Source organism: Microbacterium arabinogalactanolyticum (assembly GCF_030268005.1).
Taxonomy (GTDB): domain Bacteria; phylum Actinomycetota; class Actinomycetes; order Actinomycetales; family Microbacteriaceae; genus Microbacterium; species Microbacterium arabinogalactanolyticum.
Genome location: NZ_BRZC01000003.1, coordinates 111,427 through 169,097, shown reverse-complemented (window position 1 = coordinate 169,097; position 57,671 = coordinate 111,427). Strand labels below are relative to the sequence as shown.

The window sequence follows — 57,671 nt, the reverse complement described above, 5'->3', positions numbered from 1 at the left end:
GTTGCTGCTGAACACGGCGATGCCGCTGTCGGCGTCGACGATGCCGGGCACCACCAGGCCGATCGCCTCGGGCACGATCTCCGGATGCTGCTCGCGCAGCTCCTCGGCCAGCTCGGCGAGCCGGTCGATCAGCGCGCCCACCGGGTCGTCACCGCCGACGGGAGTGGGCGTTCGCCGCAGTCCGACGGCCGCGCCGGTGGCATCGAACAGCGCCGACTTGATGTCGGTGCCGCCCACGTCGAAGGCCAGCACGGGTGCACCCGCACCGATCCCCGCCGCCGCGGCGAGCCGCTCGCCCGACTCGTCCTTGACGACGTCGGGGATGCGGTCGTGCTCGGTCATGGCGCGTCTCAGTCGTCGAGGATCACGGAGCGGGTCAGGTTGCGCGGCTGGTCGGGGTCGAGCCCCTTCCCCACGGCACGGTCGAGGGCCACGCGGTGCACCCGCACCAGCTCGGCCATCGGGTCGATCGGATGCTGCACGAAGCACGCTCCGGTGGCCTCGACCTGCGCCTGCAGGCCCTCGGGAGCGGCACCGAACTGCCAGGTGATGCGGCCGGGGGCGGCGATGGCGATCGGGCCGTGACGGTACTCCATCGAGCTGTACGACTCGGTCCACGACTGCGAGGACTCGCGCATCTTCAGGCCGGCCTCGTGCGCGAGTCCGAAGGTCCATCCCATGCCGAGGAAGCTGTACTGCTCGGCGTCGGTGAGCGCGGGGTCGTCGGATGCCTGTCCGTCGAGCACGGCCTGGGCGTCGGCGATCGCCGCGTCCAGGTCCTCGCCGAGGGATGCCCGGAACAGGGCGAGCGCGGTGGTGGCGAAACGGGTCTGCACCACCGACTGCTCGTCGGCGAACGGAAGCGCGATGACGGTGTCGGCCAGGTCGACCAGCGGGGAGGTGTCGTCGCCGAGCACGGCCACGACGGGGGTGCGGCCCTTGACGCGCTCGGTGAGCTCGAGGACCTCGGTGGTGGTGCCGGAGCGGGTCAGCGCGACGATCGCGTCGTAGCCGCGGCCGTACGGGAACTCGGATGCCGTGAACGCGTCGGTCTCACCGTGGCCGGCGGCCTCGCGCAGAGCGGCGTAGGACTGCGCCATGAACCACGAGGTGCCGCAGCCGACGACGGCGATGCGAGCGCCGGAGGCCGGGAGCAGCGCCTGCTCTGCTCGCATCCCGGCCGCGCGGGCCCAGGTCTCCGGCTGCGAGGTGAGCTCCGCGCGCATGTGCGCGCCGGCGGCGTTGGTCATGTCCGACTCCCGAGGATGCAAGTTTGTGAGCGATATACGCATGTAACGCTCACATTATGGCATCTGTCGGTGCGGATTGTCGAGACTCCCCTGCACAACCCCGCAGAAACGCACGACTCCGCAGCCAGAACCCTATCCGGATGCGGAGTTGTGCAGAACTGCGGAGATGTGCAGCATCCCGAGAGGGCAACGCGGGCTCAGCGCCCCTCAGCGGCCTCCGTGTGGTGGCGGATGACCTCGGCGACGACGAAGTTGAACCACTTCTCGGCGAACTCGGGATCGAGATGCGCCTCCTCGGCGAGCGCACGCAGACGCGCCACCTGCTGCTCCTCGCGCTTCGGATCGGACGCGGGCATCTCGTGGTCGGCCTTCAGGTGACCGACCTGCTGGGTGGCGCGGAAGCGCTCGGCCAGCAGGAAGATCAGCGCGGCATCGATGTTGTCGATGCTGGCTCGCAGGCGCAGCAGCTCGGCGCGGGCGGCTTCGTCGGACATGATCCTCCTCAGTGGTGCGGCGCGGATGCGACAGTTCGACGATAGTCGGCGGGCTCTGCTCGGACCGCGTGAATTGCGGCATCCGGTGACGGATTCGCGCACGTCACGCGATTCGAGAGCTGCGAGCGCACATAGAGTGTTCGGCATGAGCGCCGACGAGTCCGTGAAGTCAGAGCCCGCCGCAGAGTCGGCGACGGTGCAGACCGTCGTCGTCGAGGATGCCCCGCCCTCCCCCGCGCCGCCGGTGGTCGAGCCGCCCCTGCCGAGCCGCTCGTTCTGGACGCGCATCGACAAGCCGTTCGCGTTCGGGTTCCTGGTCGCCCTGGGCGGCCTCGCCGCGATCCTGCTCGCACTCACGCTCTCGAACCTGTCCACCGTGCTGATCTACATCGCGTTCGCGATGTTCGCAGCGCTCGGCCTGGACCCGGCGGTGCGATTCCTCGAGCGGCGCGGTCTCTCGCGCGGCGTCAGCGTGCTCGCGGTGATCCTGGGCCTGGTCGTCGTGCTGGCGCTGATCCTGTGGATGATCATTCCCGTGGTGGTCGAGCAGGTCACCCTGTTCGTGAAGTCCGTGCCGCATCTGATCACCGACTTCATGCACAGCGATGTGTACGCGTTCCTGGAGAAGCAGTTCGGCGACCAGTTCCAGCAGCTCGTCGAGGACGCGCAGAAGTTCCTCACCGACGGCAAGACGTGGCAGGCCGTCGGCGGCGGCGCCCTGCAGGTGGGCAGCTCCATCGCGACCGGCATCTCGGGCTTCATCGTGGTGCTGGTGCTGACGCTGTACTTCGTCGCAGGTCTCCCCACGATCAAGACCGCGCTGCTGCGCTTCGCGCCGGCCCGCGACCGCGAGCGGGCGCGTGGCATCACCGACCAGATCACGGACTCCGTCGGCGGCTACGTTCAGGGCATGGTGATCCTGGCGTTCGCGAACGCCATCGTCGCGCTCGTGCTGTACCTGGCCCTCGGCCTGCCGTTCCCGCCCCTGATGGCGACGGTCGCGTTCCTGGTCACGCTGATCCCGCTGGTGGGATCGGTGCTGTTCTGGGCCATCGGCTCGGTGATCGCCCTGTTCGCCGACCCGTGGCACGCGCTGATCTTCGCGGCCGTCTACCTGGTCTACATGCAGGTCGAGGCGTACTTCCTCACGCCCCGCGTGATGAACAAGGCGGTCGCGGTGCCGGGGGCGCTCGTGGTGATCGGCGCACTGGCCGGCGGCACGCTGCTCGGCCTGCTGGGCGCCCTCGTCGCGGTGCCGGTCACGGCATCCATCCTGATCATCATCAATCAGGTGTGGCTGCCGCGGCAGGATGCCCGGGTCTGAGCATCCCGCCACGGCAGACCGGACTCAGTCGAGCCCCTTCTCCTTGAGCCACTTGGCCGCGATGTCCTCGGCCGAGGCCTGATCCACCGTCGACTGCACGTTCATCGAGACGAGGTCCTCGGCGCCGAGCGCGGCGCTGATCGGGTTGATGACCTTGGCGATCTTGTCGGCGATGTCGCTGGACGCGATGGGCACGACGTTCGAGGCCAGGATCATGTTCTTCGGATCCTTCAGCGCCACGATGTCCTTGGTCTGGAAGGCGGGGTCGGCGGTGTAGATGTCAGCCACCTGCACCTGACCCGCCAGCAGCGACTCGAGCGTGCTCTGCGCCGTGGCGGAGAACCCGAGGTCGACGTCGTAGATCTTCTTCGCGCCGGCGGGGCCGTACGGACGCTGCTCCAGCTCGGGTGCGCCGCCGAGCACGGGCTTCGTGTTCAGCTTCGCCAGGTCGGCGATCGATTCGAGGCCGTTGTCCTCTGCGAACTTCTTCGTGACCGTGTAGGTGTCCTGGTCGCTGGCCTTGGAGTAGTCCAGCGCCTTCAGGGTCTTCGGCAGCGCCTTCTGCAGTGCCGCGTAGACGTCGTCGGGGCTGGTGGCGGTGGCGCTCTTGTCGAGGTACTCCAGCAGGTTGCCGGTGTACTCGGGGAAGAGGTTGATCTTGCCCGACTCCACGTCCGGCATGTACGCGTCGCGCTGGCCGACGTTGAACTTCTTCTCGACCGTGAAACCGGCCTTCTCCAGCGCCTGCGCGTAGATCTCCGCGATGATCTCGTTGGAGTAGTACGCCTGCGAGCCGACGACGATGGTCTCGCCGCCCTTGTCGGTTCCACCGCCGGCGGAGGGCTCGTCGAGCGGGTTGCTGCTGCCGCATCCGGCGAGCGCGAGGGTCGCGGCGAGCGCGACCCCGACGGCGAGTGCGAGTCGGGACTTCCGTGCGGTGATCATGATGTGCCTCTCTGTGGAGTGTTCAAGCGGTTCAGGCCGTGACGGATGCCGCGCGTCGCGCGGACCGCCGCCCATTGCGGTCGGAGGAAGAGGTGCGGTCGGGGGACGGGGAGCGGATGCCGGCCGGCACGGCCGCGCGCTGCAGCGCAGCCAGCAGCAGGTCGACCAGGAGCGCGAGCACGGCGACGAGAAGCGCACCGGCGAGCACCTGGTCGAATCGCCGCAGCGGGATGCCCTGGATGATCGGCCAGCCGAGCCCGCCGAGGTTCACGTACGCGCCGATCGTGACGGTCGCGATCACCTGCAGCAGGGCGGAGCGGATGCCGCCGACCAGCAGCGGCATGCCGAGCGGGAGCTCGACCTTCGTGAAGATCTGCCACTCGGTCATGCCGACGGCACGTGCGGCGTCGATCACCCTGCGATCGATGGCCTCGAAGCCTGTGTAGGCGCCCGCGAGCAGCGAGGGGATGGCGAGCAGCACGAAGGTGATGACAGCGGCCAGCGGTGTCTGCAGCACGCCCAGCAGCAGCACGAGCAGGATGAGGAGCCCGAACGACGGCACGGCGCGCGCGGCGCCCGAGACGGCCACGGCGATCTCGCGCCCCTTTCCGGTGTGCCCGATCAGCCAGCCGGCGGGGAGCGCGATGGCGGCGGCCACCAGCACGGAGATCGCGGTGTACAGCAGGTGCTGGCCGAGCAGGGTGGGCAGGGCGTACTGCCCCTGCCACTGCGCGGGGTTCAGGAGCCAGGAGATCGCGTCGGTGAAGAGGTTCATGCGGCCGACCTCACCACTGCGCGCCGGGCCTTCGACGGGCTGAGGGCGCCCCCGCCCGCCGACGTCGCCCGCGTCCACGGCATGAGCATCCGGCCCAGGAGCACCAGCAGCACGTCGATGACCAGGGCGATCACGACCACCGCGACCACGCCGGCGAGCACCTCGGCGATGATGCGCCGCTGCAGGCCGTTGGTGAACAGGTAGCCCAGGTTCTCGACGCCGATCAGGATGCCGACGGTGGCCAGCGAGATCGTGCTGACCGCTGCCACGCGCAGACCCGCGAGGATCACCGGGCCGGCGAGCGGCAGCTCGACCGTGAAGAACCTGCGCGGGGCGGCGTAGCCCATGGCCGTGGCCGCCTGCCGCACATCAGGGTCGACGGAGTCGAGCCCGTCGGCGACCGCGCGCACGAGGATCGCGACCGCGTAGATGGTCAGGGCGATGATCAGGTTGGGCTCGTCGGTGGCCGAGTACCCGAAGACGGCCGGCAGGAGGATCAGCAGTGCGAGGGAGGGGATCGTGTACAGCAGGCCGGTGAGCACGATGACCGGCCCGCGCACCAGCCGGTAGCGCCAGGCCACCCAGCCCAGCGGGACGGAAAGGAGCAGGCCCAGCACGATCGGCGTCGCGCTCTGCTTGAGATGCACGAGCGTGAGGCCGAGGATCAGATCCAGGTTGTCGCCGACCCAGTTCACGTCAGGTCCCGTCCTTGAGCACGCCCTGGGTGCGCCCCTCGGAGTCCACCACGACCGTGCCGCGCGGGGTCTGCTTGAGCGAGAGCGCGCGACGGCCGCGCTCGGCGCCGATGAACGCCTCGACGAAGTCATCCGCCGGATTCTCGATGATCTCGCTGGGGCTGCCGACCTGCACGACCCGTGCACCCTTGTCGAGGATGACCACCTGGTCGCCGAGCAGGAACGCCTCGTCGATGTCGTGCGTGACGAACACGACCGTCTTGTCGAGCTCGACCTGAAGGCGGATGAGCTCCTGCTGCAGATCGGCGCGCACGATCGGGTCGACGGCGCCGAACGGCTCGTCCATCAGCAGGATGTTGGGGTCGGCCGCGAGTCCGCGGGCGACGCCCACGCGCTGCTGCTGGCCTCCGGAGAGCTGGCTGGGATAGCGGTCGGCGAGTGAGGCATCCAGCCCCACCGTGCTCAGCAGCTCCCGTGCTCGGCCGTGCGCCTCGGTGCGGCTCACGCCGTTCAGCCTCAGCACGGTGGAGACGTTGTCGATCACCGTGAAGTGCGGCATGAGCCCGGAGTTCTGCATCACGTACCCGATGCTGCGGCGCAGCCGCACGGGGTCGCGGTCGAGCACGCTCTCGCCGTCGATCGCGATGGTGCCCGAGGTCGGGTCGACCATGCGGTTGATCATGCGCAGCAGCGTGGTCTTGCCGCATCCGGACGACCCGACGAAGACGGTCGTCTTGCGGGAGGGCAGCACGAGGCTGAAGTCCTCGACGGCCAGCGTGCCGTCGGGGAAGCGCTTCGAGACCGAAGTGAACTCGATCATCCGCCGCGGCCTACCGGCCGACCCGCCGCAGCGCGGTGGCGGGGAAGCAGTGGTTGCCTTCGATCACGGTTCCCTCGAGTACTGCCTTCATGTGCGTACCTCCTGGCGTCCTTTCGAGCGTAGGCGACACCTCCGACAACGCGCAGGAGTCGCGGGAACTTCCCGGATTCCCGGCATCCGCGCCGTCCGGAGTCAGGCGGACTGGCGGCCGTACGCCTCCAGCAGCCGCAGCCACACCTCGTTCATGGTCGGATAGGCCGGCACCGCGTGCCAGAGCCGGCTGATCGGCACCTCGCCGGTGACGGCGATGGTGGCGGCCTGGAGCAGCTCGGCGACGTCGGCGCCGACGAACGTGACGCCCAGCAGCACCTCGCGCTCGGTGTCGACGATCATGCGCGCCTGCCCCTGGTAGCCGTCCGCGTGCAGGCTCGATCCGGCCACCCACCCCAGGTCGTAGTCGATGACCTCGATCTCGTGTCCGGCCGCGCGGGCGGCATCCGCCGTCACGCCGACCGAGGCGACCTCCGGCTCGGAGAAGACCACCTGCGGCACGGCCGCGTGGTCGGCGGTCGCGACGTGACGCCCCCAGGGCTGATCGGCGACCACTTCGCCGCGCGAACGCGCCGCGATCACGTCGCCCGCGGCACGCGCCTGGTACTTGCCCTGGTGGGTCAGCAGCACCCGGCCGTTCACATCGCCGACCGCGTACAGCCAGTCGCTGCCGGGCACGCGCAGGGTGTCGTCGACCTCGATGTAGCGGCCGGGCTCCAGGCCGACCGTCTCCAGGCCGATGTCGCCGCTGCGGGGCGTGCGCCCGGTCGCGACGAGCACCTCGGATGCCGTGATCTCCCCGTCGCCGACCGTGACCACCACGTGGTCGCCCTCACGGCGCACGGCGCAGGTGGCGGTGTTCAGCCGCACATCCACGCCCATGCCGCGCAACCCCTCGGCGACCCGTTCGCCGGCGAAGGGCTCCAGGCCGCCGAGCAGGCCACTGCGGGCGATCAGCGTGACGGATGCCCCGAGTCCGGCGTACGCGGTGGCCATCTCCGCCGCCACGACACCTCCGCCGATGATCGCCAGTGACTCGGGCACGTGATCGGCGCTGGTCGCCTCACGGCTGGTCCACGGCTTCGCATCCGCGAGCCCGGGGATGCCGGGGATCGTCGCATCCGTGCCGGTGCTGATCGCGACGGCCTGCCTGGCGCGCAGCACCCGGCCGCCGACGGTGACCTCGCGTTCGCCGGTGAGGCGGCCGTGGCCGCGCACCAGGTCGATGCCGGCGCCGTTCAGCCAGTCGACCTGGCCGTCGTCCTTCCAGTGCGAGGTGAAGGAGTCGCGGCGGGCGAGCACGTCGGCGAGGCTCAGCGTTCCGCCGCTCACGCCCTTGACGTGCTGCGCCGCGCGCAGCGCCTGGATCGGGCGCAGCAGCGCCTTCGACGGCATGCACGCCCAGTACGAGCATTCACCGCCGACCAGCTCGCTCTCCACGATCACGGCGGTCAGCCCGCCCTGCACGGCCCGATCGGCCACGTTCTCTCCGACAGGTCCGCCGCCCAGCACGATGAGGTCGTATTCGTCGCTCATTGCTTCAGTCTTGCTCAGCATCCGCTCGGTGGGGCCGTCGCCTCGCAGATCTGCACAACTTCGCATGGATCGGCAGGGAGGTCTGCGGAGATGTGCCGAACTGCGCGGCTGCGCTCAGCGCGTGGGCAGGATCACCGTCGGCGTGGGCGCGGACGTCGTATGACGCACATCGCGCGGCGCCCCGGTGCGCTCGTCGAGGTCGATCGCGCTGATCGTGCCCGAGCGCTGACCCGCGACGAGCAGGACGCCCTCGTGCACGAGGTGGTGGCGCGGCCAGTCGACGCCGGAGTCGGCGAGCGCGAGGGGCTCGACCGCCTCGCCGGAACCGCGCACCCGCAGCGCCGAGATCGTGTTGCTGCCGCGCAGCGCCGTGTACAGCGTGTGCCCGTCGCGGGAGAGGGCGAGCTCGGCGGGGGTGTCGAATCCGACCTGTGCGATCGGCGAGGCAGTGGTCGCCGATGCCAGCGCCCAGCTGCCGTCCCGGGCGGATGCCAGGGTGAACACCTCGCAGGAGTACTCCGTCACGACGTGCAGGTGACCGCTGGGGTGCATGACCATGTGCCGCGGGCCGGTGCCGCGGGGCAGCACGACCTCGTGGTCGAGAGCCAGTCCGGTGCCGGCGGACCGCCAGATGCGCACGAGGTCGAAGCCGAGGTCGGTGGTGGCGATGCGGCCGTCGGGCAGGAACACGGCGGCGTGCGCGTGCGAGGCGCGGGGCTCCTCACCGGTCGGTGTGGGGTAGGGATCGGATGCGGCGCCCGGCTCCCCGGCATCCTCGGCATCCGATTCGCCGAACAGCGCCGCGCGCAGCGCCGCGGCCCTGTCGGGCGCGGCTGGCACGATGCTCCCGTCAGCGCCGAGGCCGTAGCGGATGACGCGTCCGTCGCCATAGCAGCTGGCGATCAGCATCCGTCCGTCGGGGGAGACCGCGAGGTGGCAGACGTACTTGCCGGCGTCGACGGGGCGGCCGAGCGGGCGCAGTGTCGCCTCGCCGCTGCGCCCGAAGGCCTGGACGGCGGCCGAGCCCTCCAGCGCCGCGTACACGACGTCGAGGGTGGGATGCTGCGCCAGCCACGACGGAGACGAGACCGGCGCCGCCGTGCCGCGGTAGGTGAGCGTCGACGCGCCACGCCCCTCGTCGACGGAGAGGAAGCCGATGCCCTCGGCATCCCCGTCCATGTCGTCGCCGTACCCGCCGACCCAGAACCGCGTCATGCCCACTCCTCCGATGTCGAGCTGCTTCTCGAGTGCACCGCTTCGCGACGGATGGACCACCTGCCGACGCCGGCAACCGGTGCGCTCGACGGGAACCGGCTCACTCGCGCCGGAAACGCGCTCCGGCGGCGCGCGTCAGTCGACGAGGTCGTGACGCACGATGACCTGCTCGCGCTCGGGACCGACGCCGATCACCGAGATGCGCGTGTTGCTCATCTTCTCCAGCGCCAGCACGTAGTCCTGGGCGGTCTGCGGCAGGTCCTCGAAGGAGCGCGCCTTCGAGATGTCCTCGCTCCAGCCCGGGAAGTACTCGTAGATCGGCTTGGCGTGGTGGAAGTCGGTCTGGTTGACCGGCACGTCGTCGAAGCGCACGCCGTCGACGTCGTAGGCGACGCACACGGGGATCTGCTCCAGGCCGGTCAGCACGTCGAGCTTGGTGAGCACCAGGTCGGTGATGCCGTTCACGCGCGTGGCGTAGCGGGTGATCGGTGCGTCGTACCAGCCGGTGCGGCGCAGGCGACCCGTGGTGGTGCCGTACTCGAAGCCGGTCTTGCGCAGCCACTCGCCCATCTCGTCGAGCAGCTCGGTCGGGAACGGCCCCGAGCCGACGCGGGTCGTGTACGCCTTCACGATGCCGACGATGCGGTCCAGGCGGTTCGGGCCCACACCGGAGCCGGCCGCCGCACCCGCGGAGGTCGCGGTGGACGAGGTGACGAACGGGTAGGTGCCGTGGTCGACGTCGAGCATGGTGGCCTGACCGCCCTCGAACACGACGACCTCGCCGCGGTCGAGCGCCTCGGCGACCAGGTGACCGGTGTCGGCGACCATCGGGCGCAGCCGGTCGGCATAGGTGAGCAGCTCGTCGACGATCTCGTCGCACGTGATCGCGCGGCGGTTGAAGATCTTCACCAGCAGGTGGTTCTTCTGGTCGAGCGCGCCCTCCACCTTCTGCCGCAGGATGTTCTCGTCGAACAGGTCCTGCACGCGGATGCCGACGCGGTTGATCTTGTCGGCGTAGGCCGGGCCGATGCCGCGGCCGGTGGTGCCGATGTTGCGCTTGCCGAGGAAGCGCTCGGTGACCTTGTCGAGCGTGCGGTGGTACTGCGTGATGATGTGCGCGTTGGCGCTGACCTTGAGCTTGGAGACGTCGACGCCTCGGGCGGAGAGCGCCTCGAGCTCCTGGAACAGCACCTCCAAGTCGACGACCACGCCGTTGCCGATCACCGGCGTCACGCCGGGGGTCAGGATGCCGGAGGGCAGCAGGTGCAGGGCGTACTTCTCGTCGCCGACGACGACGGTGTGCCCGGCGTTGTTGCCGCCGTTGAACTTGACGACCCAGTCGGTGCGCTCGCCGAGCAGGTCTGTCGCCTTGCCCTTGCCCTCATCGCCCCACTGGACGCCGACGATAACGATTCCTGGCATGGGTGTACCCCCTGGTACTGCACGCTGTTCGCCGGGTTTGCACCGGCAGATGAGCTGGCCCGAACGGGCGTGTCCATCCTACCGGAGGGCCTGCGACAGCCCCTTGGCGGGAATCGGATGCCGGATGGCTGTCGACGCGGTCGACCGATGTCGGCGGCACCTGGGACGATCGGAGGATGCCATCATCACCGGACCCCGCGCTCGACGAGACCGCAGCTCCCGCGAAGGCCGCGCGCCCGAACGGGCCGCTCGTCCTGCTCGCTGCGCTGGTCACGGTCGTGTTGTGGGCGTCGGCGTTCATCGGGATCCGCGGCGCAGGGCCGCACTACGACCCCGGCGCGCTCGCCCTGCTGCGGATGGCCGTCGGCACGCTCGCGCTCGGCGTGATCGCGCTGCGACGCGGCATCCGCGTCCCCGCCCGCAGGCAGCTTCCGCTCGTGGTGGTCTGGGGCGTCGGCTGGTTCTGCGTGTACAACCTGGCGCTGAACGCCGCGGAGCGCACGCTCGACGCGGGCACCGCGGCGATGGTCGTGAACCTCGCCCCGCTCATGGTGGTGGTGTTCAGCGGACTGTTCCTGCGCGAGGGCTTCCCGACGCCGCTGATCATCGGGGCCCCGCTCGCATTCCTGGGTGTGGTGCTGATCGGCATGACCTCGCACACGGATGCCGGGCTCGACGTCACCGGACTGCTGCTGGCCCTGCTCGCCGCCGTCATGTACGCCGGATGCACCCTGCTGCAGAAGCATCTGCTCAGCGCGGGGGCGGACTCGACCACGCTCACCTTCTTCGGTGCCGCCGCGGGCACGATCGCGCTACTGCCGTGGACCTGGGGCGTGATCCAGGCCGTGCAGACCGCGCCGCTCGACGCCACGCTGTGGGTCGTCTACCTCGGCATCTTCCCCACCGCGGTCGCCTTCACCACCTGGGCGTACGTGCTGCAGCGCAGCACCGCCGGGCAGACCTCCGCCACCACGTACGTCGTACCCGCGATCGCGATCCTGCTGTCCTGGCTGATCCTCGGCGAGGTGCCGACGCCGCTCATGCTGCTCGGCGGCGCGCTGTGCCTGCTCGGCGTGCTCGTGACGCGCATGAGGTGGCGGCGGCGCGTGCGCGAATGACCCCGTGGTTCCGCTCCCCGTCGCTACAGTGAGCGTCGGGGGACCGAGAGCGTCGGAGGAACAATGCGCACCGCAGGAGCAGTGACGACCTGGTGGCCGTGGGCCCGCATCGCGGCATCCGCCCTGGGTTTCGCCGCGATCATCGGACAGCTCGCGCTGACGCTGAGCATCGCCGCGCACGCGAAGACCGAGTGGGGCGGGCACCTGCCGACCGTCGCGGCGAACTTCTTCAGCTTCTTCACGATCCTCTCGAACCTGGGGGCTGCGGTGATCCTCGCGATCGCCGCGATCTGGGCCTGGACGAAGGGCCGCGACGCCGCGCAGGAGCCGCGCTGGCTGGCCGTGACCCTCGCCTGCGTGGCGACGTACATGATCGTCACCGGCATCGTCTACAACGTGCTGCTGCGGGGCATCCCGCTTCCGCAGGGCTCGACCCTGGGCTGGTCGAACGAGGTGCTGCACGTGGTCATCCCGCTGTTCCTGCTGGTCGACGTGCTGTTCGCCCCGAAGCGCCGGATGCTGTCCTGGGGCACGATCGGCGCCATCGCGGCGTTCCCGATCGTCTGGGCGATCTACACGCTGGTGCGCGCGAACCTCATCATCGCGCCCGCCACAGGCGAGCCCTACTGGTACCCCTACCCGTTCCTGAACCCGCACATCACCCCGGGCGGCTACCTGGGCGTGGCGGGCTACATCGTCGGGATCGCCGTCGCGATCATCGCGGTGGGTGCGGGCGTGGTGTGGGTCGCGCGGAAGCGCGCGGCATCCGTGGTCGAGTCCGAGGCGGAGCCGGCCACGGTCTGAGGCGCCCGCTCACCAGCGGTTGTGCACCTCTTCTGCCCAGCCGAAGATCCCCTCGAATGCGATGACCTCGCCGTCGTCGGTGCGGAAGGTGCCCGACCAGTCGCCGAAGCACTGGTCGGTGGAGGAGGAGAGGATGCCGAGGTTGGTGCGCGTCTGCTTGTCGTAGACGGGCGTGAACACGGCATCCAGTCCACCGCCGCTGATCCGCCAGGGGCGCCGCCAGTCGGCGATGTCGTACTGCCAGTCGAGCTCCACGCTGATCTTGTGCAGGCGTCCGTCGACGAGGAACGCGTTCTCCGTCGAGCCGGTGCCGTCGGTCCACTTCGCGCCGACCTGGATGCCGATCACGCGGCCACCGGACCTGCCGGAGCCGGCACCCCAGTTCCAACGGATGTCGTAGGGCCAGCGGCCGCGGCCGTGGTCGAGCACGGCCCAGGAGTCGCCCTCAGGGAGCACGTGCACAACGCCGTCGAGGGTGAGGGTTCCGGATGCCGGCCGGGCGACGTCCTTGAGCGTGTACTGGAACCGGGTGCGGCTCCACGGCACCACCACGGCCAGGCGCTCGTGGTCCTCGGGCAGCCGCGCGACGACGTCGATCTCGGCGCCGGGGATGCGGGCGCGCAGCCGGGTGCCCTCCGGAAGCTCGTCGATTTCGATCGCGAGGTCCTTCGCGCGGGCGCGGCTCGGCCCCTGCTCGGCGCTCGGCGGAAGGGTCACTCCGCGCGCCGGGATGGCGGTGACGGAGCGGTGCCAGGCGCGCTCGGTGGCCCGATCCAGCACCCACACCTCGTGCACCGCGGCGTAGTCGATGGACGACACCGTCATGCCGATCACGTGCGTCGGAGTGGTGGTCCCCCAGTACTCCCAGCGCTTGTTGCGGCCCGCGAAGCGGAGCCCGTCCCGCGCGATCCCCGAGGTGTCCACGAGCGGCGAGCGCGCCCAGCCCACGGCATCCCGGTTCAGCGTCCCGTCGGCACGGGTGAGCACGACGGGTGCGATGAGCTCCCGCTCATCGAGACGGTTCCCGGGCACGGCGCCCCCTTCTGTCCTGTGATCCCAGGATGCCAGCAGGCATACTGGAGGTCGACCGGAGTGGTCAGGGGGTGTGTGTGATGACGGACGACTGGGGTGAGGCGACGGCCGAGCTGTGGGCCCGTGCCGCCCATCCGCTGCGCCGCGATGCGCGTGCCGCCGCGCCAGCGGGTCTCCCCGCCGCCACCCCGATCGCGCACGCGCCGCAGGAGGGCGCCGTGGTGCACCGCGGCCTGCTGATCGCCGGTTTCGCGTTCATCGCCGTGATCGGCCTGGCGGCCACGACCGTCGGCATCCTCACCTCCGGTGTCGGGGCGGGTGTCACCGCGGATGCTTCGGCAAGCCGGCACGGCGCGACCTCCCTGCTCGCCGAGCGAGGCGTTCCCTCCGCGGCGGACGACGAGCCCGACGGGCCGGTGGATGCCGGCGACGCGGGCGCGTCCACAGATCCGAGCACCGCGACGGATCCGGATGCCCCCGCAGACGGTGCCGCGAACGCGCCCGTCGACGCGGGCGGGGCGCCTCCGGCATCCGGTCCCGGTTCCTCCGTACCGGGACCAGGCGCGTCGGACCCCGGGCCCACCGACCCGGGCCCCGCGGACCCGGGCCCGGCGAACCCCGGCCCGCCGACGCCGACCAACCCCGCTCCCTCTGACCCGACCCCGCCTCCTCCCGTGCCGCCTGCAGCCCCGAAGCCGCTGGCGTTCACCGGGATCACGCCGAACTACGCCTTCAACATCCTGGGCATCAAGCTGCTGGCGAGCTACACGCTCTCGCTGTCCGGCCAGCCCGGGGCGAAGGCGGCCGTGACCTACGGAGGCCTGCCCGCCGGAACGGTCACCTTCGACAGCGGCGGCCGCGCCTCCCTCGTCGTCGGCGCCTCCCTGTTGGGTCTGAGCAACCCGATGATCGGCGCCTCGTACTCCGACGGCACCGCCGGAGCCGCGATCCAGGCCCGCCGCGACTCGATCTGAGACCCCGCGTCCCCTCCATCCGGAGCATGCGCACAGACGACGTCGCCGTCGGCGGTTACCCTGTACCGGGGGGATCAGCGGTCGTCGTCGATCTCTCGACGCACGAGGAGAAGACAGATGACCGACTTCCCGGTTCCCGGCGCCGCTTCGTCCGCGCCCCCGCCTCCGCCCGCGCCGGCTGCACCGATCGCATCCGCATCGACTGCCGCACCGGGTTCCGCTGATGCGCACTGGGACACGGATGCCGTCGACGCGACGCGACCGTCCGCCCCGCCGCGACCGCCGCTGCCCACCCCGTCGACAGACTCGGGTGTCCCCGTGGCTTCGGCGGACCGCCGCGGGAACGCGACCCCCGAGGAGCTCGCCCGGGCGCAGCGCATCCTGAAGGTCATCTCGGACTCGTACTCCACCAAGATGGTCGGCCAGGACCGGCTGCGCAGCAGCCTGCTCATCTCGCTGATCGCCGGCGGGCACATCCTGCTGGAGTCCGTGCCCGGACTCGCCAAGACCACGGCGGCGAGCACGCTCGCCGACACGGTGAAGGCCAGCTTCAAGCGCATCCAGTGCACCCCCGATCTGCTGCCGAGCGACATCACCGGCAGCCAGATCTACGACGCTGCGACCGGCACCTTCCGCACCGTGCTCGGACCGGTGCACGCCAACTTCGTGCTGCTCGACGAGATCAACCGTTCCAGCGCCAAGACCCAGTCGGCCATGCTCGAGGCGATGCAGGAGCGGCAGACCACCATCGGCGGCGAGATCCACGCCCTGCCGAAGCCCTTCCTCGTGATCGCGACGCAGAACCCCATCGAGCAGGAGGGCACCTACGAGCTGCCCGAGGCGCAGATGGACCGCTTCCTGCTCAAAGAGATCGTGGAGTACCCGAGCCCGGCCGAGGAGTTCGAGATCCTCGGACGCATCGACTCCGGAGTGCTCAACCCCGACCGCCACGTGCCCGGCGTGATCTCCCTCGAGGACGTGCAGGATCTGCAGGACATCGCCTCGCGGGTCTACATCGACCCGGCGATCCGCAACTACATCGTGCAGCTCGCGTACGTCACCCGGAACCCGGCGCCGTACATCGGCGAGGAGCGCGCCCGCTTCATCAAGTACGGCGCCAGCCCCCGTGCGAGCATCGCGTTCCTGCAGGCGTCCCGTGCGCTGGCGCTGCTGAACGGCCGCACGCACGTGCTGCCCGAGGACATCCGCGCGCTGCGCCACCTGGTGCTGCGTCACCGTGTGCTGCTCACCTTCGAGGCGGATGCCGAGGGGATCCGCAGCGAGGAGATCATCGACCAGATCTTCGCGTCGGTGCCCACCCCGTAGCGACGCTTCGATCCCCATGCCCCACTCCAGCCGCCGCTCCGCGTCGCCAGGAGCCTCGGGGGCACGGGGCCCCGCTCATCAATCTATTGAGGACAGTTTCCCGGCAGCCATGGCAAGTCTGATCACCCAGGTGAAGAGCAAGCTCTTCATCCGCTCATCGCAGAAGTCGATGCACGCGCTGGATGGCGCTTATGCATCGCTGCTGCGCGGGCGCAGCCTCGATTTCGAGGATCTGCGTCCGTACGAGTTCGGCGATCAGGTGCGCGACATCGACTGGCGCGCCACGGCCAAGCAGGGCGAGCCGCTCATCAAGCGCACCAAGGCGACGCGGATGCACACCGTGCTGTTCCTGGTGGATTCCGGTCGCGGCATGAAAGCCCTCGCCGAGGACGAGCGCTCCAAGCGCGATCTGGTGGTGCTGCTGACCGGCGCCCTCGGCTTCCTCACCGTTCGCCACGGCGATGACTTCTCGATCATCTACGGCGACTCCGACCGCGTGCGCCGGCTGCCCCCTGGTGGCACCGAGGGCGCGCTCGAGCACGCCCTGCGCACCATCCGCCAGGCCATCGACGACAGCGACACCCCGAGCGACCGGGACGCCCTGCTCCGCTACACGGCGCGCAACATCTCGCGACGCTCCATCGTCGTGATCGTCACCGACGAGACGCCGATGTCGGACGACACCGACCGGCTGCTGCGCCGGCTCAAGGTGCAGCACGACGTGCTGTGGCTGACGGTGCGGGATGCCGAGATCGTCGTCGCGGGTAGCGCGCGGGCGAGCGCGTTCGACCGCGCCGTCGACCCTGGTCTCGCCCGCACCGCACCCGGTCACCGCCGTGACGTGGACAGCGGCTGGGGCATCCCCGACTTCGTGCACGGCGACGCCGAGGTGATGGCGGAGCTGGCCGCGCTCGAGGAGGCCGACACCGCGCACCGCGACGAGGTGCTGCGCCGCCACGAGATCACGCACGCCGAGTTCGGCGGGCAGGACACCGCGGTGGCGACCCTGCTGACGATGCTGAACAGGAGGTCGCATGCCCGCGCCTGACGACCTCTATCCGCCCGTGCAGTACGGCTGGGGCTGGATCCTGCTCGCGATCGGCATCCTGCTGCTGCTCGGTGTCGCCGCCTGGCTGCTGTGGTTCCTCACTCGGCCGAAGCACAGCATCACGCTGCACGGCGCCCCCGTCTACACGCCTCCGACGGCCGACGTGCTCACGCAGCTGCGCACCGAGTACCTCGCCGACGTGCAGCGCATCGAAGATGCATACCGATCCGGGAATATGCCCCCGAAACAGGCGAACCTCGAGCTGAGCCGGCTCGTGCGCGGCTTCGTCAACGACTACTCCGGCCTCGAGGCGCCCGTCCTCGCCCTCGACGACCTGGTCGCCCGCGGCGTCGATCCGGCGCTGATCGACGCCATCCGCCGGCACTACTACCCGAGCATCTTCCAGCGCGGGCCGGCGATCGATCCGCGCTACGGCGCTGAGGCCGCGCGCAAGGTGGTGCAGACATGGCACTGAACACCTGGTGGATGATCCTCGTCGCGCTCGGCGTGCTGCTCGTCGCCGCCGCCCTGGGCGTGCTGCTCGGCCTCCGCGGCCGCGAGCGGGCCGAGAGCGCACCGGCCGCGCTGGTCTCCCGCGCCGAGCGGCTGCGCAGCCTGCCGTCGTTCCGGGCATCCGTTCGCCGTCGCATGAGCCTGCTCTCGGGCATCCTCATCGTCGGCGCGATCGCCGTGCTGCTGGGCGGGGTCGTCGCCGCGCGGCCGATGTCGGCCAAGACCATCCAGCCCATCAACAACAGCCGCGACATCATGCTGTGCCTCGACGTCTCCGGCTCGATGTCCGACGTCGACGTCGAGGTGCTGAGCGTGTTCGAGGAGCTGCTGAAGGGCTTCAAGGGCGAGCGCATCGGGCTGACGATCTTCAACAGCTCGCCCGTGCAGGTGTTCCCCCTCACCGACGACTACCCGTTCGTGAAGGAGCAGTTGCAGCGCATCCGCAGCAGCTTCGACTACAACGACGAGACGCCCGAGCACTGGGTGGGCACGCTGAACGGGCCCGGTGCCTCGCTGATCGGCGACGGGCTCGCCGCCTGCACCATGCGCTTCGACCACGCCGAGGACGACCGCAGCCGTTCGGTCATCCTCGCCACCGACAACGAGCTGGCCGGCGCCTCGATCCTCACCATCGAGGAGGCCGCGCAGTACGCGAAGTCCAAGAAGGTGCGCGTGTTCGCCCTCAACCCGGTGCAGGGCAAGGATGCCGAGGTCAGCGCGCAGCTGGAGAACGCCGCGGCCCTGACCGGCGGCCGGTCCTACGCGCTGCGCGACACGACGACGGTCGGCGACATCATCGCCGAGATCCAGAAGCAGGAGGCGACGGCGCTGAAGGGCCAGGCGCAGGTGGTGCGCGTGGACAGCCCCAACCTGGCGATCGCGCTGACCCTGGTCTCGATCCTCGGCTTCCTCGTGCTGCTGTGGAGGGTGCGCCTGTGATCCTCCAGCCCGTCCTGCATCCTGTCCTGCTCGTGCTGCTGCTCGCAGCGCCGGCGGCTCTCGTCATCCGCGCCCTGATAAAAGGCCCCAAGGCCGGCCCCGGCACACCCGGCCGCCCGATCTGGGCGCTGCGCCTGGGCATGATCGTCGTCGTGTTCGCCATGCTGCTGCGCCCCGGCATCCCCGGCGGCACCTCGCAGACCCTCGCGACGGACACCGACATCGTGATCGTCGTCGACACCACGGCCAGCATCATCGCCGAGGACTGGGACGGCGACAAGCCGCGCCTGACCGGCGTGCGGGCCGACGTGCAGTCGATCGTCTCCGAGTACCCGGGCGCGCGGTTCTCCCTGATCAGCTTCGACGCGGCGGCGCAGCTGCGCCTGCCGCTGACGACGGATGCCACCGCGCTGATGTCCTCGCTCGACGTGATGCTCCCCGAGATCACCGACCAGTCCCGTGGGTCGTCGATCAGCATCGCGAACCGGATGCTGGCCGACACCCTCTCAGCGGCGGCGAAGTCGTCGCCCGACCGCAGCCGCATGGTCTTCTACCTCGGCGACGGCGAGCAGACGACATCCAGCGACCCGGAATCCTTCGCGAGCAGCGCGAAGTACGTCGACGGAGGAGCCGTGCTCGGCTACGGCACCGCCCAGGGCGGGCCGATGAAGAAGACCACCGGCCGGGCGGGCGCGAACGGACAGGGCGGCGACTACATCGAGTACCAGGGCGAGCGGGCCATGTCGGTGATCGACGAGGCCAACCTGCGTCGGATCGGCGAGCAGCTGGGCGTGGAGTACCAGCACCGCACCGCGGATGCCGAGATCGTCCTCCCGAAGGCGCCGACCACCACGACCGACTACGCCGCCTCCGGCGAGGTGGGCAACGTGATCGAGCTGTACTGGGTGCTCGCGCTCGTGCTGGTCGCGCTCATCGCCGTCGAACTCGCCCGCGCGACGATGCTGGTCACCCGCCTGCGCGGACTGGCGGACCGCCCCGCGCGTCCTCCGCGCACGTCGAGCGACAAGGGAGGCGCCGCATGACCACCCTCCAGCCGGCAGCCGAGGCCGCTCCCGCCGAGCGACCCTCGAACCCGACTCCCGCCGACGCCGCCGCGGCGCTGCTGGCCGCGAACCGCCGCAGGCGCAGCATCCGCCGCTGGGTCGCGATCGGCACCCTCCCGCTCACGCTCGCCGCGCTGCTGTTCGTCGGCAAGCTGCTGAGCATGTACGCGTTCGCGCACCAGTCGATCAGCTCGTTCGTCACCGGCGGATACGCGGAGTCGGAGTCGGCCGCACGCGGGCAGGACTTCCTGAACTGGTTCGAGCAGTTCAAGGCGCCGTACAACATCGGCACCGCGCTGGCCGGCGCCGAGAAGCTGCCCCAGGCCCGCACCGAGCTCGAGCGCGCGCTGCCTCTCGCTCAGGGGCTGGACGTCTGCTACGTGCGCATCAACCTGTCGCTGGTGGTGGAGCGGCAGGGCGACGCCGCTCAGGCGAAGGGCGACGCCGCGAAGGCCGCGCAGTTCTACGGCGAGGCGCTGCAGATCACGGCGGAGACTCCGAAGGAGTGCAGCAGCGACGAGGCGCAGAACCAGTCGCCCGACCAGAACCGCGACATGAAGGACACGCTGGATCAGAACCAGCAGCGTCAGCAGGAGAAGCAGCAGCAGAGCCAGCAGCAGCAGAAGCCGGATCAGGACCCGCAGCCGCAGCCCGAGGAGAGCGAGCAGCCGCAGGACCAGCCCTCGCAGGGCGACCTCGACGAGATCGAGAAGAAGCTCAACGAGGGCGCCCAGGACCGCGAGAACCAGACCGGCGGCGACCAAGAGGGCTCCGGCGGCGGGACGGACAAGCCGTGGTAGAGCAGCAGCGCAGCAGGTACACGGGTGGCGCCGAGGGTGCGCCGCCGCTGCCGCCGCCCGGCGGCTATCAGGGCGCGCGTCGCACGTCGACGGGGCTGGACGCGGCGGCGGGCCTCGCCCCAGCGTCCGGCGACGTGGTCTACACGTCGGCACCCCCCGCCGAGAAGAAGGGCGTGAACGCGCTGGGCCTGGTCGCGATCACGGCGACGGGGCTCTTCGTGCTGGTCATGCTGCTGATGATGGGCGCGGGCGGAACGGATGCCCTGTACGGGGCGTCGATGATCGTGGTGCAGTTCGTGGTGCTCGGCGTGATCGTCGCCGCGCTGTTCACCGTGCGCGGGCGCACGCTGGGCGTCATCGCCCTGGCGGTGACGCTGGTCTTCAACGTCGCGACGGTCGGCGCGATGGGTGCGCTGCGCTCGGCCGCCACGCATGCCTACGGCGGCACGAAGTCGGACAAGCAGAAGCACGAGGAGGCGTACCCGGGGATCAAGGGCGTCCCCGAGCGCCAGGCGCTGGACAACCCGTCGCTGGAGGATGTGCAGGCGCAGGGCGATCAGGTGATGGCCAAGGTGCGCGAGCGTCTCACGCAGCAGTTCGGGTTCAGCTGGGTGCAGACCGGCAAGGTCGATGTGAGCCCTGAGCGCAACGGCTACGGCGGCGAGTCGATGCTGCAGAAGTACACCTCCACGGTGTGGACGACCGAGCAGCCCGTGCAGGACACCCGCCGCAAGCGCGACGTGATGCGGGTCGTGAACCAGGTGCTCGCCGAGAACGGCATGTCGGATCTGTATGCGCTCAACGAGCCGGGCGTGATGGGCATCTCGAACGACATGCTCACCAAGCTCTACGGCTCCGACGACCCCGAGCGTCAGCACACCTGGGAGTACTACTCCGACACCTATCCGGATCCGCTGCGGTTCTACACCTACGTGTACGACCTGTCGAAGGACCAGACCGGGGACTTCCGCACCCAGCGCGAGGCCTTCAAGCAGCAGAGCGGCGAGCCCCTCGAGGGCGTGCAGCTGGTCGTCTTCGCCCGCCAGGTGCTGCAGGAGAAGGACCGCGCGGCGTACGAGCAGAAGCTGAAGGACTACCCCGGGTTCTGACAGTTGCGCTCAGCGCGTTTCCATGCCCTCGGCGACAGCTGACGCCGTGAGCGGATGCGCTGGTCAGGAGGCCAAATCCGGGCCGAGAAGTCAACGTTGTCTTTGCCGGCCGAACCCTTCAAGGTGGACGCTGGACGAAGGGAGCCACGGGTGACGGAAATGGTCGTGGACAAGACGGAGCAGCGGGGATCCGAGCAGCGTGCGGTGGAGCGGATGTTTGCGCGCCTGGATGCGGAGGAGTCCGCCCTCGCGGCCGCACAGGCGCGCGTGGCCGCCTCTCCGGCCGAGGGACCGGGGTCTCGTCTGGCGAGGGATGCCGAACTCGCACGCCTGAGCGGGGAGCTCGGTCGCCTTCGGCTGGCGGAGCGCTCGCTGTGCTTCGGACGCATCGACAGCAGCGCCGGAACGTCGATGCATGTCGGCCGTGTCGGATTGCGCACCGAGTCGGGTGAGATCCTCCTGGTGGACTGGAGGGCGGAGGCGGCTCGACCGTTCTACGCTGCCACGCCGGCGTCTCCCTCGGGCCTGCGCCGTCGTCGTCACCTGCGTCTCGATGGGCGCCTGGTCGTCGGCGTCTCCGACGAGATCCTGGACGGGACCGCCCCGACCGGCGAGGACGTGGTGGGCGATGGACCGCTCGTGTCCGCACTGAGCGGGGCGCGGACGGGGCGCATGCGCGAGGCGGCATCGACGCTGCAGCGGGAGCAGGACGAGATCGTGCGCTCAGAGCACCGCGGCGTGATGGTCGTCGACGGCGGCCCCGGAACGGGCAAGACGATCGTCGCGCTGCATCGGGCCGCCTACGTGCTCTACGCGTTTCCGTCCGTCGCTGAGCGGGGTGTGCTCGTGTTCGGGCCCAACAGGCGCTTCCTCGACTACATCTCCGACGTGCTCCCCTCGCTCGGGGAGAACGATGTCGACCTGGCCACGACACCGGACCTCGTCGCGGTCGAGGCGACCAGGTCCGAACCGGATGCGGTGGCACGGGCCAAGGGCCGCATCGCCTTCGCGGAGGCGATCGCGCGAAAGGTGCGGGAGCGGCAGCCGTTCGGCGTGCCCCTGCGACTCGACACCGCGCACGGATCGGTGGTCCTGGACGCCCGGCGCGTCGACGCGGCCCGCCGCAGCGCACTGCAGGGCGGCGTCGGCCACAACCGCGCACGGGGACTGTTCCTGGAGTACGTGGTGGACGACCTGGTGGACGAACTGGAGCAGCAGACCGCGAAGGAGATGGCGGATTTCGAGGAGGAGCTCAAGGAGGTCGGAGTCGATCTCGACCGCATGTTCGCGCATCAGCACGGCGAGCCGGAGCCGCACGGTCTCGAATCGTCCCCCGGCGGCCTGGACATCGATTGGGATCGCATCCGCGACGATCTGCTCGACGATGCCGGCATCGGTCGGATCGTCTCCGGGGTGTGGCCCGCGCTTCGCGCGGAGGACGTGCTGCTCGGCCTGCTCGCGGATCCTGAGGCGCTCGCGCTCTGCGCGCCGGAGCTCTCGGACGAGCAGATCGCCGCAGTCGTGTCCGGGGCGGGCGCGGGATGGAGCGGGGCTGATCTCGCGGCACTCGACGAAGCGCGTGCGCTCGTGGACGGCACCCCCGAGGCGACCTACGGGCACGTCGTCGTCGACGAGGCGCAGCAGCTCTCCGAGATGGAGTGGCGCATGCTCATGCGCCGCTGCCCCAGCCGCTCGATGACCATCGTCGGCGACCTCGCCCAGGCGGGCCCGACGACGACGGTCACGCGGTGGGAGGAGGCGCTGGAGCCGTTCGTGGACGGTCGATACGCGCACCACACGCTGACCGTCAACTATCGGACGACCGCCGAGATCCTCGACGCGACCCGCCCGGTGCTCGCCCGCATCGCCCCGTCGCAGCGGCTGTCGAACTCGATCCGTCACGGCGAAGTCCCGAGCCACCACACCGTCGCCGATGCCGATCGCGCGCTCGGCGACCTGGTCGCTCGGGTGCGCGACGAGCATCCTCAGGGTCTGATCGGGATCATCGCCGCGCCGCGCCGCATCCGAGCGCTGGATGCGGGGTTCGCAGGAGACGGCGTCACGGTCGTGCCCGCGCCCGACGCACGAGGGCTGGAGTTCGACACGGTGATCGTCGTCGATCCGGACGAGATCGAAGGCCACAGCGAAGCCGGCCTCCGCGATCTCTACGTCGCGCAGACCCGAGCGACCCAGCGCCTGATCACTCTCGCGATCGCACCGCGCGGCGGAGCCGCAGTCGCGTCCTGAGGCCGCGAGGATCAGCGAGCGTCCGCCGCGTCAGGAGGATCCGGGTTCTCGTCCGGGTCCTCCACGGGCTCATGCGCGTCGCCGGGCAGTTCCGGTTCGTCGATCGCGTGCAGATCCTCGACCGCCGGCCCCTCCAGCAGCCGGCCCTGCGCGTCGAAGCGGGACCCGTGCAGCGGACAGTCCCAGCTGCGCTCCGCGCTGTTCCAGGTGACGATGCCGCCGAGGTGCGTGCACACGGCGGACAGGCGGCAGGTGGTGCCGTCCACGGTCGAGACCGCGGTGGGCTCCATGTCGTACGCCCCGACGGCGCCCTCGCCCTCGACGGGCGGATCCTCCGGCAGCGGATGCAGGCCGGACGCCACCCAGCCGGAGGCGAGCCGGCCCGCCACCTGGGCGTTCGCCGCGACGCCGTGGGCGACATCCTTCGGCAGGGTCACCCGATGATGCAGCGTCTTCGCCCACGGGATACTGCCGCCCAGGACGTCCGCGGCGATGCTCAGGGCCGCGGCGACGGCGTTCGTCATCCCCCACTTGTTGTACCCGGTCGCCAGGGCGACGCGATGCCCGGTGCGCGGCATCCACCCGACGAACGGCACGAGGTTCATCGACTCGTAGTCCTGCGCCGACCAGGCGTGCGTGCGCTCGGCGCCCGGGAACCTCTGCCGCGTCCAGTCCTCCAGGTCGTCGGCGAGCCGCCGGGTGTCGTCCTCACGACCGACCGTGTGCCCGTTGCCGCCGACGAGCAGCAGCTCCTCCCCGCCGACCGGGGCCGTGCGCAGGGAGCGGCCCGGCGTGTCGATGGAGAGGTACATGCCGTGCGGGAGTCCGCCGCCCGGAACCCGGTACGCCTGCGCGTAGGAGCGCGACGGCTTCAGCTTGGCGAAGTACAGGCCGCGGTCGAGGATCGGCGTGCCCGTGGCGAGCACCACGGTCGTCGCGTGCACATCACCGAGCGGCGTGATCACGCGGCACGTGTCGCCCGTGTCGACGTCCTTCACCCGCACGCCCTCCACGATCACCGCGCCGCGGGAGCGCAGATCGGCGGCGAGCGCGTGCAGCACGTCCATCGGGTCGAACTGCGCCTGATCCGGCAGCCGCAGGGCCCCATGGGTCTCGAAGGGGAGGCCGGTCTCGGTCACCCGCTCGACATCGAGTCCCGCATCCCGGCACGCCTCGAACTCCTCATCCAGCAGCTCCGTCCCCTCCGATGAGCCGGCGTAGGTGAACGCGTCACGGCGCTGCACCTCGACATCGTGCTCGTCGAGGTAGCGCAGCATCCAGTCGCGGCCCTCCCGGTTCGCATCGACGTACGCCTGCAGCACCCGCCTCGAGCCACGGGAGCGGATGCCCGACAGCACGCCGCCCTGCAGCAGACTCAGCTTCGCGGTGCTGTGGCCCGTCGTGACCGCGCCGATCGAGCGGGCCTCGAGCACGGCCACGGCGAGCCCCGCTCTGGCCAGCAGCAGTGCGGTGGTCAGGCCGGTGAGTCCCGCCCCGACGACGACCGCGTCGTAGCGGGCATCCGGATCGAATGCATCCGAGGGAACGGGTTCGCGCTGGGTGTCGAGCCACAGTGATGCCACAGGAGCCTCCTTCACGGGACGGAGCTCAAGTACACCGCGCTCCGCGCCGAACCCATCGGGGCTTGACTTCGGCGGACATCCCACCCAGTCGATGTCCTACGCTGGCACGGGGCCCGCCACGGAGAGGACACGTCTTTGTCACAGGAACAGCGCGCGCTGCTCGCGATCGACGCCGGGCAGACCGGCATCAAGACCCGCCTGATCCGTGCCGACGGCACGGCGACGGATGCGCTGTTCTCCGGTGTGCTCACCGATCGACCACTGCTGCCGCAGCTGGCCGAGGTCGTGGCTTCCGCCGGCGGTTCCCCCGACACCATCACCTTCGGAGTCTCCGGACTCACGGACGCGGATGCCGAGGCATCCGCGCTGCTCACGCATCCCGCACTCGCCGGCGTGCGCCGCGTGGTCGTGACGCACGATTCGGTCACCTCGTTCCTGGGCGTGCTGGGCGACAGGTACGGCGCCGTGGTCGCGGCAGGCACCGGGGTGGTCACTCTCGGCGTCGGCCCCGAGCACTCCACCCGCGTCGACGGCTGGGGCTACATCATGGGAGACGCCGGCAGCGGGTACTGGATCGGGCGCTCCGCGCTGGATGCCGTGATGCGCGCGCACGATGGGCGCGGTCCCGCCACCGCGCTGACCGCCGTGGTGCAGGACCGCTGGCCGGACCTCGACTCCGCGTACACCGCGCTGCAGGCATCCGAGGATCGCGTGCGCACGGTGGCATCCTTCGCCGCGCCCACCGCGCTGCTCGCCGCCACCGGCGACGAGGTCGCGGCCGGCATCTGCCGCGCGGCGGCGACCGAACTGGCCCTGGCCGTGACGACCGCGCTGCGCGTGACCGATGCCCCGGACGACGCCGCCGTCGGAGCCGTCGGCGGCGTGTTCGGCTCGGACCTGATCCGCGCGGCATTCGCCGATGCGGTGCGCGCCGCGCGCCCGGACGCCCGTTTCGTGCCTCCTGCCGGCTCGGGCCTCGACGGCGCCGTCTCCCTCGCGGGGCTCGGGGGGCAGCATCCGCTCCGCGAGCGCTTCGCGGACCTCAGCCGGGGCTGAGACTCGGTGCGGCTGCTTCGCTGCGCTCGGCCTCGTGCAGGATGCTGCGCGCCATGCCGTTGAAGATGATGCCGTGGAAGGGCAGCAGCACCAGCCAGTAGAGGCGGCCGCTGAGTCCCTTCGGGAAGTAGATCGCCCGCTGACGGTACACGCTGCCGCCGGCAGGGTCGGGCTCCACTCCCAGCTCCAGCCAGCCGCGGCCGGGCATCCTCATCTCCGCGCGCAGCCGCAGCATCCGTCCCCGCTCCACCGACTCCACGCGCCACACGTCGATGACGTCTCCGCTGTTCACGCGGGACGGATGCCTGCGGCCGCGGCGCATCCCCACCCCGCCGACGAGACGGTCGATCCACCCTCTGGCCGCCCACGCCAGAGGGAACGAGTGCCAGCCCCTCTCCCCGCCGATCGCCTCGATCACACGCCAGATGGAGTCCGGCGAGGTGCCGCTCCTGCGTTCGCGAAGGTCGGTGAAGACGGTGTGGCCGGCCCAGTCCGGGTCGCTCGGCAGCGGATCGCTCGGCGCACCGGGCACGGTCGCGCTCTGCCAGCTGGTCTCGACCTCGCCGTCGGCCTCGCGCCGCAGAGCGAGCCGCACGGCGGTGCGGTACGGCAGCAGCCCCTCCTCGGGCGGCGGGATGACCTCGTCGATGTCGTGCTCGCTCATGATGCAGTCGTTCTGCAGCGAGGCGATGATCGGCACCGCGATCTGGCGCGGGATGGGGCTGACCAGGCTGACCCACTGCGACGCGAGCCAGGGGGTCAGCACGGGCAGCGCGGCGATGTGCCGCTGCGGCAGACCCGCTTCGACCGCGTATCCGTTCATCATCTGCCCGTATCGCAGGATGTCGGGTCCGCCGATGTCGAACGTCCGGTTCAGGTCTCCCGGCGCATCCACCGACCGCACGAGGTACCGCAGCACGTCGCGCACGGCGATCGGCTGCACCCTGTTCCGCACCCAGCGGGGCGCGGGCATGTACGGCAGCACCTCCGTCAGATGCCGGATCATCTCGAACGACGCCGAGCCGGAGCCGATCACGATCCCCGCCTGGAAGACGATCGCCGGCACCGGCGCATCCAGCAGCACCTGCCCCACCTCCGCCCGCGAGGCGAGATGCTCCGACAGCCGGCCGCTGCGAGGGTGCAGGCCGCCCAGGTAGACGACGCGGCGCACGCCGGACGCGGCGGCGGCATCCGCGAAGGTCTCCGCGCCCTGCCTCTCGACGCTGCGGAATCCACGGCCCGAGCTCATCGAGTGGACCAGGTGAAAGGCGACCTCGATGCCGGCCATGGCGCGCCGCGCGGCGATCGGATCCCCCAGGTCTCCCGAGAAGACCTTCACCCGGCCGCGCCACGGCACATCGCGCAGCTTCCATGCGGAGCGCACGAAGACGCTCACCTCATGACCGGCGTCCAGCAGCTGGGGGACCAGCCGACCGCCGATGTAACCGGTGGCACCGGTGACGAGTACTCGGGTCATGCGAACAGCCCTTCCATGGCGCACAGGATCAGCAGCATCGTCACCGCGAAGCCGACCGCGTAGTTGATCGCGAGGAACCGGCGCCAGGCCCGGTTGGCCGAACCGGAATGCGCGTCGTCCACGCCGGCGAAGGGGGCGACGATCACGATGTACGGCACGGCGGCGAGCGCCGCCAGCGACGCCGGCCACGGCGCGAACAGCATGAGCACTCCGGCGAGCGCCCACAGCAGGATCGCGATCCGCACCGTCCTGGCGGCGCCGAGCACCGTCGCGATGGAGCCGATCCCGGCCTCGCGATCGGGAACGATGTCCTGCACCGCGCCGAACGCGTGACTGGCCATGCCCCAGCAGAAGAACGCGACCATCGTGAGGATCAGTGGCGGTGTCAGGGTCGTGCCGGCGAGCGCGAAGGCGTACAGCGCCGGGGTGACGAAGTGCGTGCTCGAGGTGAGCGAGTCGAGGACCGGGATCTCCTTGAAGCGCAGCCGCGGCACCGAGTAGGCGAGCACCGCGAACACGCTGATCGCGAGCACGAGCCATGACAGCGGGCGCTGCGCGCCGAGCACCACCAGCACCACGGCGAAGACGGCCATGAGCACCGCCGACGACCACAGCGTGATCGGATGCAGTGCCGGAGGCAGCTTGGCACCCTCGGCGCCGCCCTTGCGGGGGTTGGCGAGATCCGACTCGTAGTCGAACACATCGTTCACGCCGTACATCGTGAGGTTGTACGGCACCAGGAAGAACAGCGTGCCGATCACGAGTGCCGTGTCGACCCGCCCTGTGGTGAGGAAGTACGCGGCGGCGAAGGGGAAGGCGGTGTTGATCCAGCTCAGCGGCCGCGAGGCGACGAACAGCGTGCGCACGACGGAGGGGCGATCAGGCATCGGAGTGTCCTCCCGGTGCGCGCGCGGCATCCAGCAGCTGCCAGACACCGCTGAGCAGCAGCGCTCCCGCGATCGGGTACAGCAGGTCCTCGACCGGCATCAGCGCGATGCGCGCGCCCGAGATGCCGTCCTCGCGATAGTCGAAGAGACCCGCCGCGATCATGATGTTGTCGAACACGGTGGTGAGGACCAGCAGCACGGCCGTGCTCGCACCCCACGCGGACAGATACCGCCGCAGGTCATCCCGGCGTCGCGCATGCGCCGCGCCGATCCCGAACAGGACGAGCGCCGCGAACACGAAGGGCGTCGACAGGAGCAGATAGGTCATCGCCGGTCCCTGCTCTCGCTCCAGCGCCGCCACCCGCTCAGCAGGATCAGCGTCAGATAGCTGAGGAAGAGCAGGAACAGCAGCTCCTCGACCGGGAACTCCGGCGCCAGCAGCACTCCGCTCGCCCACCGTGAATCGACGTGACGGAACACTCCGAGGGCGATGCCCGCGGCATCCCAGGCGAGGAAGAAGGCCAGTCCCACGGCCAGCGCGATCGCCGTCGCGACCGGCCGCCGGCGCAGCACCAGCCCGAAGCGCAGGTCGAGCAGCACCAGGCACGCCCCGCTGAGCAGGAGTGCGACTGCGTACACGAGACTCATCGCACCTCCGACGGGCCAGCGGAGTGATCGCCCCTGATGTGCTTGAGCACGAGCTCGGCGCTGATCAGGCACATCGGCAGGCCGACCCCCGGAACCGACGTCGCACCGGCGTAGAACAGCCCTGACACCCTGCGCGAGCGTGTGACGCCGCGCAGGAACGCGCTCTGCCTCAGGGTGTGGGCCGGTCCCAGCGCACTGCCCCGGAACGTGTTGAAGTCCGACTCGAAGTCGGCGGGTCCTATCGTGCGCCGCACGATGATCCTCGACTCCAGATCGGGGATGCCCGCCCAGCGCCCGATCTGCGCCACCGCGGCATCCGCGATCGCCGTGACCCTCGGGTCGCCGGCACGCCCCGTGCCGCCATGGCCGATCGCCGGGTCGGGCGGCAGGGGCACCAGCACGAAGACGTTCTCCGCATCGGCGGGCGCCACCGAGTCGTCGGTCGCGCTGGGTTTGCAGACGTAGATCGACGGCGGGCGGGGCACCCGCGGGGTCGCACCGAAGATCGCATCGAAGTTCTCGCGCCAGTCGTCCGAGAAGAGCAGCGTGTGGTGGGGCAGCTGCGGGATCTTCCCGCGGATGCCGAGCAGCACCAGCACCGCGCTCGGACCGGTCACCTGCCGGCGCCACCGACCGGGCCGGTAGGACCGGTCCTCGGGGGCCAGCAGCGCGGTCTCGGTGTGATGCTCGTCGATCGCGGAGACGATGATGTCGGCATCCAGCCGCTGCGTCCGGCCGTCCTGCTCGAACTCGACGGCGCGCGCACGCCCCTGCTCGCTGACGATCCGCACGACGTCGCTGCCGGTGCGGATCTCGACGCCCGCGTCCGTCGCCAGCGCGGCCAGCGACGCCACGAACGCGCGGAATCCGCCCAGGGGGTACCGCACGCCGTCGACGAGATCCATATGGCTCATCAGGTGGTAGAGCGCCGGGGCGTCGAACGGCGAGGTGCCCAGGAACACGGCGGGGTAGCCGAGGATCTTGCGCAGCATCGGATCGCCGAAGCGCCGGGCGATGAACGACCACAGCGAGCGCGTGAGCAGCGGAACGACGGCGGGCGCCGCGGCCAGCACCGCCGGGGAGGTGAAGCTGCGCCAGGAGGAGAACGGGTTGTAGAGGAACGAGGAGACCGCTGCACGGTAGGTGCGCGTCGCGGATGCCAGGTAGCGGCGCACCCGATCTCCCGACCCGGGCTCGCGCCCCTCGAACAGGGCGGCGACGCGGTCGGCACCGGCCGGGACATCGATCGCCGCGGTGGCGCCTTCGGGTGCGTCTTCGGATGCCTCGCTGTAGACGCGGTAGCCCGGTTCGAGCGGCACCAGGTCGAGCTGCTCGGCGGTGTCGGTGCCCATCATCCGGTAGAAGTGGTCGAACACCTCCGGCATCAGGTACCAGGACGGACCGGTGTCGAAGGCGAAGCCGTCCTGCTCCCACGCCCCCGCACGTCCGCCGAGCTCACCGCTCCTCTCGAGCAGAGTGACGCTGTGTCCGTCGCGGGCGAGCAGGCATGCGGTCGCGAGTCCGCTCACTCCCCCGCCGATGACGACGACCCGGGACGCGCTCATCGTGACGCCTTCATGGCCAGCGCCCGCACGAGGATGCCCGCCTTGACCGTGTCGGGCACGCGGACGCGCGTGACCGCGAGCACCTCCGCCGGCGTCGCGGCGATGCGGTCGGTGAGCTCTCGGAACATGGCCTGCGCGGCCCACACCGAGGCGCGTGCGGCGCGGTCGAGCAGTGGCACGGCGCGGTCGGCGACGTGCAGGTCGGCTCTGATCGACGCGACGATCCGATTCTTCGCCTCCTCGGTGAGTCCGTCGGCGGTCTCGGCGAAGTACGTGCGGCCGAGCTCTCCGCGGTCGTCGGCGTAGTCCCGCAGGAAGTTGACCTTCTGGAACGCGGCCCCCAGTCGCCGCGCCCCCTCCTGCAGGACGCGGTTCTCCTCGTCGCTGCGGGACGGGGCTCCTCCCCGGATGCGGCGCGACTCGAACACCGCCAGGCACATGAGTCCGACGACCTCAGCGGAGCCGTGGATGTACTCGTCCAATGCGGCGGCATCCCACGTCCCCTCGCCGAGATCCCGCCGCATCGATGCGAAGAACGGGGCGCTCAGGTCGGTCCCGAAGCCGTGCTCTCGCGCGGTCAGGGCGAAGGCGTGCACCACCAGGTTCGCGCTGAAGCCGATCCGCAGCGCGCGTCCGGTCTCGGCCTCCAGCTCGTCGAGCAGCGTCTGGCGCATCCGGGTGTCCAGCCCGGCCGTCTCGGCAGGCCCGTCGACCAGCTCGTCCGCCAGGCGCACCAGGGCGTAGATGCGGGCGATGTGCTCTCGCACCGGGGGGTCGAACAGACGGCTGGCCCAGTTGAACGACGTCGAGTAGCGGCGGATGACGACGGCGGCGCTCGCCTGGGCCGTCTCGTTGTAGAGATCCAGACCGTTCACGAGATCCTCGAGACGCAGGCCGTTGTCAGGGCGAGGAGCTGCTCACGGAGCGCCTCGGGCAGCCCGGATGCCCGGACCAGCCGGTCCACCTCGTCGCAGCGCTCCGCGATCATCGACTCGACGAAGATGGTCGCCCCGGACTCCTCGATCACGCTCCGGATGAGCTGAGCGTCGCCCACGCTGAGGTCGGGGTCTCCGAAGAGCGCACTGACGGCGGCCCACGCCGGATCGGACCGGGCATAGGCGACCAGCAGCGTCTCCTTGCCCGCGCGCAGGTCGCTGAGCGCCGATTTGCCCGTCCGGCCCTCATCGCCGAACAGCCCGAGCACGTCGTCTCGCAGCTGGTAGACGACCCCGATCCGGCGGGCGATGGTGCTCAGCTCGGCGATCAGGTCCCGGCCCGCGCCGGCGAGGATCGCCGCGAGCAGCAGCGGTGCGGCGAAGGAGTAGGACGCCGTCTTCCGATCGGCCATCTCCAGCACCTCCTGCGGCGAGATCTCCTCCAGGTGCAGGCTCAGCCAGACGTCGTCGTGCTCGCCCGCCGCGCTCTCGAACACGGCGTCGTCGAACACGTCGAGGATCGCCTCGCGCTGCTCCTGGGCGACGTCCAGTCGCGCGAGGAGGGAGTGCGCCGCCGTCAGGACGAGGTCGCCGGCGAGAAGCGAGGACGCCTCGCCCCACGCGCGTGCGGCCTCCGGCGATGCGCCGCGGACGACCGCGTCGGCCGCGAACCGTCCGGTGATGTTCATCTCACCGCGCCGCACCAGATCGCGGTCGATCACGTCGTCGTGGATGACGAGGGCGAGGTGCAGGAGCTCCATCGCGCACGCCGCATCCAGGGCGCTTCGCCGGTCGGCGCCACCGAGTGCCTCGTACGCGTCCATCAGCATGCGCGGTCGGATCCGCTTGCCGCCCGCGGCCATCCTCGCCAGCGATTCCCACAGCTCCGTGTATGGCGCGGAGAACGCGCGCGACCGCTCCGCGTACCTGATGAGGATCTCGCTCAGTCGCGCTTCGAACACGTCGGTGCGAGGTCCGAGATCGGCGGCGGGCTCAGGCATGATGCCTCGCCGTGGCCTCGAGGAGGTGAGGCGCGAGGGCGGGAAGATGGGCGACCAGCCATGGGCTGAAAGCCCAGGGCGCCGCGGAGGTGGCGGCGCTCAGCTTGCCCACCGTCGTCCACTCCACCTCGTCCACCTCGTCGGGATGCGGGACGAGCGGGCTCACCACCTCCGCGATGAAGACCGGGCAGTGCTCGTTCTCCTGGATGCCCGATGCATCGCGGGCCGTGTAGCCGAAGTCGGGCAGGATGCACGTGACCGCCCTGATCTCCGCGCCGAGCTCGAACCAGGCGCGGCGGCGCACCGCATCCTCCATGGCCTCGCCCGGGAGCGGATGCCCGCACAGGGCGTTCGTCCACACGCCGGGCCACGTGGCCTTGACCAGCGCGCGCCTGGTCACGAGCAGCCGGCCGCGCCTGTCGACGAGATGACAGGAGAACGCCAGATGACGCGGCGTCGACGTGCCGTGCACGCTCCGCTTCGGCATCTCGCCGATCGGTGCACCGCCCTCGTCCACGAGAACGACCATCTCCTCCACCTCGTCACCGTCCATTTCGTTAGCCAGGAAAGAGTTATGCCGAGCGTAACAGCTAGAATGAATCGACGCACGCGCCGGGATGGAATCGCACAGAATGGCACTCATGCACTACTTCTCGCCGGACTCCGACCTGATCGACCGCTCAGGCATGTCCCAGGACGAGGTCGACTCGTGCTTCCGCGTGCTCGAGGCGCTGCGACGATGGCAGACCGCCGCACGGGAGCTGTCCGAGGCGTCCAAGCGCTACATGAAGCTCAACGAGAGCGACATGCGGGCGATCCGGATGATCATCCGCGCGACAGAGCAGGGCATCCTCGTCACGCCCAAGGACATCGCGCACGAGGTGGGCATCTCGAGCGCATCGACCACGAAGCTCGTCGACCGCCTCGTCGACGGCGGGCACCTCATCCGGGCCCCTCATCCGTCGGACAGGCGGACGATGTGCCTGCGGGTGACCGAGAGCACCCGCCGGTCGGCGCACGACACGATCGGCCGGCAGCACGCCAGACGGTTCACCGCCGTGGCATCCCTCCCCGCCGCCGACCGCGAGGCCGTCGTCCGCTTCCTCTCCGCCATGACGGACGCGGACTCCCCGCAGGGCGAGCTGGCGGCGCACTCCGGACGGTGAGGGCTCCGCAACCCGCACGGGGCCACCCGCGACACGCCGATAGACTTGAGCGCATGTCCAAGGTGCTCCAGTCCCTCCCCGTCGGCGAAAAGGTCGGCATCGCGTTCTCCGGTGGTCTCGACACCTCCGTCGCCGTCGCGTGGATGCGCGAGAAGGGCGCGATCCCCTTCACCTACACCGGCGACCTGGGCCAGTACGACGAGAGCGACATCGCCTCGATCCCCGGCCGCGCGCTGGAGTACGGCGCCGAGGCGTCGCGCCTGGTCGACGCGAAGACCGCCCTGGTCGAGGAGGGCTTCGTCGCCCTGTCCTGCGGTGCGTTCCACATCCGCTCCGGCGGCAAGACGTACTTCAACACCACCCCTCTGGGCCGCGCCGTCACCGGCACGCTGCTCGTGCGCGCCATGCGCGAGGACGGGGTGGACATCTGGGGCGACGGCTCCACCTACAAGGGCAACGACATCGAGCGGTTCTACCGCTACGGCCTGCTCGCCAACCCGCGTCTGCGCATCTACAAGCCGTGGCTCGACGCCGACTTCGTCACCGAGCTCGGCGGCCGGCAGGAGATGAGCGAGTGGCTCGTCGAGCGCGGCTTCCCGTACCGCGACTCGGCCGAGAAGGCGTACTCCACGGATGCCAACATCTGGGGCGCCACGCACGAGGCGAAGACGCTCGAGCACCTGAACGTCTCGCTCGAGACCGTCGACCCGATCATGGGCGTGAAGTACTGGGACGAGTCGGTCTCGATCCCCACCGAGGACATCACGGTCACGTTCGAGGGCGGCCGCCCGGTCGCCATCAACGGCGTCGAGTACAGCGACCCGGTGGCCCTGGTCATGGAGGCCAACACGATCGGCGGCCGTCACGGTCTGGGCATGAGCGACCAGATCGAGAACCGCATCATCGAGGCCAAGTCGCGCGGCATCTACGAGGCCCCGGGCATGGCGCTGCTGTTCATCGCCTACGAGCGCCTGGTCAACGGCATCCTGAACGAGGACACCCTCGCCACGTACCACGAGCAGGGACGCCGCCTCGGCCGACTGATGTACGAGGGCCGGTGGCTGGAGCCGCAGTCGCTCATGCTGCGCGAGTCGATCCAGCGCTGGGTGGGCCTGACGATCTCCGGTTCGGTCACCATCCGCCTGCGTCGCGGCGACGACTGGACCATCCTGGACACCGTCTCGCCGAACCTGTCGTACGGCCCCGAGAAGCTCTCGATGGAGCGCGTGGGCGATGCCGCCTTCGGCCCGGTGGACCGTATCGGCCAGCTCACCATGCGCAACCTCGACATCGCCGACTCGCGCTCGCGCCTGGAGCAGTACGCGGGGCTCGGCCTGGTCGGCGGCGCCACCGGCGAGCTCGTCGGCAAGGTCACCGCGGGCGGCGCGAACGAGATCGCCGCCTCCGAGACCGCCGACGAGGAGCTCGCGGAGGCCGTGGATGCGGCATCCGAGGGCGCAGCCTTCGACTCCGGCACCGACTGACACACCTTTCCGACGCCCCCGGTGCCCTCCGACGGCGCCGGGGGCTTCGTCGTATCCGCGCCCGATCTGCGGACGCCGGCCCGATCCGCCGCCGAAATGACGGCATCCCTCCGCAGATCGGGTCATCGTCAGCAGATCGGGCGGCATCGCCCCGACCCAGCGGATGCCGCGGGGCGGACGGTGCCGGATGCTGTGAGTCCCCCGAATCAACTTGCACACTACTGTGCAAGTTATGTACTCTGGATGCATGACCACCCGTGCGCCCCGAGCCGACGCGCTGGCGAACCGTGCCGGCATCCTGGATGCCGCCCGCACGGCTCTGGCCACCGATCCGCACGCCTCCGTCGACGTGATCGCACGCAGCGCCGGGCTGTCCCGCCGCACCCTGTACGGCCACTTCGACGATCGCGACGCTCTCATCCGCGAGCTGATCTCGACCGGCGCCCAGCGCTTCAACGCCATCGCGGAGTCGATCTCCGATGCCGACGCCCGGCTCGCCCTCGCCCGACTGGCCGCGCGCCTGTGGCAGGAGGCCGCACATGTCCAGTTCGCGGCGGCGCTCGCCCTGGACGAAGCCCACGTCGAGCACACCGCCGACGCGCTCGCACCTCTCCGCCGCGCCGTCGCCGATCTGGTGCGCCGCGGGCAGGACGACGGCAGCTTCCGCACCGACCTCGCAGCTCCCACCCTCGCCCGCCTCATCGAGGAGATGGCGCGCACGGTGGTGGCCCGCACGGATGCGTCGAGCGCGGGCGCCGCAAACCTCGCCGTGCGCACTGTGCTGAGCATCGCCGGTCTCTCCTGGCGCGAAGCGGATGCCCTGCTCGCCGCCCACCCCGACATCGCCCTCGCCTCGATTGCTGCGGAGCCCGCCGCGTGAGCCCCTATGCTCGGAATGCCGCTGGCCTGCCGGGAGGTGCGATGCCCAACGCGTGGAGCGTGTTCCGCCGCGATCTCGGCCGCCTCGCACGTGTCAGCAAGGCGTGGATCATCATCATCGGCGTCATCGTCACCCCGTCGCTGTACGCGTGGTTCAACATCGTCGCGTTCTGGGACCCCTACTCGAACACCCAGCACGTCAGCGTCGCGATCGTCAACCAGGACGACGGCGCGTCCTCCGACCTCACCGGCAGCATCGACGTGGGCGGGGAGCTGGTGGATCAGCTCGAGAAGAACGACCAGCTCGGCTGGGAGTTCCTCGACGAGGACGAGGCGATGGATGCCGTGCGCAGCGGCCGCAGCTATGCCGCGATCATCATCCCCCCGGACTTCAGTCGCGACTTCCTCAGCATCACCACCGGCGATTTCATCCGGCCCGAGCTGAAGTACTACGTCAACGAGAAGGCGAACGCGATCGCGCCGAAGATCACCGACGTCGGCGCCTCCACCCTCGACAACCAGATCAACGGCACCTTCGTGTCGGTGGTCTCGAAGGCGGTCACCGAGCAGCTGAAGGGCGTCGGAGCGGATGTCGAGGATCGCCTCGGCGACGCGCGCGACAGCTCGGTCGCTGCGCTCGACGACGCCGTCGCGAAGGTCTCCGCCGCGCGCGGGCGCATCACCGAGCTGCAGAGCGGGCTGACGGATGCCCAGAGCCGGCTCGACAGCGCGGCGGGCACCCTGGGCCGGGTAGACAAGACGCTCGGCAAGGTGCAGACCGCGGTCGCGCAGGCGCAGTCCCTCGCCGCCGAGGCCCAGCAGGAGCTGCTCACGGTCACCGACAAGGTGACCTCCGCATACGTGTCGGGCGCCACGCTCATCGCCGACGCCTCGTCGAAGATGAACGCCTCGATCGCGACGCTGTCGGCGGGGCTCCAGCAGGCGAACGTGGCGGTCGGCACCGCGATCGACGACCTGTCGGCGGTTGTCAAGGCGAACGGTGCCGCGCTCGACGAGCTGCAGTCCGTGCTGGACCAGACCGACCCCGGCTCCGAGGCCGCGCAGAAGCTCCGCCAGGCCATCGACGACCTGAAGCAGCGCAATGCCGACGACCAGCAGGTGCTCGACCAGCTGAAGACGCTGAACGGCGACGTCACGAACACGATCGGATCGGTCAGGACCGCGGCCGACAAGGTGAATGCCGCGACCTCCCAGGCGGCCACCTCGGCCGGAGCCATCCGCGACGCGCTGACGAAGAGCGTCCCCGAGCTCAACCGCGCGATGTCCGCGCTGTCGGCCAGCGCGGACGGATTCTCGGCGGCTCTCGGTGCGCAGCGCTCCCAGATCACGCAGGCGCAGAACCTGCTGGCGGGGCTGAAGACCCAGCTGGCCTCGACGACCACGGCGCTCGGCGCACTGGACGGCAACCTCGCCACGGCGGAGTCCGGCCTGAGCGGCGTGCGCACGGACGTGCTGGCGCTCAGCGCCGCCGACATCTGGAACCGGCTGAGCACCATCACCGGGCTCGACCCCGAGCAGATCGCGAACTTCATGGCCTCACCCGTCGAGGTGCACGAGAACGCGATGTTCCCGACCAAGGCGTACGGCTCGGCGATGGCCGCGCTGTTCACGAACCTCACCCTCTGGATCGGCGCGTTCGTGCTGATGGTGATCTTCCGTCTCGAGGTCGACACCGAGGGTGTCGAGGGCGTCACCGTGCGGCAGGCCTACCTCGGCCGCTGGATGCTGTTTGCCGCGATCGGCGTGTGCCAGGCCGTGCTCGTCTCGGTGGGCAACCTGTTCATCGGCGTGCAGACCGCGAACGCCTTCGCTTTCGTGGGCACCAGCGTGCTCATCGGCCTGGCGTACCTCAGCATCATCTATGCGCTCTCGGTGTGCTTCGGCTACGTGGGCAAGGGCCTGTGCATCCTGCTGGTGATCTTCCAGATCCCCGGGGCATCCGGCCTGTACCCGATCGAGATGATGCCGGACTTCTTCCGCGGGCTCTACCCGTTCCTGCCGTTCACCTACGGAATCGATGCCCTGCGCGAGACCATCAGCGGCTTCTACGACGGCGCCTGGTGGCGGGCCATGGGAACGCTGGCGATCTACGTCGTGCTGGCGTTCGCGCTCGGGCTGTTCCTGCGCCGCCGGCTCGGCAACTTCGCCCTGCTGTTCAACCGCAGGCTGTCGGAGAGCCAGCTGCTGGTGAGCGAGGACGTGCAGATCACCGGTCGCCGTCACACACCGCAGATCATCCGCGCCCTGACCGACGGCGACGGCTACCGCGCCCAGGTCGCGGAGCGCGCACGCAGGTTCACCGAGCGGTACTCCACCCGGCTGCGGCTGACCCTGATCGTCGGCGCCGCGGTGATGGCCGTGATCGGCGTCGCCGCCTGGCTGCTGCCGGGCGCCAAGGCGACCATGCTCGGCCTGTGGGCGCTGTGGTGCCTGATCCTGATCGCGTTCCTCGTCGCGTTGGAGTACATCAAGCAGAGCATCGAGCAGGCGGCCGAGCTGGGTGAGATGCCGGATGCCGAGCTGCGCCAGGCGCTGATCGACGAGACCGCCGGCGACGGCGTGCTGCTCGCGGGTGCCGGGACGTCCGTCGCGTCGGCGGGCGGGACGGATGCCGTGCGCACCGCGGTGCTCGAGCGGACGGACGTCACCACCGAGACGGACGACGACGAGACGGACGACGACGACACCGCCGTGCTGGACGAGCTGTTCGGCCCGGATGCCGAGACGGACGCCGATGTCGAGGCAGAAGCCGACGTCGAGACGGAACCGGATCCCGCGGATGCCGAGGCGGTCGACGCCCCCGAAGACGCCGCCGCGCAGCATCCGGAGCCCGACGACACACCACCGCACGACACATCACCGCACGACGCTGAAGACCACGACGCCCAGGAAGGAGGGGAGCGCGCATGAGGAACATCCTGCAGGTGCTCCGCTTCGATCTGCGCCGTGCCACGAGCAGCGTCATGGCCGTGATCGTGCTCTTCGGCCTGGTCGTGATCCCCTCGCTGTTCACGTGGTTCAACGTGATCGCCAGCTGGAACCCGTTCGACAACACCAAGAACCTCAAGGTCGCCGTCGCCAGCACCGACGAGGGGTATCAGAGCGACCTCGTGCCGATCCGCCTGAACGTGGGCGACCAGGTGCTCTCCACACTCCGCGCGAACCACGACCTGGACTGGGTGTTCACCTCGAAGGACGACGCGATCGACGGCACCCGATCGGGCGCGTACTACGCCGCGATCGTGCTGCCGCCGACGTTCAGCACCGACATGATGACCTTCTACTCGAACGGCGCCGAGCGCACCCGCATCGAGTACTACACGAACGAGAAGAAGAACGCGCTGGCCCCGAAGATCACGGGACAGGGCGCCGGCGAGGTCGCCACGACCATCAACGAGGCGTTCACGTCCACGCTCAGCGAGGCGGGCCTCGGCATCATCACGTCGCTGTCCAAGTACCTCGACGATGCCGACACCCAGGCCGCGCTGTCCCGTCTGCAGGCCCACGTCGGCGAGGTGGCCGCGCAGCTGCGCGCGGGTGCGTCGACCGCCGACATGTTCACCGCGCTGATCGCGTCGAGCCGTCCTCTTGTCGACAGCGCCTCGGGGCTGGCATCCGCTTCCGGCGATGCCCTGCGCAGCGCCACCGGCGCGCTGGGCGACGGCAAGCAGGCCGCGAAGTCGCTGAAGCAGACGCTCGCCTCGACCACCTCCGCGCTCGGCGACGCGCTCTCCGGCACGGCCGACAGCTATCAGGCGGTCGCCGACAGCGTCGATGACGTGTTCGCGTCGATGAACGCGCAGGCGACGAGCTCGGCCGAGTCTCTGCGCGCCGTCGCGACCCGGGTGCAGACGCAGGTCGATCAGCATCAGAGGCTGCGCGACGACCTGGTGACCACCGTGCGTCCCCTGCTCCCGGAGAGCACCCTGGACGCGTTCGATGCCGCCGTGTCGCGGATCGACGCCGCCATCGCCCGTGAGCAGGCCCTGCAGGACCGGCTGGAGGAGGGCGCCACGCAGATCGCCGACGGCAACGCCGACAGCCAGGCCATGCACGCCGAGATCTCCCGGCTGATCGCCGAGGCGAAGGCGGCCGTACAGGATGCCCGCAGCGCATACACGGGGAGCCTGCAGCCCAAGCTCGACGCCCTCGCCGGCACGCTCGCCTCGATCGGCCGCGATATCGACGCGATCGGCGGCGAGCTCTCCTCCGCCGCGAAGTCGCTCACCGGGTCGGGGTCGCTGGGCACTGCGCTGACGGATACAGAGGGGCTGACCAGCGGGATCTCGCAGTCGCTCTCCGAGACCGCCGACCGCTTCGACGAGCTGGATGCCGCGCTGACCAAGGCCATCGACACGGGCGACCTGAGCGAGCTCAGCAAGGTGATCGGCTCCGACCCGAAGGCCCTCGCCACGTTCATCGCCGAGCCCGTCGAGCTGACGCGGGTGCCGGTGTACTCGGTCGTGAGCTTCGGCGCCGCGATGACGCCGCTGTACACCGTGCTCGCCCTGTGGGTCGGGGCGCTGCTCACCGCGGTCTCGATCCGCGTCGATCCGCCGCAGGGCGAGGGCTCTCCGCTTCCGCCGCTCTCCCCCGCCGAGACCTACCTCGGCCGTTTCGGGATCTTCGCGATCGTGGGCCTCCTGCAGAGCTCGCTGGTGTGCATGGGCAGCATCCTGTTCACGCAGGTGCAGCCGCAGCATCCGCTCCTGCTGCTCCTGGCCGGCTGGGTCAGCTCCCTGGTGTTCATGCTGATCATCTACACGTTCGTGGTGACGTTCGGCAACGCGGGCAAGGCGCTGGCGGTGCTGCTGCTGGTCATCCAGATCTCCGGCTCCGGCGGCGCGTATCCGCTGCAGGTGCTGCCGCAGTGGTTCCAGAACATCAGCCCGTTCCTGCCCGCCACGCACGCGGTGAACGCGATGCGCTCGGCGATCGCCGGCATCTACCGAAACGACTGGATCTCGCTGGGCTTCCTGGCTCTGTTCGCCGTTCCGGCGCTGCTGCTCGGTCTGGCGCTGCGCCTGCCGTTCATCCACGCCAACCAGAAGATGCTGCAGGCGCTGCACTCCACCAAGCTCATGTGAGTCCTGACCAGGAGATTGTCGGACCGAGTGCAGATATTCCGCGCTCGGAACCCCGCGCCGACATCATCCGAACGAGTGGATAGGATGCCGGGGTGCGCGTCACCCGAGACGCGCACCCGGACTCCGTGACACGGGGTCCCACGATCCACTCCTGGGGAACCCGCCGATGACGACAGACACCACGACCGCACCCCGCCGATCGATCGGCGGCCGGATCGGCCGCATCGCCTTCGTCGTGCTGGCATCCCTGCTGGTCATCGCCACCGCCGCCGCCTTCTTCCTGGTCTGGACCATCCAGCGCTCCTTCCCCGAGACCTCCGGCGAGCTCAGCGTGAAGGGGCTCGAGAAGAACGTCACCGTGCAGCGCGACGCCCTCGGCATCCCCACGATCACCGCATCGTCCACCGACGACCTCTTCTTCGCCCAGGGTTTCACTCACGCGCAGGACCGGTTCTTCGAGATGGACTTCCGGCGGCACGTCACCTCGGGCCGCGTCGCGGAGATGTTCGGGGCATCGCAGGTCCCCACCGACAAGTTCCTGCGCACGCTGGGCTGGCGGAAGGTCGCCGAGCAGGAGGTCAAGGCGCTCGACGACACCACCCGCGGCTACTACGAGGCGTACGCGGCCGGAGTGAACGCCTACCTGGCATCGCGCTCGGGCGCGGATCTGTCGCTGGAGTACGCGGTGCTCGGCGTGCAGAACCCGAACTACAGGCCAGAGCCCTGGCAGCCCGCCGACTCGGTGGCGTGGCTGAAGGCGATGGCATGGGACCTGCGCACCAACATCGGGGACGAGACCGACCGTGCGCTGCTCGCGGCGCAGCTGAGCGAGGCCGGCGAATCGGATGCCGATGCCAAGACGCTCATCGACCGCGTGTACCCGGCGTATCCGTTCGAGCAGAACCCCGTGATCGTTCCGAAGATCTCCACCGTCGAACCGCTGGCGGCGAATGCCGACGACGAGGGCGGCACGGCCCCGGCATCCTTCTCGACGAAGCCGGGCACTGGCACCGACGTGTCCGACGCCGTGACGACCGTCTCCGACGCGATCAGCACCGTGCAGTGGCAGCAGGCCGACAGCGTGATCGAGGCGGCGAGCATGCTGCTGGGTCCGGTGGGCGAGGGCATCGGCTCCAACTCCTGGGTCGTCTCCGGCGACCTCACCGCGAGCGGCAAGCCCCTTCTCGCGAACGACCCGCACCTGGGCGCCGCGCTCCCCTCGGTCTGGTACCAGATGCAGCTGAAGTGCTCCACCGTCAGCTCGTCGTGCCCGTTCGACACGGCCGGATTCTCCTTCTCGGGCCTGCCCGGGATCGTGATCGGACACAACGAGAAGATCGCCTGGGGCTTCACCAACCTCACCACCGACGTGGCCGACCTGTACATCGAGAAGGTGCAGGGAGACCAGTACTGGCGCGACGGCGCGCTGCAGCCGATCGAGGTCGAGAAGGACGTGATCAAGGTCGCGGGTGGCGAGGACGTGCCGCTCACCATCCGGCGCACCGTGCACGGCCCGATCATCTCCGGCCTCACGGACGACTTCACGGCGATCGCCGGCGCGCCCGTGGTCGGAACGGGCAAGGGCTCGGGTGAGGGCGTGCTGCCGCTGGCGGACAGGCCCGAGATCCCGCAGGGCGACGCGGCCGTCAGCATCCGCTGGACCGCCCTCGACCCGGGAACCACGGCGAAGGCGATCTTCGCGCTCGACACCGCGAAGGACTTCACCGACTTCCGTCGCGCGGCATCCCTGTTCGACGTGCCCGCGCAGAACCTCATCTACGCGGACAAGAAGGGGAACATCGGCTATCAGGCTCCCGGCCGGCTGCCGATCCGCGGCGCCGGTGACGGCTGGCTGCCGCAGCCCGGCTGGGACAGCGCGTACGACTGGACCGGGTTCATCCCCTTCGAGGACCTGCCGGTGTCGTACAACCCGAGTGACGGCTACATCGTCACGGCGAACAACGCGATCGTCACCGACGACTACCCGTACTTCCTGTCACGGGACTGGGACTACGGCTACCGCGCGGCGCGCATCGCGCACCTGATCGAGCGGAAGGCGGCCGCGGCTCCCCTGAAGCCGCAGGATCTGCGCGACATCCAGATGGACGACGAGATGTGGATCGGCAAGCAGCTCGCCGTGGCGATGGCCGACGTGAAGGTCGACGGTGACGGCCCGAAGGCCGCGGTCGGCCTGCTGCGGACCTGGGATGCCCAGAACCGCGCCGACTCGCCCGCCGCGGCCTACGCCAACGTGCTGTGGTCGAACCTGGTGCGCAACGTCTTCATCGACCGCGAGGTGCCGCTGCCCACGGGCGATCAGGGGCGGCTGTTCACGGTGGTGGGTGCCATGCTGGACGACCCCTCCGATCCGCTGTGGACCAACGACAGGCTGAAGGCCGACGGGATGGACGCCGTGCTCGCGCTCTCCGCGAAGCAGGCGTACGCCGAACTGTCGAAGCTGCAGGGCGATGACGTGACCCGCTGGAACTGGGGATCGTTGCACGCTCTGACGCTGACGAGCTCCACGCTCGGTTCATCGGGCATCGCGCCGATCGAGATGCTCTTCAACCGCGGCCCGTACCCGGTCAGCGGCGGCTCGTCGCTGGTGAACGCCACGGGCTGGAAGGTGGGCGAGTCGTACGCGACCACCACCGTGCCGTCCATGCGCATGGTGGTCGACCTCGCCGACTTCGACGACTCGAGCTGGATCCATCTCACCGGCGCCAGCGGCCATGCGTTCAACGAGCACTACACGGACCAGACCGAGGACTGGGCGGACGGCGTCCAGCAGCCCTGGGCGTTCACGAAGAAGGCCGTCGCGAAGGCGACCGTCGACACCCTGGTGCTGAAGCCGGCCGGCTGAGCGTCAGCGCTGCGTGGGCGGCTTCGCCGGCAGGATCAGTGCGTAGCGGCGGGCGTACACGCTGATCAGCAGGATCAGGGCGATGAAGATGAACGCACCGCCCAGGACTGCGAGCGCGATGCCGGCATCGGACTCCTCGGTCGTGTTCGCCAGCACGATGCCTCCGACCAAACTGAGCAGTCCCAGCCCGCCGATAACCGCGCACGTGATCATCGAGGCGCGGAACGCCCGCGGAGCGAAGTGCGTCGGGCGCACGCGGCCCCGATCCAGCACGTAGTGCGCCCAGCGCGTTCCCGTCCACCAGCGCAGCACCGCGCCGGTGACGACGTACCAGCCGGCTCCGGCGGCATCCGCCTCACCGGGGAACGGACGCAGCTCGGCGTCCACCGACGGGGCGGTCGTGGGCGGCGGCACCCGGCGACGTGCGTGATCGCGACCCGCACCGATGAACCACACGATCGAGACGGCGAACCACACGACGGACAGTGCGCCCATCCCGGGATTCAGCAGTCCCATCAGCAGGTTCATCAGGCCGATGAGCGCGAACATCCCGCCGAGCACCCAGCCCATGCTCGGGGGCTCGACGGCGTATGCATCGGCGCGCGGCCGGCCGTTCTTGAGCTTGTAGGCGGTCCAGTCCACGCCGTTCCACCAGCGCAGTTGCCCGGCCGGCGGGAATGCGTACCAGCCCATCGGCGGGGTGATCACCTGCGCCGCCGCGGACTGCGGGTGGATGGTGGGCTGCGGCGCAGGGGCGAACTGCGGCGCGGCGGCGAACGGGGCGCCGGGGGTTGCGGACGGGGCGCCGGGGGTTGCGGACGGGGCGCCGGGGGTTGCGAACGGGGCGCCGGGCGCCGCGAACTGCGGATGCTGCGCCGCGGGGGCCTGCGGGATCGCGGGCGTCTGTGGGATCGCGGGGGCCTGCGGGATAACAGGCGCCTGCTGAACCGGAGGCGTCTGCGGCGCCAGCGGCGCGGCCACCTCGCGCTCGTACGCGGTCCACTGCAGTCCGTCCCACCAGCGCTCACGCCCGGGAACCCCGGCCGGATACCATCCCGGCTGCGCCGCCATGCTCGTCCTCTCCGGATCGGCCGAGCGGCCTCCCCCTGCGCTCGATCGTACAAGCCCGCGCGCCCCCGGATTCGTCGCGATGGAGTCCTCCACGACGCGTCGACGCCCCGCCAGTCACGGACACCGCGCGTCTGAAACCGAAGCGGTCACGCCCAGAGGGCGCGGATCCGATCTGCGAGCGCCACGCCCTGCTCGTGCCCCGAGCGTGCCGCGGGCGCGCGCAGAGAAGGGTCCATCGCGTTCGCCCCGAACAGCCGCTCGTCCTCCGGGAACACCGTCTCGACGTGGCTTCCGGCGGCGTGCAGAGCCGCGATCTGATCGGCGAGGTGCAGGCCCCACTCCTTCGGCGAGCGCGTGCGCCCGCCGAACGGCGAGAGCACGAGCACACTCTGATACCCCGCCGCCAGATCGGCGTTGTCGGCGTTCGTGCGGTAGCCGCCGTCGATGTACCGGTCCTCGCCGACGCGGTGCGGCAGGCCGCTCGACGTGCTCGCGGCCACGGCATCCGCCAGCGCGACACCGCTGTTCCGGTCGAACAGCACCGGGTCTCCGGAGCGCGCGTCCACCGCGGTGATCACGATCCGTCGTCCCGGCCACTCCTGCGACGGCAGCCGCGAAGCGGCCACCTCACGCCAGCGCTGCGCGGCCGTTCCGTCGTCGGCAGCATCCAGCTCCAGGGCCGAGGCTCCGAGGCGGCGGCGCATGTCGCCGGCATCCGCCGCTGCCGCGATGATCGCGGTCGTGCGCTCGAAGTGGTTCACGCGCGGAGGCCCGTCCGGGCGCCCCGTCGCCGGCCCCGCCGGGAGTCGGGGCTGCACGGGCGCGATGGTCGCCTCGTACAGCTCGCGGGGGTCGCCCGAGACCAGCTGCACGGCGGTCGTCGATCCGGCCGACGTGCCGACGATGAGATCAGCGTCCGTGACGTCGACCCCGCATTCGAGGAGCCCTGCGACGATGCCGATCAGCCAGGCGTTGCCCGCTGAACCCGCGCCGCCCAGGATGAGTGCTCTGGTGTGTGTGCTCATGCGGGGAAGACGCTAGCACGCAGGGGCTGAGACCGTCAGCCCCCTCCGATCGGCATCCGGCCTCGAGCCCCGTGCAACGCGTTCCCGCCGCGTTCCCGGTACCGTGGACGGATGCCGGAACGTCTGCTCGCACCCGAGGGGAGTCGCGTGCAGCTGGGCGAGTTCGACCATGGCGGGGCGACGCTCGTCTTCGAGGATTTCGGATCCGGTGCCCGCCCCGTCGTGCTGCTGCACGGCATCGGCATGGGGCGCAGCGTGTACATCGACCTGGTGCAGCGTCTGGGCGGCCGCGTGATCGGCATCGACCTGCCCGGATTCGGCGAGGCGCCCGAGCCGCGCCGGACGCTCACCATGGAGCGTCACGCCGACCTGGTGGCGGCGTTCCTCCGTTCGCGCGAAGTGGCGGATGCCGTGGTGCTCGGCCACTCGATGGGAAGCCAGGTCGCCGCGGAGGTGGCGGCTCGGCATCCGGACGTCGTCTCCGCGCTGATCCTGGCCGGCCCCACCGTGGACAGCACCGCCCGCACCATCCGGGTGCAGTTCGGCTACCTGCTGCGCGACCTGATCGGCGAGCGGCCCACCGTCCTGTGGCGCGGCGCGCGCGAGTACCTGCGCGGCGGTCCGCACCTGATCCGCAAGATGCGCGCGACCATCGTGCACGAGCCGGAGAAGGCGTACCCGCGTGTGCAGGTGCCGACACTCGTGCTGCGCGGCCAGCGCGACCCGCTCGCGCCGATGACCTGGTGCCATGAGATCGTGGAGCTCGTGCCGGATGCCCGCTTCGAGGAGATCCCCGACCACGGCCACGGCACCCTGATCAGCGACGTCGGCCCGGCGGCCGAGAAGATCCGCGAGTTCGTCGGCGGGCTCTGAGCGCTACGCGCCTCAGCCGGCTGCGGGCGGCGTGGTCTTGGAGTCCGCGTACTCGTCGACGATCAGCCCCTGGTGATCGACCGTGCCGTTGCGGTAGGCCTGTCGGCCCACCATGTGCGCCGACAGCGGAGCCGTGGCGAACTGCAGCAGGATCACCGGGATCACGATGAGAAGGCCCAACAGCATCCCGCCGATGGTGCGCTGCGCGACCGCGATCGCCAGGCAGATCAGTACCAGGCCGAGCACCTGCGGCTTGGTGGCGGCGTGCAGACGGCTCGGCACATCGCGGAAGTGCAGCAGCCCGACGGCGGCCGACAGGCACAGGATCGCGCCGATCAGCACCAGCACCAGCACGATCGCATCCGCGATCGGCTGAGGCAGGGCGATCTCGAGGAACGAGGTCATGGTCATGGTGCCGTGTTGTCCCTCCGTGCGACGTAGCGGGCGACCGCGATCGAGCCGAACACGGCGACGGCCGCGATGATCAGCATGACCGGCACGTTGCGCATGTGCCCGTTGATCGCCATGTCGGCGCCGAGCACGCACATCACCTCGGTGAGCAGCACATCGGATGCCACCGTGCGGTCGAGGATCGACGGGCCGCGCACGATGCGGATCACGCTCAGGATCGCGGCCAGGCCGAACACGACCATGATCGCGATGAACAGGATGTCGTTCACCGGGCGCCTCCCCTCTTCTCGTCCGCCCTCAGAGCCGCGTACTGCTCGGGCGTGCCCACGGCGCGCACGATGCGGCGCTCCCAGCGCAGCACCTCGTCGCGGAACGCGTCGACATCGGCGCGGCTGCGCACACCGATCACGTGCAGGTACAGGATGCGGCGGTCGCGATCGCTCTCGACCACCAGCGACCCAGGGATGAGGGATGCCGTGACGGCGACGTGCGTGGTGACGATGTCGTCGGCGTACCGCAGCGGGATCTCGACGATCGCCGCCCCCGGCTGGCGCCGGAAGTCGAACACCTGGATCGCCACGCTCACGGCGCCCAGCACCACCGCGCCCAGGAACCGCACGATGAACACCAGCGAGTACCAGACGTTGATGCGTCCGACGAGCTCGACGGTCGGCAGGCGGAACACGCGGGTCACGAAGATCGCGACCAGGATGCCCGTGACCAGCGCCAGCGGCGTGAACTGGTGCCACAGCAGCATCCAGATCAGGATCAGCCACAGCATGAACGGCAGCTGCAGCAGGATGTCCCGCAGCAGGCCACGCTTGGTCAGATGCTTCGATTCGGGGCTCATCCGGCCTCCTCATCGATCTGCTGCAGGGTGATCGGCTGCAGCAGGCCCGCGCCGATCCGGTCGCACAGCGCGTACAGCGGGCCGGCGAACACGGTCAGGGCGATCGTGACGGCGACCATGCCGGCGGTCGCGACGGTCATGATCGCGGGGATGCGGCGGATCTCGGTCTGCACGTCGGCGGCCGGCGCATTGCCCAGGTAGCCGACACGGCCCTCGATCTCGGCGAGGTCGTCGCCCTCGCGCCAGAACGCGAGGTTCCAGGCGCGCATCAGCGCGTACAGCGTGAGCAGGGAGGTGAGGATGCCACCGAGGATCAGCACGATCATCAGAGGCGTGCCCACCTGCGCAGCCGCCTCGAACAGCGCGACCTTGCCGATGAAGCCCGAGAAGGGCGGCAGGCCGCCCAGGTTGATGGCCGGCACGAAGTAGAGCACGGCCAGCAGGGGCGCCGCCTTCATCAGGCCGCTGACCCTCAGGATCGACGTGCTGCCTGCCTTGCGCTCGATCAGGCCGACGGCCAGGAACAGCGTGGTCTGCACGACGATGTGGTGCACGATGTAGTACACCGTGGCGCCGATCGCATTCTCGGTCGCGATGGCCAGGCCGAAGATCATGTACCCGACGTGGCTGACCAGGGTGAACGACAGGATGCGCTTGAGCTCGGCCTGCGCGACGGCACCCAGCACCCCGACTACGAGCGTCGCCAGGGCCACGATCAGCAGCAGCGTGTTGATGTCGCTGCTCACGAAGAGCTGCGTCTCGGTACGGATCAGTGCGTACACGCCGACCTTGGTCAGCAGGCCGGCGAACACGGCGGTGACCGGTGCCGGCGCCGTGGGGTAGGAGTCGGGCAGCCAGAACGACACCGGAAAGATGGCGGCCTTGATGCCGAACGCGATCACCAGCATCAGGTGCAGGACGAGCTGCGTCTCCGGTGGCAGCTGTGCGATGCGCTCGGCGACCTGCGCCATGTTCACGGTGCCGACGGCGCCGTAGATCATCGCGATCGCGGCCAGGAACAGGATCGACGAGACCAGCGAGACGACGATGTAGACCGCGCCGGTGCGGATCCGCGATTCGGTGCTGCCCAGCGTGATCAGCACGTACGACGCGACCAGCAGGATCTCGAACCCGACGTACAGGTTGAACAGGTCGCCCGCGATGAACGCGTCGAAGATCCCCGCCGCCAGGATCAGGTACGTCGGGTTGAAGATCGAGATCGGCGTCTCCTCGACGCCGTCCGCGGCACCCTGACCGATCGAGAACAGCAGCACCGCGAGCAGCACGATGCTCGAGACGAGCACGAGCAGCGCGGCGAGCCGGTCCACGTACAGCACGATGCCGAAGGGCACGGGCCAGCCGCCGACCGACACCGCGAACGGGGTGTCGGCGGCATCCACCGCCACCAGCAGGACGGCGGCGATGATCGAGACCGCGGCCAGCGTGGCCGCCGTCACCAGCATCTGCAGGCGCGGGTTGCGGCCGAACACGAGCGTGACCGCGGCGCCGAGCAGCGGCAGCATCACGATGAGGGGAACGAGCGAGGTCACGAGCGGTCCCCTTCAGCGTCGTCGTCCGCGGGTCCCGCGGATCGGGGCGAAGGATCCGGCACATCCATCGGGGCGTCGTCGTCGATGGCTGCGTGATCGCGCATGTGCAGCACGGTGATCGGCGAGGTGGCGGTCCCGACGAAGTCGGTGGTCGCCTCCTCCTCGTCCGGGGAGGACTCGTCGTCGAACAGCTCCTCCTCGGCATCCGTCCGCTCGCGCAGGGCGATGTCATCGACGTCGTCCTCGACGGTGTCGGCCTGGCCGAGCTGCCAGGAGCGGTAGATGAGCGCCAGCAGGAAGGCCGAGACGGCGAAGGTGATCACGATGGCCGTGAGCGTGAGCGCCTGCGGCAGCGGGTCGCTGATCGCGCCCTCCTCGCCGAAGAACGGCGCCTTGCCCGGGACGCCCATCACGATCAGCAGCAGCAGGTTGGTGGCGTTGCCCAGCAGCAGGAAGCCGATCAGCACGCGCGTCAGGCTGCGCTCCATCATGGCGTAGACGCCGGCGGCGAACAGTACGGCCATGATGACGATCAGGGTCAGCGAGACGTCCATCAGCGCTGCACCCCCTTGCCGCCGCGCTCGGTGGCGGGCTGGAAGCGGCCGCGGCGCTCAGCCGCCTGCCGGTCGACCTCGGCGCCCAGGCTGCGCAGCACGTCGAGCACCAGGCCGATCACGACCAGGTACACGCCGATGTCGAAGACCGTCGACGACACGAACTCCAGGTGGCCGAGCACCGGCACGTCGGCGAACCAGACCGAGCTCTCCAGCGGCGCCATCCCGAAGAACATGGGCAGGAGTGCCGCGCCCACGGCCAGGATCAGCCCGAAGCCCAGCAGACGACCGGCATCCGTCGGAGCCGCGGCGCCGAGCTCCCAGCGCCCTCCCGCGATATACCGCATCACCAGGGCCATGCCGGCGACGAGTCCGCCCGCGAAGCCGCCGCCCGGGCCGTTGTGCCCGGCGAAGAGCAGGTAGATGGACACCACGATGATGGTGTGGAACAGCACCCGCACGATGACCTCGAGCAGGATCGAGCGGTCCTCCGCCTTGATCCGCTGGCCGCTGACCAGCCAGGCGCGCGGTGCATCGCGGTTCTCCGAGGTCTGGAAGCGCGGGCCGTCGGCGGTCTCGACCATCGGGCGGCGCGCGGTGCGGCGACGCGCGGTCTGCGGCAGGTCGCGGGTCGTCGAGAGCAGATCGGCTCGGTGCGTGACGAAGACCAGGGAGGCCACGCCGGTGGCGGCGAGCACGAGCACGCTGAGCTCGCCCATCGTGTCCCAGCCGCGCAGGTCGACGAGCGCCACGTTCACGACGTTCTTGCCATGCCCGAGGTCGTAGGCCAGCTGAGGGAAGTCGACCGAGATCGGGTCGAAGATGCGCGCCTGCGTGGCGACGATCGCGACCAGGGCCATGGTCACGCCGACGCCGATCGCCAGGACGGCGCGCGGGAGGCGTCCGACGGATGCGTTGTGCTCCCCCATCCGCGAGGGCAGCCGCCTCAGCACCAGCGCGAAGGTGACCATGGTGACGGTCTCGACGAGGATCTGCGTGAGCGCCAGGTCGGGAGCGCCGCTGGTCGCGAACAGCACGACCATGCCGAGGCCGGTGACCGACACCAGCACCACACCTGTGTAGCGCTTCTGCGCGCGGACAGCGATCACGCCGGCGACGGCCATGATCGGCGCGACGACGATCTGCACCGGGGTGTGCCACGCCGAGAGGGCGAGTCGCTCGGGTGCCGCGCCGATGAGGGCGGTGGCCTCCGCCGCGAGCAGCACCACGAAGATCGTGCCGACGTACAGCGGCAGCGAACCGCGCTGCGTGAGGCTCGTGGTCAGCACCGACAGGCGGTCGACACCGCGCATGGTCAGGTAGTAGACGTCGGCCGCGGTGAAGCGCAGCAGACGCGGCCAGCGGTGCCAGCCGGAGCGGATGCTGAGCACGAACGTCCCGATGCCCAGGGCGATCGCGCCCAGCGACAGGAACAGCGCCGGCTCGAATCCGTGCCAGAGCGCGAGATGACCAGGAGATGCGCCGTCACCCGCGGGATCCACGCTCCGCGCGTACCCCTGCAGCGCGACGTCGACTGCCGGGGCTCCGATGCCCGCGGCGATGCTGAGCCCGGCGAGGATGATCGGCGATGCCAGGAAGCCGACCGGGGGATCCGGCCATGCCGTCTCAGGCATATATGCGCCGGACGCATCCTTCTTACGCCAGAAGGCGCCCCACAGGAACCGGCATCCGTACGCCACGGTCAGCACCGCGCCGAGGGTGACGCCGATCAGCGCGACCCAGCCCCAGGTCGATCCGTGCTGCGCGTCCTCGAGCAGTGCGGTGAGCGTGGATTCCTTCGCGACGTACCCGATGGTCGGTGCGACGCCCATCATCGAGGCGACCGAGATGAACGCCGCGGTCGCCATCACCGGAGCCTGGCGTCCGACGCCGGAGAGCTCGGTGATGTCACGCGTGGAGAGCTGGCGGTCGATCACGCCGACGATCAGGAACAGCGCCGACTTGAACAGCGCATGCCCGATGACCAGTGCGAGTCCGGCGAGGGCCGCACCCGGCGTGCCGAACCCGATCACGACCGAGAAGAAGCCCAGCTGGCTGACCGTGCCGAACGCGAGGATGCGCTTGAGGTCGGTCTCGCGCAGGGCCTGGATGCCGCCCAGCAGCATCGTGAGGACGCCGAGCGAGATGACGATCGGGCGCCAGGGCCCTGAGAGCGCGAAGATCGGCGAGAACCGGGCGATCAGGTAGATGCCGGCCTTCACCATGGCGGCCGCGTGCAGGTAGGCGCTCACGGGTGTGGGCGCCGCCATCGCACCGGGCAGCCAGAAGTGGAACGGGAAGATCGCGGACTTCGACACGGCGCCGATCAGCAGCATCACGATCGCGGCATCCACCATCGGCCCGGTGGGCGCGAGCTCGAGCAGCTCGCGGATGCTGGCCGTGCCGGCATCCACCACCAGCAGGACGGCGCCGACGAACAGCACCAGCCCGCCCAGCGTGGTGACCAGCAGCGCCTGCAGCGCGGCACGACGGCTCGCGGCGCGACGCCGGTAGTGGCCGATGAGCAGGTACGACAGGATGCTGGTGACTTCCCAGAACATCACGAGCATGATCAGGTCGTCGGTCAGCACCAGCCCGTACATGGCGCCCGCGAAGCCGAGCAGCACGCCGGCGAACTGGCCGACCTCGACCCCGTCGTCGTGGAAGTACCACCGGCAGTACAGCAGCACGAGTGCGCCGACGCCGGTGACGATGAGGGTCAGAACCCAGCCGAGCACATCCATCCGCATGGAGAGGTGCAGACCGAGCTGCGGAATCCATTCGTAGTCCTGGAACGGGACTGTCTTCGGGTCCAGCACCTGCGGAGTGAGCGTGAGCGCGTGCACGAAGGCGGCGGCGGGAACCAGCGCGGCGATCACGAATGCCTGTGCTCCGAGCCAGCGCACCAGAACGGGGAGAAGCAGCGACCCGATCAGGAACACGGCGAGGAGCAACAGCATAAGCGGCTCCTCAAGCTCGTCGGGGCCTTCCGGCACGGGCGGGCGAATCTCCGTCCATTCTACCGGGGCGATGGGGCCGCCGGTTCCCCGGAGTCCACTGGGCACCGCACACGTGGCTGCGATCTCAGCCGTCCGACAGGCCGGCCGTGCGAGAGTGAACCCATGCGTGGGGCATGGCGCGAGGCGTCGGGGTGGGCTGCTGCGGTCGCGATGTCGACGGTGATCGTCGGGCAGGTCGCCTCCACAGCGCGCTCCGAGCTGTTGTTCCGCGACGGCGATTCGCTCATCGTCGCCCTCGTGGCGCGGTCGATCCTGGAGCACGACCGGCTCGACTGGATGTTCTCGGGCGTGCTGTTCCTGCCGGAGACCGCGGTGTACACGGTGCTGCGGACGCTGCTGCCCGCGCTGTCGGTCATGGGCGTGCTGGCCGTGAACGCCGTGGTGAACCTGCTGACCCTGTACGGCGCGATCCGCCTCGCCGCGGGCCGGCGTCGTCCCGGTCGGGCGCCCGTCGCCTGGTCGCTCGTCGCCCTGGGTGCGTTCGGGATGCTGGCGCTGACAGAGACCTCCTCCTCGAGGGATGCCCTGGAGCCGGCGTCCCTGCTACTGACCACCACCTACTACTCGGCCACCGTGATCGGCGCCGTGCTGGCGGTCGGTCTGGTGCGGCGCTGGTTCGATGCGCGTTCGTCGAGTACGTCGAGTCCGTCGAGTCCGTCCTCGCCCCTGCTCAGCGTCTTCGCCCCTGCTCAGTCACGTCACTCATCAGGGGCGAGGACGACCAGCAGGGGCGAGGATGCACGTCGGGCTCCGGGACCCGCGGCGCTCATCGCGCTGAGCGGGGTCGTGGTGGTCTCCACCGTCACCAACCCGCTGTTCCTCGCCTGGGCGACCGCTCCCCTGCTCGTCCTGCTGCTGATCGCCCTGCATCCGCGACTGCGCGGCGCGCCCGCGCTGCGTCCGCTGCTCGTCGTCGCGGTCGGCTCGGTCGTGGGGATGCTCATACGCATTCCGTTGTCGGCATGGATCGCAGACCCCGGCACCGGGTATGCGCATCCGACCGAGCTGCTGAGGTCGGCCGAGTACTACGGTTCCCTGGCAGGCGATCGTCTGATCACTCCGGCCGGCATCGGCGCCGCCGCACTGAGCCTCGCGCTGCTGCTGATCTGCCTGCTGCGCACGTTCCGACCGGGATCCCGCGGCGATGGTTCAAGGGCCGGAGGGATGCTGCTGGCCGCCTACGGCTGGTTCACCCCCCTCGCGATGGTCGTCGGCGCGATCCTGCTGGGCACGCACGCGGCCCGCTATCTCGAGCCGATCGCCTTCGCGCCGGTGCTCGGACTCGTCGCCCATCCGCGGACGATCCGGCTCCCCTCAGCGTGGAAGGTCACAGCCGCGATCGGCGCGATGCTGCTGGCAGCGGGAGCCGTGGCATCCGTCCCGCGCATCCATGCGGCCGCCACCGCCCCCGATCCGGATGTCACGTGCGTCGTCGACTGGGTTAACGCCTCGGGCCGCACGGGCGGCGGTCAGTTCTGGACGGTGCGCCTGCCCAAGCTGCTGCTGAAGGACCCTGCGCAGCTGGTGCAGGTCGACCACACCCTGCGCGGCTACAACTGGCTCGCGAACCGCACCGACTTCGCTGCCGGCGAGCTGACCTTCCTCGTCGAGGACGCCCAGACCGTGCGCTGGCAGATCGCCGGCGACCCGCAGCGGGATGCCGTGATCGGATGCGGTCGCTACCGCATCCTCGACTACGCGAGCCAGCCGCTGAGGATCGGCCCCCAGCGCTCCTGAGAGCCGGATCAGCGCGCCGGCGGCGCCGCGGTCTCCCCCTCGCGGAACGCGCAGGTGAAGTGCACGGACTCCCCCGGCTCACCGGCCAGCATCCGTGCCACCTGCTCCCCCGCCGCCCGACCCTTGGCCACTGCGGGCTGCGCGATGGTGGTGAGTCTCAGCGAGCCGAGTCCGTCGGCGTTGATGCCGTCGAACCCGACCACGGTGAGGTCGTCCGGCACCCGCAGGCCCAGTTCCTCCGCGGCGCGGATCACGCCCACCGCCAGCAGGTCGCTCTGCGCGACGATCGCGGTGGGACGATCGGCGCGCAGGGAGCCGGTGTCATCCGCCAGCAGCGTCCGGGCCGCGATCATTCCCTCATCGACCAGGCTCGCCGCGGCGGTCACACCCGCCGCATCCGGGTAGATCTCGCGGAACCCCGCCAGTCGGTCTAGGGTGACGTCGACCGTCGCCGCCGCCACGCGAGCGGGTGTGATCGGAGCCCTCTCTCGCTCCGCGTCCAGCGCGAGCGTCACGGTCGCCACGTCCGTATGCCCGAGCTGGCATACATAGTCCGCCATCTCCGCACTCGCCTCGCGGTTGTCCAGCGTGACCTGGGGGATCCCCTCCCCCGCATCGCCCTCGATCACGACCACCGGCAGCCCGCGCTGGCGCACGGTCTCCAGCGCGGATCGGGTCCGGCCCGAGCATCCGATCAGCACCACGGCGTCGACCGGTGCCTCGGTGATCGGCGGAGCCTCGTCGCCCTGGGGGTCGTCGCGCAGCAGCAGGATGCCGGCGCTGATCGCGGCGAGCGCATCGGAGAGGCCGTCCATCATCGCGGTGGTCACCGGGTCGAGGAAGGCGTGCCGCAGCTCTCCTCCGAGCACCACCGCCACGATCCCGCTGCGCCCGGTGCGCAGCGACGCGGCCCGCGGATCGGGCCCGGTGTAGCCCAGCACGGCGGCGGCGGCGAGCACCTTCTCGCGGGTGGCGTCGGCGACGTTCACCTTGCCGCTGAACACGACCGAGGCCGTCGACGTCGAGACGCCGGCCTCGCGGGCCACGTCGGCGATGGTCGCACGGCGTGCGGTGCTGCTCATCCTCCGAGGATAACGCGCCGCGTCTCGCATCATCGAATCGATTCGATACACTGGCCCGATGGACACCGCGCTCACCCGTTCGCAGTTCGTGCGCTGGCGCGCGGCGATCTTCGCGATCTTCCTCGCCAGCGGCCTCTCGATCTCGACCTGGGCCTCGCGCGTGCCCGACATCGCGGACTCCCTCGGCATCGACCGCGCCCAGATCGGCCTGCTGCTGCTCGGCATGGGCGTCTCGTCGATCGTCGGCATCTCGACGGGCCCACTGGTCATGGCGCGCACCGGAGCGCGGCTCGGGATGCTGATCACGATGCTCATGTTCGGCTCGGGCGTCTGCCTGATCGGCCTGGGAGCCGACCAGTTCGGCTCCATCCCGGTCGTCGTGCTCGGCATGGTGCTGTTCGGATTCGGCAACGGCTCGGTCGACGTGATGATGAACGTCGAGGCCACGGCCATCGAGCAGCAGATGGGCCGCACGATCCTGCCCGTGTTCCACGCCTTCTTCAGCTTCGGGACGGTGATCGGTGCGGGCGCCGGCGTTCTCGCCACCGGCCTGGGCCTCACCGTGGCGGCGCACGCCGGCATCATGAGCGCGATCATCATCACCGCCGCGATCGTCTGCTTCTTCCAGGTTCCGGTGCGCGAGGCCGCCCTCGACCCGACGCCCGACGTGAAGCCGAGCTTCGGACAGCGCGTGCACACCGCGCTCGAGGCCTGGCGGGAGCCGCGCACCTACGCCCTGGGCATCGTGATGCTCGGCATGTCCTTCGCCGAGGGCGGAGCGAACGACTGGATCGCGCTGGGCGTCGTGCAGGGACACCACCAGGAGTCGGGCATGGGCGCGCTCGCGCTGGCCGTCTTCTCGGTGGGCATGACCGTCGTGCGCCTGTTCGGCGGCCCGCTCGTGGACCGCTTCGGCCGCGTGGCGGTGCTGCGCGTGCTGGCCTGTGCCGCGGCATCCGGCATCCTGCTCTTCATCCTCGGCCCGAACCTGCCCATCGTGCTGATCGGCGCCGCGCTGTGGGGCATCGGCGCCTCCCTCGGCTTCCCGCTGGGCATGTCCGCGGCTGCCGACGACCCCGCCAAGGCCGCTGCACGGGTGAGCGCGGCGGCCACGATCGGCTACGTCGCCTTCCTCGGCGGCCCGCCGGTCCTCGGTGTGATCAGCGAGCACATCGGTCTGCTCAACACGCTGTTCATCCTCGTGGCGCTGGTCGTCATGTCCGGTCTGTTCTCGGGCGCGGCACGCCCTCTGCGCACCGGAGAGCCCGTCGCGACGAAGTAGGCTCTTCGGGTGCGTCTCGTCATCGCCCGCTGCTCCGTCGATTACACCGGGCGGCTCAACGCC

General features: G+C 70.2%; 52 protein-coding genes (2 of these 52 only partly in view). 23 read left to right on the top strand and 29 right to left on the bottom strand.

Features of this window, described 5'->3' with window-relative positions; genetic code table 11:
• From MIAR_RS03225 to MIAR_RS03215, 3 genes are all read right to left on the bottom strand, one after another.
• A protein-coding gene (locus MIAR_RS03225; RefSeq protein ID WP_285631208.1) for an ROK family protein crosses the window boundary here: on the bottom strand, positions 1-342 show its start. Its footprint begins 645 nt before the window's first position; the window shows 342 of its 987 coding nt (coding positions 1-342); it begins with the start codon at positions 340-342; its stop codon lies off the left edge, out of view.
• Between the two features lie 8 nt (positions 343-350).
• On the bottom strand, positions 351-1,250 hold the full coding sequence (locus tag MIAR_RS03220) for an SIS domain-containing protein (RefSeq protein WP_285631205.1): 900 nt from the start codon (positions 1,248-1,250) through the stop codon (positions 351-353).
• Between the two features lie 197 nt (positions 1,251-1,447).
• Positions 1,448-1,744 (bottom strand): chorismate mutase, encoded by a 297-nt coding sequence (locus MIAR_RS03215; protein WP_285631202.1) that lies wholly within the window; start codon positions 1,742-1,744, stop codon positions 1,448-1,450.
• A 145-nt stretch (positions 1,745-1,889) separates the two neighbouring features.
• On the opposite strand from MIAR_RS03215, the gene MIAR_RS03210 reads away from it, so the two are divergent.
• Positions 1,890-3,068 (top strand): AI-2E family transporter, encoded by a 1,179-nt coding sequence (locus MIAR_RS03210; RefSeq protein ID WP_285631199.1) that lies wholly within the window; start codon positions 1,890-1,892, stop codon positions 3,066-3,068.
• Positions 3,069-3,092: 24 nt separating this feature from the next.
• Here the strand turns inward: MIAR_RS03210 and MIAR_RS03205 are convergent, their stop codons facing one another.
• From MIAR_RS03205 to MIAR_RS03175, 7 genes are all read right to left on the bottom strand, one after another.
• Positions 3,093-4,013 carry an ABC transporter substrate-binding protein gene (locus MIAR_RS03205; protein ID WP_285631196.1) on the bottom strand — a complete coding sequence of 307 codons (921 nt, stop codon included), beginning with the start codon at positions 4,011-4,013 and terminating at the stop codon, positions 3,093-3,095.
• 31 nt (positions 4,014-4,044) lie between these two features.
• Positions 4,045-4,788, bottom strand: coding sequence for an ABC transporter permease (locus MIAR_RS03200; protein WP_285631194.1), 744 nt, complete (start codon positions 4,786-4,788; stop codon positions 4,045-4,047).
• Positions 4,785-5,483 (bottom strand): ABC transporter permease, encoded by a 699-nt coding sequence (locus tag MIAR_RS03195; protein WP_285631191.1) that lies wholly within the window; start codon positions 5,481-5,483, stop codon positions 4,785-4,787. The genes MIAR_RS03200 and MIAR_RS03195 overlap by 4 nt, the downstream gene beginning before the upstream one ends.
• 1 nt (position 5,484) lies before the next feature.
• Entirely contained in the window at positions 5,485-6,303 is an 819-nt protein-coding gene (locus MIAR_RS03190; RefSeq protein WP_285631188.1) for an ABC transporter ATP-binding protein, read from the bottom strand.
• A gap of 192 nt (positions 6,304-6,495) precedes the next feature.
• Positions 6,496-7,890 carry a dihydrolipoyl dehydrogenase family protein gene (locus tag MIAR_RS03185; RefSeq protein ID WP_285631185.1) on the bottom strand — a complete coding sequence of 465 codons (1,395 nt, stop codon included), beginning with the start codon at positions 7,888-7,890 and terminating at the stop codon, positions 6,496-6,498.
• A 114-nt stretch (positions 7,891-8,004) separates the two neighbouring features.
• Entirely contained in the window at positions 8,005-9,105 is a 1,101-nt protein-coding gene (locus tag MIAR_RS03180; protein ID WP_285631183.1) for a lactonase family protein, read from the bottom strand.
• Between the two features lie 135 nt (positions 9,106-9,240).
• Positions 9,241-10,527: an adenylosuccinate synthase gene (locus MIAR_RS03175; protein ID WP_285631180.1), complete on the bottom strand. Its 1,287-nt coding sequence runs from the start codon at positions 10,525-10,527 to the stop codon at positions 9,241-9,243.
• Positions 10,528-10,703: 176 nt separating this feature from the next.
• On the opposite strand from MIAR_RS03175, the gene MIAR_RS03170 reads away from it, so the two are divergent.
• Complete coding sequence (locus MIAR_RS03170) at positions 10,704-11,645, top strand: DMT family transporter (RefSeq protein WP_285631177.1); 942 nt, start codon at positions 10,704-10,706, stop codon at positions 11,643-11,645.
• A 63-nt stretch (positions 11,646-11,708) separates the two neighbouring features.
• Positions 11,709-12,449, top strand: a complete 741-nt coding sequence (locus MIAR_RS03165; protein WP_285631174.1) for a Pr6Pr family membrane protein — start codon at positions 11,709-11,711, stop codon at positions 12,447-12,449.
• Positions 12,450-12,458: 9 nt separating this feature from the next.
• On the opposite strand, the gene MIAR_RS03160 is transcribed toward MIAR_RS03165, so the two are convergent.
• On the bottom strand, positions 12,459-13,481 hold the full coding sequence (locus MIAR_RS03160) for a DUF2804 domain-containing protein (protein ID WP_285631171.1): 1,023 nt from the start codon (positions 13,479-13,481) through the stop codon (positions 12,459-12,461).
• Between the two features lie 80 nt (positions 13,482-13,561).
• Here MIAR_RS03160 and MIAR_RS03155 point away from each other — a divergent pair, with 80 nt between their 5' ends.
• From MIAR_RS03155 to MIAR_RS03115, 9 genes are all read left to right on the top strand, one after another.
• Positions 13,562-14,455, top strand: coding sequence for an ICP22 family protein (locus MIAR_RS03155; protein WP_285631168.1), 894 nt, complete (start codon positions 13,562-13,564; stop codon positions 14,453-14,455).
• Positions 14,456-14,773: 318 nt separating this feature from the next.
• Complete coding sequence (locus MIAR_RS03150) at positions 14,774-15,781, top strand: AAA family ATPase (RefSeq protein WP_425561629.1); 1,008 nt, start codon at positions 14,774-14,776, stop codon at positions 15,779-15,781.
• Positions 15,782-15,890: 109 nt separating this feature from the next.
• A complete protein-coding gene (locus MIAR_RS03145) occupies positions 15,891-16,829 on the top strand; it encodes a DUF58 domain-containing protein (RefSeq protein WP_285631163.1) in 939 nt (312 codons plus the stop codon).
• On the top strand, positions 16,816-17,304 hold the full coding sequence (locus MIAR_RS03140; protein WP_285631160.1) for a hypothetical protein: 489 nt from the start codon (positions 16,816-16,818) through the stop codon (positions 17,302-17,304). Before MIAR_RS03145 ends, MIAR_RS03140 begins: the two co-directional genes overlap by 14 nt.
• A complete protein-coding gene (locus MIAR_RS03135) occupies positions 17,295-18,281 on the top strand; it encodes a VWA domain-containing protein (protein ID WP_285631157.1) in 987 nt (328 codons plus the stop codon). The genes MIAR_RS03140 and MIAR_RS03135 overlap by 10 nt, the downstream gene beginning before the upstream one ends.
• Entirely contained in the window at positions 18,278-19,324 is a 1,047-nt protein-coding gene (locus MIAR_RS03130) for a VWA domain-containing protein (RefSeq protein ID WP_285631154.1), read from the top strand. The genes MIAR_RS03135 and MIAR_RS03130 overlap by 4 nt, the downstream gene beginning before the upstream one ends.
• Entirely contained in the window at positions 19,321-20,145 is an 825-nt protein-coding gene (locus MIAR_RS03125) for a hypothetical protein (protein WP_285631151.1), read from the top strand. The genes MIAR_RS03130 and MIAR_RS03125 overlap by 4 nt, the downstream gene beginning before the upstream one ends.
• A complete protein-coding gene (locus MIAR_RS03120; RefSeq protein ID WP_285631148.1) occupies positions 20,139-21,254 on the top strand; it encodes a hypothetical protein in 1,116 nt (371 codons plus the stop codon). Before MIAR_RS03125 ends, MIAR_RS03120 begins: the two co-directional genes overlap by 7 nt.
• Before the next feature lie 159 nt (positions 21,255-21,413).
• Positions 21,414-23,501, top strand: a complete 2,088-nt coding sequence (locus MIAR_RS03115) for a HelD family protein (protein WP_285631880.1) — start codon at positions 21,414-21,416, stop codon at positions 23,499-23,501.
• An 11-nt stretch (positions 23,502-23,512) separates the two neighbouring features.
• Here MIAR_RS03115 and MIAR_RS03110 read toward each other — a convergent pair whose 3' ends face one another.
• Positions 23,513-25,084: an FAD-dependent oxidoreductase gene (locus tag MIAR_RS03110; protein ID WP_285631145.1), complete on the bottom strand. Its 1,572-nt coding sequence runs from the start codon at positions 25,082-25,084 to the stop codon at positions 23,513-23,515.
• Positions 25,085-25,219: 135 nt separating this feature from the next.
• On the opposite strand from MIAR_RS03110, the gene MIAR_RS03105 reads away from it, so the two are divergent.
• Positions 25,220-26,140 carry an N-acetylglucosamine kinase gene (locus MIAR_RS03105; protein ID WP_285631143.1) on the top strand — a complete coding sequence of 307 codons (921 nt, stop codon included), beginning with the start codon at positions 25,220-25,222 and terminating at the stop codon, positions 26,138-26,140.
• On the opposite strand, the gene MIAR_RS03100 is transcribed toward MIAR_RS03105, so the two are convergent.
• From MIAR_RS03100 to idi, 8 genes are read right to left on the bottom strand one after another with little or no spacing between them, the layout of a single operon-like run.
• Positions 26,127-27,617, bottom strand: a complete 1,491-nt coding sequence (locus MIAR_RS03100; protein ID WP_285631141.1) for an SDR family oxidoreductase — start codon at positions 27,615-27,617, stop codon at positions 26,127-26,129. The genes MIAR_RS03105 and MIAR_RS03100 overlap by 14 nt on opposite strands.
• Positions 27,614-28,504, bottom strand: a complete 891-nt coding sequence (locus tag MIAR_RS03095; protein ID WP_285631139.1) for a prenyltransferase — start codon at positions 28,502-28,504, stop codon at positions 27,614-27,616. Before MIAR_RS03095 ends, MIAR_RS03100 begins: the two co-directional genes overlap by 4 nt.
• On the bottom strand, positions 28,497-28,832 hold the full coding sequence (locus MIAR_RS03090) for a lycopene cyclase domain-containing protein (protein WP_285631136.1): 336 nt from the start codon (positions 28,830-28,832) through the stop codon (positions 28,497-28,499). Before MIAR_RS03090 ends, MIAR_RS03095 begins: the two co-directional genes overlap by 8 nt.
• A complete protein-coding gene (locus MIAR_RS03085; protein WP_285631133.1) occupies positions 28,829-29,152 on the bottom strand; it encodes a lycopene cyclase domain-containing protein in 324 nt (107 codons plus the stop codon). The genes MIAR_RS03090 and MIAR_RS03085 overlap by 4 nt, the downstream gene beginning before the upstream one ends.
• A complete protein-coding gene (gene crtI / locus MIAR_RS03080) occupies positions 29,149-30,717 on the bottom strand; it encodes a phytoene desaturase family protein (RefSeq protein WP_285631130.1) in 1,569 nt (522 codons plus the stop codon). The genes MIAR_RS03085 and crtI overlap by 4 nt, the downstream gene beginning before the upstream one ends.
• Positions 30,714-31,592, bottom strand: coding sequence for a phytoene/squalene synthase family protein (locus tag MIAR_RS03075; protein WP_285631128.1), 879 nt, complete (start codon positions 31,590-31,592; stop codon positions 30,714-30,716). The genes crtI and MIAR_RS03075 overlap by 4 nt, the downstream gene beginning before the upstream one ends.
• A complete protein-coding gene (locus MIAR_RS03070) occupies positions 31,589-32,653 on the bottom strand; it encodes a polyprenyl synthetase family protein (RefSeq protein ID WP_285631125.1) in 1,065 nt (354 codons plus the stop codon). Before MIAR_RS03070 ends, MIAR_RS03075 begins: the two co-directional genes overlap by 4 nt.
• Positions 32,646-33,206: an isopentenyl-diphosphate Delta-isomerase gene (idi, locus tag MIAR_RS03065; protein WP_285631121.1), complete on the bottom strand. Its 561-nt coding sequence runs from the start codon at positions 33,204-33,206 to the stop codon at positions 32,646-32,648. The genes MIAR_RS03070 and idi overlap by 8 nt, the downstream gene beginning before the upstream one ends.
• Positions 33,207-33,285: 79 nt before the next feature.
• On the opposite strand from idi, the gene MIAR_RS03060 reads away from it, so the two are divergent.
• From MIAR_RS03060 to MIAR_RS03035, 6 genes are all read left to right on the top strand, one after another.
• Positions 33,286-33,819, top strand: coding sequence for a MarR family winged helix-turn-helix transcriptional regulator (locus tag MIAR_RS03060; protein ID WP_285631118.1), 534 nt, complete (start codon positions 33,286-33,288; stop codon positions 33,817-33,819).
• 53 nt (positions 33,820-33,872) lie between these two features.
• Complete coding sequence (gene argG / locus MIAR_RS03055) at positions 33,873-35,303, top strand: argininosuccinate synthase (RefSeq protein ID WP_285631115.1); 1,431 nt, start codon at positions 33,873-33,875, stop codon at positions 35,301-35,303.
• Between the two features lie 247 nt (positions 35,304-35,550).
• Positions 35,551-36,183, top strand: a complete 633-nt coding sequence (locus MIAR_RS03050; protein ID WP_285631112.1) for a TetR/AcrR family transcriptional regulator — start codon at positions 35,551-35,553, stop codon at positions 36,181-36,183.
• 41 nt (positions 36,184-36,224) lie between these two features.
• Positions 36,225-39,113, top strand: a complete 2,889-nt coding sequence (locus tag MIAR_RS03045) for a YhgE/Pip family protein (RefSeq protein ID WP_285631109.1) — start codon at positions 36,225-36,227, stop codon at positions 39,111-39,113.
• On the top strand, positions 39,110-41,290 hold the full coding sequence (locus MIAR_RS03040; RefSeq protein WP_285631106.1) for a YhgE/Pip family protein: 2,181 nt from the start codon (positions 39,110-39,112) through the stop codon (positions 41,288-41,290). Before MIAR_RS03045 ends, MIAR_RS03040 begins: the two co-directional genes overlap by 4 nt.
• A gap of 166 nt (positions 41,291-41,456) precedes the next feature.
• Complete coding sequence (locus MIAR_RS03035; protein ID WP_285631103.1) at positions 41,457-44,153, top strand: penicillin acylase family protein; 2,697 nt, start codon at positions 41,457-41,459, stop codon at positions 44,151-44,153.
• Positions 44,154-44,156: 3 nt separating this feature from the next.
• Here the strand turns inward: MIAR_RS03035 and MIAR_RS03030 are convergent, their stop codons facing one another.
• Both MIAR_RS03030 and MIAR_RS03025 read right to left on the bottom strand, forming a co-directional pair.
• The gene (locus MIAR_RS03030) at positions 44,157-45,224 is read right to left on the bottom strand and encodes a DUF2510 domain-containing protein (RefSeq protein ID WP_285631100.1); all 1,068 of its coding nucleotides are present in this window, start codon (positions 45,222-45,224) and stop codon (positions 44,157-44,159) included.
• Between the two features lie 146 nt (positions 45,225-45,370).
• Complete coding sequence (locus MIAR_RS03025) at positions 45,371-46,249, bottom strand: patatin-like phospholipase family protein (RefSeq protein WP_285631097.1); 879 nt, start codon at positions 46,247-46,249, stop codon at positions 45,371-45,373.
• Between the two features lie 111 nt (positions 46,250-46,360).
• Between MIAR_RS03025 and MIAR_RS03020 the strand changes: the two genes are divergently transcribed.
• Entirely contained in the window at positions 46,361-47,122 is a 762-nt protein-coding gene (locus MIAR_RS03020; protein ID WP_285631094.1) for an alpha/beta fold hydrolase, read from the top strand.
• A 12-nt stretch (positions 47,123-47,134) separates the two neighbouring features.
• On the opposite strand, the gene mnhG is transcribed toward MIAR_RS03020, so the two are convergent.
• Genes mnhG through MIAR_RS02990 form a run of 6 tightly spaced genes read right to left on the bottom strand, consistent with a single transcriptional unit; the run spans position 47,135 to position 53,447 of the window.
• Positions 47,135-47,533: a monovalent cation/H(+) antiporter subunit G gene (mnhG, locus tag MIAR_RS03015; RefSeq protein WP_285631091.1), complete on the bottom strand. Its 399-nt coding sequence runs from the start codon at positions 47,531-47,533 to the stop codon at positions 47,135-47,137.
• Entirely contained in the window at positions 47,530-47,775 is a 246-nt protein-coding gene (locus MIAR_RS03010) for an MrpF/PhaF family protein (RefSeq protein WP_285631877.1), read from the bottom strand. Before MIAR_RS03010 ends, mnhG begins: the two co-directional genes overlap by 4 nt.
• Positions 47,776-47,798: 23 nt before the next feature.
• Positions 47,799-48,383, bottom strand: a complete 585-nt coding sequence (locus MIAR_RS03005; RefSeq protein ID WP_285631088.1) for a Na+/H+ antiporter subunit E — start codon at positions 48,381-48,383, stop codon at positions 47,799-47,801.
• On the bottom strand, positions 48,380-49,933 hold the full coding sequence (locus tag MIAR_RS03000) for a Na+/H+ antiporter subunit D (RefSeq protein WP_285631086.1): 1,554 nt from the start codon (positions 49,931-49,933) through the stop codon (positions 48,380-48,382). The genes MIAR_RS03005 and MIAR_RS03000 overlap by 4 nt, the downstream gene beginning before the upstream one ends.
• Complete coding sequence (locus MIAR_RS02995) at positions 49,930-50,487, bottom strand: Na(+)/H(+) antiporter subunit C (RefSeq protein ID WP_285631084.1); 558 nt, start codon at positions 50,485-50,487, stop codon at positions 49,930-49,932. The genes MIAR_RS03000 and MIAR_RS02995 overlap by 4 nt, the downstream gene beginning before the upstream one ends.
• Positions 50,487-53,447, bottom strand: coding sequence for a Na+/H+ antiporter subunit A (locus tag MIAR_RS02990; RefSeq protein WP_285631081.1), 2,961 nt, complete (start codon positions 53,445-53,447; stop codon positions 50,487-50,489). Before MIAR_RS02990 ends, MIAR_RS02995 begins: the two co-directional genes overlap by 1 nt.
• Positions 53,448-53,609: 162 nt before the next feature.
• Here MIAR_RS02990 and MIAR_RS02985 point away from each other — a divergent pair, with 162 nt between their 5' ends.
• On the top strand, positions 53,610-55,244 hold the full coding sequence (locus MIAR_RS02985) for a hypothetical protein (RefSeq protein WP_285631078.1): 1,635 nt from the start codon (positions 53,610-53,612) through the stop codon (positions 55,242-55,244).
• A gap of 8 nt (positions 55,245-55,252) precedes the next feature.
• Here the strand turns inward: MIAR_RS02985 and MIAR_RS02980 are convergent, their stop codons facing one another.
• A complete protein-coding gene (locus MIAR_RS02980; RefSeq protein WP_285631075.1) occupies positions 55,253-56,326 on the bottom strand; it encodes a LacI family DNA-binding transcriptional regulator in 1,074 nt (357 codons plus the stop codon).
• Between the two features lie 58 nt (positions 56,327-56,384).
• Between MIAR_RS02980 and MIAR_RS02975 the strand changes: the two genes are divergently transcribed.
• Positions 56,385-57,608 (top strand): MFS transporter, encoded by a 1,224-nt coding sequence (locus tag MIAR_RS02975; RefSeq protein WP_285631072.1) that lies wholly within the window; start codon positions 56,385-56,387, stop codon positions 57,606-57,608.
• Positions 57,609-57,617: 9 nt separating this feature from the next.
• Positions 57,618-57,671: the beginning of an endonuclease NucS gene (nucS, locus tag MIAR_RS02970; RefSeq protein WP_285631070.1), read on the top strand. 642 nt of this gene lie beyond the right edge of the window; 54 of the gene's 696 nt are visible here — the first part of the coding sequence; the start codon lies at positions 57,618-57,620; its stop codon lies off the right edge, out of view.

Coding starts and splice junctions, on each gene's coding strand:
- MIAR_RS03100 (WP_285631141.1), bottom strand. CDS start 27,617: ATGACCCGAGTACTCGTCACCGGTGCCACCGGTTACATCGGCGGTCGG.
- MIAR_RS03020 (WP_285631094.1), top strand. CDS start 46,361: ATGCCGGAACGTCTGCTCGCACCCGAGGGGAGTCGCGTGCAGCTGGGC.
- MIAR_RS03185 (WP_285631185.1), bottom strand. CDS start 7,890: ATGAGCGACGAATACGACCTCATCGTGCTGGGCGGCGGACCTGTCGGA.
- crtI (WP_285631130.1), bottom strand. CDS start 30,717: ATGAGCGCGTCCCGGGTCGTCGTCATCGGCGGGGGAGTGAGCGGACTC.
- MIAR_RS03060 (WP_285631118.1), top strand. CDS start 33,286: ATGGCACTCATGCACTACTTCTCGCCGGACTCCGACCTGATCGACCGC.
- MIAR_RS03050 (WP_285631112.1), top strand. CDS start 35,551: ATGACCACCCGTGCGCCCCGAGCCGACGCGCTGGCGAACCGTGCCGGC.
- MIAR_RS02975 (WP_285631072.1), top strand. CDS start 56,385: ATGGACACCGCGCTCACCCGTTCGCAGTTCGTGCGCTGGCGCGCGGCG.
- MIAR_RS03005 (WP_285631088.1), bottom strand. CDS start 48,383: ATGAGCCCCGAATCGAAGCATCTGACCAAGCGTGGCCTGCTGCGGGAC.
- MIAR_RS03175 (WP_285631180.1), bottom strand. CDS start 10,527: ATGCCAGGAATCGTTATCGTCGGCGTCCAGTGGGGCGATGAGGGCAAG.
- MIAR_RS02995 (WP_285631084.1), bottom strand. CDS start 50,487: ATGGACGTCTCGCTGACCCTGATCGTCATCATGGCCGTACTGTTCGCC.
- MIAR_RS03220 (WP_285631205.1), bottom strand. CDS start 1,250: ATGACCAACGCCGCCGGCGCGCACATGCGCGCGGAGCTCACCTCGCAG.
- MIAR_RS03115 (WP_285631880.1), top strand. CDS start 21,414: ATGGTCGTGGACAAGACGGAGCAGCGGGGATCCGAGCAGCGTGCGGTG.
- argG (WP_285631115.1), top strand. CDS start 33,873: ATGTCCAAGGTGCTCCAGTCCCTCCCCGTCGGCGAAAAGGTCGGCATC.
- MIAR_RS03025 (WP_285631097.1), bottom strand. CDS start 46,249: ATGAGCACACACACCAGAGCACTCATCCTGGGCGGCGCGGGTTCAGCG.
- MIAR_RS03145 (WP_285631163.1), top strand. CDS start 15,891: ATGGCAAGTCTGATCACCCAGGTGAAGAGCAAGCTCTTCATCCGCTCA.
- idi (WP_285631121.1), bottom strand. CDS start 33,206: ATGGACGGTGACGAGGTGGAGGAGATGGTCGTTCTCGTGGACGAGGGC.
- MIAR_RS03210 (WP_285631199.1), top strand. CDS start 1,890: ATGAGCGCCGACGAGTCCGTGAAGTCAGAGCCCGCCGCAGAGTCGGCG.
- MIAR_RS02985 (WP_285631078.1), top strand. CDS start 53,610: ATGCGTGGGGCATGGCGCGAGGCGTCGGGGTGGGCTGCTGCGGTCGCG.
- MIAR_RS03165 (WP_285631174.1), top strand. CDS start 11,709: ATGCGCACCGCAGGAGCAGTGACGACCTGGTGGCCGTGGGCCCGCATC.
- MIAR_RS03190 (WP_285631188.1), bottom strand. CDS start 6,303: ATGATCGAGTTCACTTCGGTCTCGAAGCGCTTCCCCGACGGCACGCTG.
- MIAR_RS03200 (WP_285631194.1), bottom strand. CDS start 4,788: ATGAACCTCTTCACCGACGCGATCTCCTGGCTCCTGAACCCCGCGCAG.
- MIAR_RS03040 (WP_285631106.1), top strand. CDS start 39,110: ATGAGGAACATCCTGCAGGTGCTCCGCTTCGATCTGCGCCGTGCCACG.
- MIAR_RS03135 (WP_285631157.1), top strand. CDS start 17,295: ATGGCACTGAACACCTGGTGGATGATCCTCGTCGCGCTCGGCGTGCTG.
- MIAR_RS03035 (WP_285631103.1), top strand. CDS start 41,457: ATGACGACAGACACCACGACCGCACCCCGCCGATCGATCGGCGGCCGG.
- MIAR_RS03125 (WP_285631151.1), top strand. CDS start 19,321: ATGACCACCCTCCAGCCGGCAGCCGAGGCCGCTCCCGCCGAGCGACCC.
- MIAR_RS03170 (WP_285631177.1), top strand. CDS start 10,704: ATGCCATCATCACCGGACCCCGCGCTCGACGAGACCGCAGCTCCCGCG.
- MIAR_RS03085 (WP_285631133.1), bottom strand. CDS start 29,152: ATGAGTCTCGTGTACGCAGTCGCACTCCTGCTCAGCGGGGCGTGCCTG.
- MIAR_RS03070 (WP_285631125.1), bottom strand. CDS start 32,653: ATGCCTGAGCCCGCCGCCGATCTCGGACCTCGCACCGACGTGTTCGAA.
- MIAR_RS03215 (WP_285631202.1), bottom strand. CDS start 1,744: ATGTCCGACGAAGCCGCCCGCGCCGAGCTGCTGCGCCTGCGAGCCAGC.
- MIAR_RS02980 (WP_285631075.1), bottom strand. CDS start 56,326: ATGAGCAGCACCGCACGCCGTGCGACCATCGCCGACGTGGCCCGCGAG.
- MIAR_RS03140 (WP_285631160.1), top strand. CDS start 16,816: ATGCCCGCGCCTGACGACCTCTATCCGCCCGTGCAGTACGGCTGGGGC.
- MIAR_RS03010 (WP_285631877.1), bottom strand. CDS start 47,775: ATGGTCGTGTTCGGCCTGGCCGCGATCCTGAGCGTGATCCGCATCGTG.
- MIAR_RS03205 (WP_285631196.1), bottom strand. CDS start 4,013: ATGATCACCGCACGGAAGTCCCGACTCGCACTCGCCGTCGGGGTCGCG.
- MIAR_RS03090 (WP_285631136.1), bottom strand. CDS start 28,832: ATGACCTATCTGCTCCTGTCGACGCCCTTCGTGTTCGCGGCGCTCGTC.
- MIAR_RS03095 (WP_285631139.1), bottom strand. CDS start 28,504: ATGCCTGATCGCCCCTCCGTCGTGCGCACGCTGTTCGTCGCCTCGCGG.
- MIAR_RS03180 (WP_285631183.1), bottom strand. CDS start 9,105: ATGACGCGGTTCTGGGTCGGCGGGTACGGCGACGACATGGACGGGGAT.
- mnhG (WP_285631091.1), bottom strand. CDS start 47,533: ATGACCATGACCTCGTTCCTCGAGATCGCCCTGCCTCAGCCGATCGCG.
- MIAR_RS03030 (WP_285631100.1), bottom strand. CDS start 45,224: ATGGCGGCGCAGCCGGGATGGTATCCGGCCGGGGTTCCCGGGCGTGAG.
- MIAR_RS03155 (WP_285631168.1), top strand. CDS start 13,562: ATGACGGACGACTGGGGTGAGGCGACGGCCGAGCTGTGGGCCCGTGCC.
- MIAR_RS02990 (WP_285631081.1), bottom strand. CDS start 53,447: ATGCTGTTGCTCCTCGCCGTGTTCCTGATCGGGTCGCTGCTTCTCCCC.
- MIAR_RS03045 (WP_285631109.1), top strand. CDS start 36,225: ATGCCCAACGCGTGGAGCGTGTTCCGCCGCGATCTCGGCCGCCTCGCA.